This window comes from Bremerella sp. P1, from assembly GCF_028748185.1.
In the GTDB taxonomy this organism is placed as follows: Bacteria; Planctomycetota; Planctomycetia; order Pirellulales; family Pirellulaceae; genus Bremerella.
The window spans coordinates 3688994-3746664 of the sequence record NZ_CP118164.1 but is presented as its reverse complement, the minus strand read 5'-3'; the positions used below and the strand labels follow the sequence as shown (position 1 = coordinate 3746664).

Sequence of the window (57671 nt, the reverse complement as noted above, 5' to 3'; positions counted from 1 at the left end):
TCTTACTTTTTTAGGCCGTTTCTCGGCAATTTGAGACCATTTCGGTCGAAAGTCGAGATAGGTCAGATGATTCGATCGTTCGCGGCGCACCCTTTGCTAACCAGAAGGTTCATACCCATGAACGAATCGGGCACACGACCTTGCGACTGTCCCTTTTCACAACCCTTCATGCTTTTTTTTGGCCAAGTTGATATCAGCTGACATCATCGGCCAACTTTACCTGAAAGTCATCTCTCTTTCGTTCCTCATAAAGGTTACACAATGAATCGAAATCGTGGATTCACGCTGGTAGAGCTCCTTGTTGTTATCGCCATTATTGGTGTGTTGATTGCCTTGTTGTTGCCGGCGGTACAGCAAGCACGAGAGGCCGCTCGACGCATGCAATGTAGTAACAACTTGAAACAACTCGGCCTGGCATTTCACAACTACCACGATACCTACGGGCGGTTCATGACCGGCGGGGATACTTCGTGGCAGTTTTATGCCGTGGGCTGGGTTCCACGTATCTTTCCCTTCATTGAACAAAACACCCGCTATGAAGGAATGGAAGCACTCGCAGCGAACTACATGATGACGCGTAGCCCTTACCGGAGCCACAACCAAGATCATCCGATCTTTGGAGCCGTACCAGGCATTACCTGTCCGTCATCGCCACTGGGCGAGCTTTCTTCCGACCAGGCCGTTACCGCAAACTTCCCCTATCACAACGTCCAGGGTGGGCTGCATTACCGCGGCAATGGCGGTTCAGTAGATACCGACTTCGTCGCGGCAACAACCTCAGGTCGAGTCGGCTACTCTCGCTCCGGAATTATCTACCCCAACAGCCGCACCCGTTTTGCCGACATCGTGGACGGAACGACCAATACATTCCTCTTGGGCGAGACCTCGAAGATCAGCACGGCCTCGGGGTTTGCCGGTCTGAAGCCGTGGACCTGGGGTTCGACTTCCTACAATTCGACCGAATACCTGATGATCGATCACAAGATGATCCAGTATCCGATCAACTTCCCCGGATCGTACGGCAACAACTCGACGCCCTTCTCGAGCTACCATCCCGGTGGTGCGTTGTTTGTCATGTGCGATGGAAGCGTCAAATTCCTGACCGAAACGATGCCGCTGGATACCCTCAAGGCCGTCGCCACCCGAAGTAACGGCGAGGTCATCTCGGGACTGTAAAAACCGTGTCGGCACGATCGTCGCTCGAATTCGTTGGGGCGACGATCTCTTTTCACCGCTTCGTTCTCTCTATCGTTAAGTGATTACGTCATGAAAAGCTTTGTCTGGACAACGACAGGTTGTCTCTTTTTGCTCGCCCTGGTAGCCGGATGTGGTCCCAAGGGTCCTGAGATGGGGCAGGTTTCTGGCACGGTAACTTATAAGGGCAAAACCCTTCCGACCGGTACGATCGTGTTTGTCCCTGAGAAAGAAGGCTCATTGATGGCTATGGCTGAGATTCAAGAAGACGGCACATACGTTGCCGGCACCGAGCAGTTTGGCCTCGGGGTTCCCCTGGGCAAGCATCGTGTGATGATCTCAGCGTTCATCGATCATGGGCCTGAGAAGTCGGCCGAAGCGATCCTGCCGGAGAAGTATGGCAGCGATCGCAAGTCAGGACTGATCGCGGAAGTTGAGCCAGGGGAAAACGTCGTTGACTTTTCCCTTTGAAAACTTCGCCGTAGATCGGTGATAATAGCACCCCTCTCCCAACCCCATTGCGATCAGCGAAAGACGCAAGTCTTCGCGGATCGAATCGCATGAAAGCGAGTCAGTTATGTCGGATGCGACGGCCGAAAGCCCGAAGCAGCTTTCCTTCCTCAGAATCCTCAAAGCGATTGGTCCAGCGATTGTCGTCGCCTCCGTTGTTCTTGGGCCAGGCAGTATCTTGTCGAACTCGAAGGTCGGAGCCGCGTACGGCTACAGCATGATCTGGGTGCTCGGCCTGGCGTCGGTCTTTATGGCCCTAACGGTGTTCTTGGCCGCCATCATTGGAACAAGCTTCGATCGCACCCCGTTTTCTGAAATTGCCCATCGGTTAGGTCGACCCGTATCGATCGTGATTGGGATCGTATTCTTCCTGATCACCAGTTGCTTTCAATTCACGAATAACCTGGCCATCATCGATGTGATCAATATCGCGACCGATAGCACCGAGATGGGAGCCTCGGCCAAGTGGATGTCGCTGGTGGCCATCGTTTTGATCAATGCCGGGTTGGTGTGGGCGCTTTACGGCAGTAGCACGCCGTATCGCTTTATTGAGAAGATGATGATGGTGATGGTCGGCATCATGTTGATCGGCTTTGTCGTGAATCTGGCAGTCGTTCAGCCTTCGATTTCCAAGATCTTCACCGGGATGGTTCCTTCGTTTCCTGAAGGAGGTGGCTCTCCCGAAAACATCGTGATGCTGCTGGGTATGTTCGGCACCACGTTTTCCATTGCCGGCGCGTTCTATCAAATCTACGGCGTCCGTGAAAAGAACTGGTCGCGTGATGACATCGCCAACGGGATTGTCGACTCGATCGTGGGGATCGCAGTTCTCGGGGGCATCAGCTTCATCATCATGGTCACTTCGGCGGCGGTTCTGAAGGACGCGACGCTGACCAGCATTACGGATGTTGCCAAGCAACTTGAGCCGCTGATCGGACCGCAAGCCAAGTTCATGTTCTGCGTCGGTATCTCGGCAGGTGCTTTCAGTTCGCTTTTGGTTAATGCGTTGATCGGTGGAACGGCCCTGAGTGACAGCCTGGGGATGTCGGCCAGTGTGAAAGATCAGCCGGTCAAAGCCCTGACAGTCGCCGGCCTGGCCGTTGGCATGTTGGTCGCGATTGCCATCAATTGGTTGGGTATGTCCAGCGTGTCGCTGATTGTCTTCGCCCAGGCCCTGACCGTGATTGGCGTCCCGCTTCTTGCCTTTGCCATGCTCTTTCTGGCGATCAAGCTTCCGCCCACCAAATTGAAAGTGCCGGCATGCACCATCGCGACGTGCTCGCTGATTATCGCCGTCATCCTTTCCGGCCGCATGGTCTTGTCTTTGGTGGAGCGATTTAGCTGATCGCGTCCCATCGATCGAAGCTGCTTGAGCCGATTCCGCGTGGTGAACTGCGCGTTATAGGCAATTATGTAAGCTATTTCTCATTCGGCTCGATCAGCGCCGTCGTGTTAAGCCAAAACTCGGGGTAAATCGTTCTCTAGTCACTCAATACAAAGAGGTTGCAGCCACTGGCGGGGTAAAACATTGGCCTTCATCGCAAGTCCTTGGTGTGCTAAGTTGACGCTGGCCGTTTCTCGGATAGAAACTTGTGGCAAGAACGGATTGTATTTGACTGATGACCCCACCGATGCGTCGACTGTTGATCGACATCACGCACACCGCTTCTCAAGATTATCACACGGGAATTCAGCGTGTTGTTCGCAGCCTTGCGCGAGAGTCGCTGGTCTATTCCGCGAAACGCGAAACGCAAATCGAATGCTTTCCGGTCGTTAATCTCGACGGCCAGTTCGTCCACGTCGATCGATGGTGTGCGGCCCGCGGTTACCGCAAGTCCGAAAGGGACTGGTCGTCCTATTACCAAAACATGATTCCCAACATGATCAGTACGTCGACTCGACTGAAACTGAACAAGCTGGGCACGCGGATTCGTAAGCTTCTGTATCCGCGGACACTCGATCGGATCTGGCGAAAAACGCTTCGAAAGATACGTCCCGAAACCCCATCCGTGAATCCAGGGCCTGGCGACGTCATCTTGATGCCTGACTCTTGGTGGGACTTGCCAGAAATATTCGACACAATCCAGGATGCTCAAAACAGCGGAGCGATTGTCGGAGCGATGGTTCACGACCTCATTCCGATACGCTATCCCGAGTTCTTCGGCCAAGAACTCCGTACGAAGTTCACCGACTGGGCAGAACGCCTGGTGCATTCGGTCGACTTCTTTCTCGGAGATGCCCAGGCAGGCGAAGACGACTTGTGGCAATTCATCCAGGAACAGAACGCCCCGCTCGATCGATCGCATGTCGGTCATGTTCGCTTAGGCTGCGATATCAAACCAATAAGTCGTATTTCTTACTCGCGGGTTCCCACAAATATCAGCAACATTTTTGCCCAGCGAGACAAAGCTCCCTACCTGATGGTTTCGACGATCGAGATTCGCAAAAACCATCACTACCTTCTGGATGCCTTTGAACTGCTGTGGAAAGAAGGCAAAGATGTTTCGCTAGCACTCGTTGGGCGTGTCGGCTGGAAGTGCGACGACTTGATCGATCGAATCGCCAACCACCCGGAAATTGGCAAACGTCTCCATTTGCTGAACAACGTCAACGATAACGCCCTGAATTACATCTACGAACGCAGCAAAGCGTTTCTTTTCTCGTCCAAGGCGGAAGGTTTTGGCCTGCCGATTGTCGAAGCGCAACACCACGGTCTGCACGTGTTCGCCAGCGATATCCCCATCTTCCGCGAGGTCGCAGGCAGTGGTTCCCAGTTCTTCTCGCTGGAAGATCCATCGCAGCTCCAACGCCAGATCTCCGAATTCGAAGACAACCGCGGCTGGGAGACCGAGCCCAATATCACGGTTCAAAACGAGCCCTGGAAAGCCGTCTTCCCCAAACTCGTCGATCGAGTGGCTGTGTTAGCGCAAAATGTGCAGGACACACGTACCGAGAATTCTAGCCAAGCCGCCTGATTCTGAGCGGCCTCTCGTCTTCGATTGGCATTTTATCGGGCGGCAAATTCCGCTATCTTTCCTGTTCCACGGATGGTCTCCTGTCAAGCAAAGAAGGCGTAGAAGTTGTCATGTCGAATGTCGCGCTGATTACCGGAATCACGGGCCAGGATGGTTCGTATCTTGCCGAATTCCTTCTCGAAAAAGGTTACGAAGTTCACGGCTGTTTTCGCCGCACGAGCACCAATGCCTTCGAGCGTATCGCACACCTGCAAGATAAGATCGAACTCCACTGCACCGATCTGCTCGACCAAGCATCCCTGGAACGTCTGATTGCCAAAGTCAAGCCGACCGAGGTCTACAACCTTGCCGCCCAAAGCTTCGTAGGCAGTAGCTGGGACCAGCCGATCCTGACCGGCGAAGTCACCGGCCTGGGCGTGACCCGTCTGCTGGAAGCGATCCGCATGGTCGACACCTCGATTCGCTTCTACCAGGCAAGTAGCAGCGAAATGTTTGGCAAGGTCCACGAAACACCCCAACGAGAAACGACACCGTTTCACCCGCGCAGCCCCTATGGGGTCGCCAAGGCTTACGGTCACTGGATGACGGTGAACTACCGCGAGAGCTACGACATGTATGCCTGCGGTGGGATTCTCTTCAATCATGAATCACCACGACGCGGCCTTGAGTTCGTCACGCGTAAAATCAGCGATGCCGTCGCGCGCATTAAACTGGGCCTCGCGACCGAGGTTCGCCTGGGCAACCTGGATGCCCGTCGTGACTGGGGCTTCGCTGGCGACTACGTCGAAGCGATGTGGCTGATGCTGCAACAAGACAAGCCGGTCGACTACGTGATCGGCACCGGCGAAACCTATCGCGTGGGTGACTTCGTCCAAATCGCGTTCGATCGAGTTGGTCTGAATTGGGAAAACCATGTGGTCATCGATCCTAAGTTCTACCGTCCTGCGGAAGTCGATCTATTGCTGGCCGATCCCAAGAAGGCCCAGGAAGAGTTGAACTGGACGCCCAAGATGCCATTCCAGGAACTCGTCGAAACCATGGTCGACCACGACCTGCAACGGCTTTCTGCCGTGGCCGCTACCAGCCTCAAGGTTCTGCGTAAGTCTGCCTAAGCGAGACGACCAACCGCCAGGCATTCGATTCAATAAGCCGAGAGACGCAGCATCGCGTTTCCCGGCTTTTTTTGTGCGCCGGCAGGGCGAGTGGTTATACTACACGCTCTTCGAATTTTCCCGCCATTTCTCTCGTATCCTTCGTCACTGGCTACTTACGGTACCCGCCATGCTTACCCGCTGGAAACAAGTCTCTCTTCCCCTTCTTCTCGTGCTCTCCTTGCCGCTGGCGCCTACGCAGTTGCCAGGGGAAGAGCCGGATGAATTCTGCGGAGATCCCACGGTTACCGTCACCAAGCCTCTGCCGGCCGCGTTCGACGAAGGCTACTGTGACGAGCTCGTCCAACTGGCAACCACGCATGGCGATGCGATGCGCGGGATGAGCGTGTTTCGATCGGCGAAGTTTGCCTGCCTATCGTGTCACCAGGTCGGAGAAAAAGGAGGAAGCGTTGGCCCTTCGCTGAATGAAGTGACCAAACGTCTGAGGCCCAACCAAATCGTCGAGTCGGTTTTATGGCCAGGTCATACCGTCAAGCCAGAATACACAACCTGGCTTTTTCAACTGACCGACGGCCAGGTCGTCCAAGGTTACAAACGATCTGAAACCGACGAGACAATCGAAGTATTCGATCCCGCGACACAGAAGACGACCTCGCTAGCGAAAGACGACATCGATCAGTCCCGCCCGTCCGGCACGCTGATGCCCGCGGGAATGGCCAACGCAATGAGCCTCTCTCAGCGCCGCGATCTGGTTCGTTTTCTTCTGGATCTCGATCAAGACAAAGAACTTCAGGCGCTTGTCCATCAGGCCGATCACCCCGCTGCATTTGCCTTCGACCGAAACCCTCTGGTACCAGCTCTTTGGAACCTGTGGCAAGAGAACGTCAACCGCGATCGCGTCTATGATTTCTATCGCAAACAAGCCATGCACTTCGCTTCGGCCAGTCGGCATTGGCACCTGCTGCCTGCGTTCCCGGGGCTCGACGGTGGCAAGTTTGGCCACTGGGGCAATCAAAATGAAGCGGTCTGGAAAGACGGTCGCTGGAGCCAGCGCGACAAGGCCCCGGTCCTGGCTGGCGTCACGCATCTTCCCGGCAAAGCAATCACCAAAGGGATCTGCGTGCAACTGGGAGATGAAGGGGAGCTATCGACCTGCTTCGATCCGCAAACCCTGACCTATGCAGCGGTCTGGCGGGGTGGCTTCGTCAAGTTCTCGGAGGTACGACATGGCTTCATGGATGGCCTTCGCCCAGCCGGTCCCCTGGTCGATCATCCAAAAGAGAAGCGGCCCGACCAGCCGTTTCAGTACCACGGTTACTACCGCGTCGGCCCACGGGTTGTCTTTTCTTATCGAATTGGTGATACCGAAATGCTCGACGCTCCTTGGATCGAAGACGGCAAGTTCACGCGGACCGTCGCCCCTGCCAACGAGCATCCATTGGCCAAGTCGATCAAGACGCCTCCCACGCAGTGGCCGCAAGAACTCATCACTCACGCCCAGCTTGGCAATAACGACTTGCCGTATGCCATCGATACGATTGAGTTGCCTAATGACAATCCTTGGGGCACATTAATGTTCGTCGGCGACCACGACTTCCTGGAAGATGGCACCGCCGTTCTGGCCACCATGACCGGGGACGTTTGGCTTGCGACCGGCCTGGACGCGGACCTGGATGAGATTCGTTGGAAGCGTTTTGCGACGGGTCTTCATCAACCCCTGGGAGTCGCCGTACGGGACAATCAAATCTATGTCCTCGGGCGGGATCAAATCACGCGTCTGATCGACAACAACGATGATCGCGAAGCAGACTTCTACGAGTGTTTCTCGAACGTCTACGCCACCTCACCCGGCGGGCATGATTATACCTGCGGGCTGGAAATCGATTCTCAGGGCAACTTCTACACCGCCTCCGGCAAGGATGGCCTGCTTCGTATCTCAGCCGATGGTAAGCAGGTCGAAGTCCTCGCGACAGGCTTCCGCAACCCGGATGGCCTGGGGGTCACGGCCGATGGCAAAGTGACCGTTCCTTGCAGTGAAGGAGCCTGGACGCCGGCTTCGATGATCTGCCTGGTAGATCCCAGTTTGAAAGAGCCTCCTCATTTTGGATATCGTGGCCCCAAGCAGGGTCAGGCACCTTCGCTCCCACTGATTTACATGCCACGCGGTCTCGATAACAGCAGCGGCGGCCAAGCCATCAATCCCGACTCGCGATTTGGACCGCTGCAAGGTCAACTGATCCACACTTCGTTCGGCATGGGAACCCACTTCCTGGTGCTTCGCGATGAAGTCGACGGACAAGATCAAGGCGCCGTGATGCCGCTGCCTGGCGAATTTCGCTCGGGAGCTCATCGCGGGGCAACCAATCCGGCGGACGGTCAGCTGTACGTCAGCGGCATGGCGGGCTGGGGATCGTACACGCCGGATGATGGCTGTCTTCATCGGGTGCGATACACGGGCAAGGCGATGCAGATGCCGATCCGCTTCCATGTGCACGAGAATGGCGTTCTGATCGAGTACCAGGAACCGATCGACAGCGAAGTCATTCGCAGTGCCAAGACACATTTCGCCCAGGCCTGGAACTATCGTTACGGCCCCGGATACGGCTCGCCGGAAATGGCTCCCAGCCACCCGAATGTCGTTGGTCACGAAGCCGTCGAGATCGCGTGCGTTCACCCACTTGATGAGAAGACTATTTTTGTCGAGATGCCTGACCTGCAACCGGTCAACCAGTTGCATCTACTGCTGAAGGTCGATTCTGGCATCGAACAAGAACTTTTCGTCACCGTTCACAAGCTGGATCAGCCCTTCACTGGCATCCCCAACAATCAACCTCGCGAGAAAGTCATCGCTGCCCATCCCCTGTTGCGGGATCTGGCTTTGCTGGGAAATCGCAAACCGAACCCTTGGCAAAAGAAACCAGCGTCCGAGCCCGATCGTCAGCTGAAACTGGAAGCCGGAAAGAATCTGACCTACTCGACCGCTGAACTCCAAGCCAAAGCGGGCGAGATGGTCCAGCTGACGTTCGTCAATCCAGACGTGGTGCCGCACAACTGGGTTCTTATCAAACCCGGCACGCTGGCGACCGTTGGGGATCTTGCGAACAAGCTGGTAGCCGATCCTGAAGCTGCCCTGAATCAATATGTGCCGAAGTCGGACGACGTCTTGGCATATACCGACATCGTCGACCCGAAGAAGGAGTTCACGATCTACTTCCAAGCACCTGAGAAGCCCGGACGGTATCCGTACTTCTGCAGTTTCCCAGGTCACTGGATGGTCATGAACGGTATCTTGGTGGTGGAGTAACCTTACGCTCCCACACCACCGGCGGCTGCCGTACGGGCTTCTTCCAGCAAGTTCATGAACGCTCCGAAGTAGCGTCCGTTGTCATGGAACGTGCGGCCGCTGACGATGTTCCCGTCGACAACACACGCTTCGTCGACAAACGTCCCGCCGCACACTTCCAAGTCGAACTTACACTTGGGGACCGTCGCCATTTTGCGACCGCGGACACAATCGGCGTAGGCAAGCACCTCGACCCCGTGGCATACCGAAGCCACCGGCTTCCCTTGTTCAACAAACCAGCGGGTTGCCGCCACAAGGTGTTCGTCGTAGCGAATGTACTCAGGGGCACGGCCGCCGCTGAACATGATACCGGCGTACTGCTCGGGAATGATTTCGGAGAACGCAATCTGCGCTTCGATCGTGTAGCCTTCCCACTCTTTGGTGATGGTCCAGCCTGGCTTGATCTCGTGCATCACCATCTGAAACGATCCCCGGCGAGGTCCCGCCACCACCGGCTCGAAGCCACCTTCTTGCAGCCGGTAGTAGGGATACAGCGTGTCCAGTGTTTCCGATGCGTCGCCAATAATGATGAGTACTTTGTCCGACACGTTAGTTTCCTTTATTCAGTTTCGAAACACATTGGCTCAGGTAATCTCGCCCCCGCACGATCTCGGCCGTTGTTTCGGCCACGGTAGGCAAGATGGGAATCCCGCGAGGATACGGGTGCATGAACACCTCGGTCCACCCTTGGTACTTCACGTCTGCCAAGGCCTGAAGCAGCGGCTGGAAATCGAGCGGGCCGCGACCTGGCATCTGAAGCAACTGCTTCTCAACCGGCATTGGCTCATGCGAACCGGCCCCGTGCTGCCAGGCATAGAACATCTGCATCCCCTCACCCAGTTCACGAATGAGCCCGGCAAGCTGCTCTTCATCCTGCGGCAGATGATACGGGGCCAAGGCAATGGCCAGATGCTTCGAGGGACGAAGTTCTAGCAGCCACCGCAGCGAGTCAGGCGAATCGATCAGGTTGTTCGCGTGATTCTCGATCGCAATGGTGACGCCGTTTTCCTCGGCGACTTCGATATGCGGTTTCATCTTCTCAATGAATGCCGCGACGGCCTTCTTCAGTTCAGGCCCCTTGGCATCTTTGGGTCCGGCGCCGCCGGTAATCATCAGGGGGCAACCCAGTCGCTTGGCCAGCGGCATCTCGCTTTGCAAACCGAACGGTCCCAGTTTGTACTGCGTGATACAACCAAGCTTGACGTCATTGGCTTCCAGCAGTTCGGCAAAACGATCGACTCCCATCGCTTCGACTTGCTCGCGTTGATCGCCATGAACCTTGGGCCAAATGTCGATATGCGTCGCGCCGATCTTCTTGGCTTCCGGAAGAATTTCTTCCAGCTCGCTGTAGCCGTACATGCACGAAGGCAGCATGTATTTCAGTTGAAACTGGCTTTCCGATGCCAATATTGGCGTCGCCCAGGCGGCACCTAACAGCCCAGCAGAAAGCTTATGGAACGTACGACGGTCAATCGTAGGCTTGGGGTTCATAGTCATGTCTTTGTCGGCACATCAGGGGTGGGGTGTTAGACGATCTCGTAGCCGGCGCGTTGCGGGCGGCTGAGATGTTGATTGGCTTCGTCGTCTCCGTCGAACATCTCGGTCTTGGGGTTCCACGTCAGCTTTCGCCCAACTCGCATCGAGATATTCCCCAGGTGACACGTACTGACGCTGCGATGCTGGCCTTCGATATCGGAAACCGGCAACTTTCGTGAAGCAACACAATCGAAGAAATTACCCATGTGATTGATGATCGCATCGAGCTTGCCTGCCCGCTCGGGGCGCTCGAGATTATCGAAGTCGTACAGCACAAAGTCCTCGCGGGGGAGCTTACGTTCAGTCGGTGCGCCATCGAGCGTCCCGCGATTCACGAAGATGCGTCCCTTGTCGCCGGTAAACATGACCCCATTGCGACCCGTATCCGAGACCGTCATTTCGACGCCATTGTCGAGCTTGTACTTCACATGATAGTCGACCGCCACGTTGTAGCCGTTCTCGACCGACGGCATCTTGGCGGTTCCATCGATTTCCACCGGCAGACCTCCTGCTCCCCACTGACCGATGTCGATATGGTGAGCTCCCCAGTCAGTCATCTGACCACCGCTGTACTCGTACCACCAGCGGAAGGTGTAATGCGAACGCTCAGGGATATACGGCACGTCCGGAGTCTGTCCCTGCCACATGTCCCAGTTGAATGTCTTGGGAATCGGCTTCGTCTCGAAGGGACCACCGGTCTTGTTCTTACCCAAGACGATATCCACTTTTTCCAGGTTACCGACCCAGCCTTGCCGCACCATTTCGACGGCGGTGCGAAAGCGGATGTCACTTCGCTGCCACGAGCCTACCTGTACCACACGGCCGGTTTCCTTGACGACCTCGCGGAGCTTCTTGCCTTCATCAATGGTGAGCGTAAGTGGCTTTTCACAGTAGACGTCTTTGCCCGCTCGACAGGCATCGATCACCATCTTGGTGTGCCAATGATCAGGCGTGCCGATCATGACGACGTCGACATCCTCACGAGCGAGCAACTCGCGGTAGTCCTCCATCAGGGACGACTTGCCACCAAAATCGGAATTGGCCTTTTCTAGAATCTCGCGATCGACATCAGCCAAAGCGACGATATCGCCATGGGCCGCTGCTTTTTCGGTAATGACCGAACCTTGATAACGCAGGCCAATCGCACCAATTCCCAGCCGACTGTTCGCATCCCGCGGTTTCTCGGCGGCGCGTAGCGCCGGCAGCGAACCGAAAACCATGGAAGTAGAAGCGGCCGCCGATACTTGGGTAATCCATTGACGGCGATCAAGAGTCGAGCGGGACATAACGTAGCTCCGAGGCAGGCAAGGGCATGAGGAAGATAAGAGGGGCAAGGACTCGCGACCAGCCAGAACGGTTGGCCTGAGTGATGCTTCTATCGTGACGCATCCTGGCGGCAGATACAATCCGCAAATGCGTCTACCTACTCCGTTATTTTGCCATGCCCATACTTGAGTTAACGAGCCTTGCGACGGTCTTGGCGATATTGCCCTGGCGGCATGCCATACAGTTCCCGGAACGTTTCGGCCAGGTGTTGAGTCCGGCGAAAGCCGCAGCGCTGGGCAATGACCGCGAGCGTGAGATCCGTATGCGTAAGCATTTCCTCGGCGCGCAACAGCTTCAAACGGATGAGTTCCTGGTTGGGCGATCGTCCTAAGAGCTTCCGGAGCCCACGTTCCAGCGAGCTTCTTGAAATGGCGACCTCCTTCAGCACATCCGATACACCAATGCCTTCGCAGGCATGCTCGCGCATGAAGAGCAACGCATTGGCCAGATCACGGTCGTCCACCGCCACAACATCCGACGAGAGCCGGGTAACGATCCCCAGCGGTTCGACCAGGACCGGCTTCTTGGGCGGCTTACCGCCTTTCATCATGTGTTCGAGAAGCTCGGCGGCCCGGTAGCCAATGGCCGTGCCGTTCAGTTCGACACTTGATAGGGGAGTCGTGGCCATCGTGCAAAGCGAAGCATCGTTTTCGACCCCGACCACGGCGACCTCCTCCGGCACAATCGCTCCACATCGGCGGCAGGCATCCAAGAGCCAGAAGCCGAGTTGATCGGTACACGCCATCACACCTACCGGCTTGGGCAAACGATGGATCCAGTCGGCTAATTCCTTTTGGGCCTGCTCCCACTCGGTCGGTTGTTCACGGCGGTTGAGGGGATGGTAGCGCGAGGCTGCGTAGCCGTTCTCGGCGACGGTCTGCACGAAGTTCTCGCAGCGCTGCTGAAAGTATTCCTCGGCCCCCAACTGATACACAGCAAAGTTGCGAAAGCCACGATCCAGGAAGTGTTCGGCCACCAGCTTGCCCAACGAGTAGTTGTTCACGCCCACCAGCGGAAAGGAATGCTTCAGCCGCGTCGAACGCAATTCGACCGTCGGCACCCTGGCACGCTTTACGGCATCGACCATGGCCTGTGAGCCACTGCGGGTCATGATTCCGTTGCCACTCCAGGTCGGCAGCCAGGGCGGGGCAGGGGACTCGAGCGAACGCGACTCCACCAAAAGGGACCAGGGACCATGTTCGGCCACGTACTTGCGCACGCCGTGCAGCAGTTCTCGTCCATACGTCCGAGACGTTTCAATCAGCAAGGCAACATGCGGCGAAGCACTCTTGGTGGGCATTAGTTACGTCACGTTGAAATCAGAACATTGATCGCGGTATCTATCGTGCGTTCTCCGGAAAGGAAAGACAAGTTCCCCGCCGTGGCATGGGACGATACGGTCACGCAAAGTGGTCAGCTGGAAACAACTGAACTTGCCTTACAAGCATTCGAAGTACACAATACTAAAAGAAGGAACTTGATCCGTGCGAAGTATTTCACTGCTCACCATCCTGGCATTGCTTTACTGCCCGCTCGCTTGTGCGGTGGGTCAGGGGTATGGTGTAAGCTCGCAACTTGGCGACGGATCGGAAAGCGAATCGCCTGTTTGTTGCTGCTGTTCCAACACTTCCAAGAACTCCGGGCCTGCCGATTCGGATGATACCGAATCGAAGCACAAAGACTGCCAAGGCATCTGTAACGGTGCGGTGGTCGAGCGCCATGACATCAGTATCGATTTGCCCGAGATGGCTTTCGTAGCCATCTACCCTGCATTTCCGCACGTTGCTATCGATCCGTCGACCACGCTACGAAAACATGACTTTTCGCTCCCGGACGAGCATATTCTTTCAGGTCGCCAGCTGCGCACACGATTTCTAGCGCTGACCTGCTAAATCGCGATGCCCTCTCGCATCGTGAAGCCTTAACTTGTCGCCCAGCATATTGCTGCGCGGATGATCCGGTTAGGCCTCGTTCACTCGATTGATCCCTGAGATGGGTATCGCTATGTGGTTTCGCCCCCTTGCCTGGGACTACGCGATCCGAAACCTGTTCCGTCGACCGCTGCGTACCTTGTTAACGTTGGGTGCGTTGACGGTGGTGATTTTGCTGGTCTTTATCGTCGTCGGTTTCATCCGCGGGTTGGAGAGAAACCTGCAAGTCAGCGGAGATTCCGACACCGTATTGATTTTCTCACTCGGAATGGGAGAAAACCTCGAATACTCCTCGATTCCCATGCGATCGAGCGACTTGATCGCGGCTAGTATTCCCGGTATTCGCGAGCGACAAGGCAAGAAGTACGTTTCGCCTGAACTGTACCTAGGCACAGAAGTTGCCACCGATTCGATGGCTCAGCCTGCGATGGGTTTGGTGCGCGGTGTGACACCGGAAGTGCTCTTGGTTCGCAATCGTATTCAGCTGGAAAAGGGTCACTGGCCAGGCCCCGGCGAGGTCCTTGTCGGCCGGATGGCGGCGGTCAAACTCGGTCTTGAACAGGATGCGATTGTCCCCGGAGATGAAGTCCAGTTTGAAGGACGACCCTGGAAAGTCGCTGGTACCTTTTCCGCGACTGGGGGGGCCTTTGAATCGGAAGTGTGGTGTCGGCTGGACGAACTTCAGCAATCGATGAAGCGGCAAGACCTGAGCCTGGTGGCGCTGCGGCTTAGCTCTTCCGGCGACTTTAGCGACGTCGACTTATTCTGCAAAGAACGACTCGATCTCGAACTGCAAGCTGCGCGAGAAACCGAATACTACGCGGGCCTCCAGCGCGATTATGGCCCCATCCGCTGGCTTGCCTGGCTGGTAGTCTTGTTGATCTCCGGTGCCGGGATCCTGGCGGGGTTAAACACCATGTATGGCGCCGTCGTGGGTCGCATCTCGGAACTTGCCATGCTGCAAACCCTCGGGTTTGTACGGCGTGCCATCCTGCTCAGCTTGATCCAGGAAGGTCTCCTGTTAGCGGCCTCGGCCAGCTTATTGGCAACACTGATCGCACTGACCGTTTTCAACGGAGCATCGGTGCGATTCACCATGGGAGCGTTCGCTCTCAGGATTGATAACGTGTGCATTCTGGTCGGATGCGGCGTTGGTTTTTTACTCGGATTCTTAGGCTCGCTCCCGCCTGCTTACCGTGCCTTGCGGATGCCGGTGGTCGATGGTCTCAAATCTGTTTGATTTTGATTTTTCACCTTGGAAAGGAATAAACATGAAAACGACACTCTCCCTGGTTTTGTTCACTGCGTTGTCCCTCGTGGTAGTTGGCTGCACCCAATCAAGCGACACGACGAGGACGACTAATAGTGATGAAGTCCTTTCGCCGGAGATGAGAAAATATGTGCTCACGTCGGAACCGTCCGGAGCCCAGGAAGTAATCGCCGTTCGTGAGTCGGCAAAGGATGACGATGAAATCACCATCGTCGGCCGCATTGGTGGTTCGGCCAATCCCTGGGTCGAGGGCCTGGCTGCGTTCTCGATCGTCGACCCTTCCCTCAAAGCTTGCAGCGACATCCCCGGCGATGCGTGTGAGGTGCCGTGGGACTATTGCTGCGAAACCGACAAACTCCCCGGGGCAACCGCATTAGTCAAAGTCGTCGACCAAAACGGAGACGTTCTCAAAGCAGACGCGCGTCAGTCGCTGTTGCTGGACGAACTCCAGACGGTCGTTGTCCATGGAAAAGCGAAACGCGACGCCGAAGGCAATTTGACCGTTCTCGCCGATAGTCTCTACGTGAGGAAATAACCGATGGCAGAAGTCGATCTGAAACAACTCGCGATCGACCGAGGCGCCACCGCGGCAGATCGAAGTGGTAAAGATCTACCGATCCGGCATCACTTCATTTCACGTGTCTTAATACCAGGCATACTGGTCGCCGGATTCGTGGCCCTGGTGGTGTGGGCGTCGTGGGATCTGATTTTCCCTGCGATGCCGGTGAAAGTTGTCCCGGTGGTCGCCTCGAAAGCGAGAATCCAGTCGGCCGGAACGCCCTTGTTCCAGGCCGCTGGCTGGGTCGAACCGCGCCCGATACCGATTCGCGTTGCCGCGCTTTCGCCAGGTGTGATCGAAGAATTGCTCGTGGTGGAAGATCAAGCCGTCAGCAAAGGCGATCCGGTTGCAAACCTCGTGCGGGAAGACAACCAGCTTGCCTACGAACGCGCCATAGCCGATCGCGATTTGCGTCAGGCCGAAGTCGATCAGGCCCAAGCGGCACTCGATGCGGCCAACATTCGGGTCGAACAGCCTGTTCACCTGGAAGCCCAACTGGCCGAAGCCGAAGCCCAGGTTTCGCGAATCGACACGCAACTGCAAAACCTTCCGTTCGAGGTGCGCCGGGCCGAAGCGATGCGTGAATACGCCAAGCTCGAACACCAGCGAAAAGTCGATGCGGGTATCGCGGTCTCGAAGTTGACGGTTGAAGAAGCCGTTTCACGGCTGGCAACCGCCGAGGCAACGCTCGAGGAACTAATCCAGCGCAAAAGTACTCTTCAAGCTGAAAAGCTTGCCTGGAGCAAACGCCAAGAGGCGCTCAAGACCCAGCTCGATCTGTTAGTGGACGAGATGGAAGCGAAAGCGACCGCCCAGGCCGAACTCCAGGCCGCCAAGGCTCGCCTGCGACAAGCCGAAGTCGCGCTCGCCCAAGCCAAGCTGGCCCTCGACCGAATGGTTGTCCGTGCCCCGGTAGCTGGTCGAATCTACCAACTGCTCAGCCCGCCTGGTACGCACCTCGGCACGATGCCGTCGCAGCGCACCGAGTCGGACAGCAGTACGGTTGTCACCATGTATCGGCCCGATAGTCTTCAGGTACGCGTCGATGTTCGTTTCGAGAACATCCCGCAAGTGTCACTCGATCAGCAAGTGACGATCAACAACCCGGCACTCGACGAGCCGATCGTCGGCCGCGTGCTATTCATCAGTTCCGAGGCGGACATCCAGAAGAATACACTTCAAGTGAAAGTGGCCCTGCCGGATCCGCCCAATTATTTCAAGCCAGAAATGTTGGTCGACGTGACGTTTCTCGCTCCTGAAGTCGAGCAGAAAACCGACTCGATCCAGGAAGAGATGCGGATCTATATCCCTTCAGAATTGGTGCTCAGCGAAGATGGCCAGGCATTTGTCTGGCGAGCGGACCAAGCTGCCGGCAAGGCTCGAAAGACTTCGATCACCGTTGCGGCAACTCCCTCCGGCCCGATGACCGAGGTCCTGTCCGGCTTGAACCTGGGAGATCGACTGATCTTCAATCCATCGCCTGACCTGCAAGAGAACACCGCGATCCAAGTAATTGACGAAGTCGAAGAGTCGTCTGCCATGACTACGCAAAACCGCGTTGTTCGCTCCACGCTCCACCGACTTCCCCCGCAAGGAGAATAACCATGGCCTTGGTTGAAGTCAGCCACGTTACCAAGCAGTACCACAAAGGCGACGAGACGATCACGCCGCTGGATGACGTCTCACTGGAGATCGAGCGTGGTGAGTTCCTGTCCCTGATGGGAGCCAGCGGTACCGGCAAGAGCACCCTGTTAAACCTGATCGCCACGATCGACCGCCCCAACTCCGGCAGCATTGTGGTCAATGGAACGGACCTTACCAGGCTCTCCCGTACTAAGTTGGCCAAGTGGCGTGCCGCGCACCTTGGCTACGTGTTTCAAACCCATAACCTCGTACCGGTACTGACGGCCTACGAGAACATCGAACTTCCCTTGCTGCTGCTGCCCATGTCGCGGGCCGAACGTCGGCAACGTGTGAAGATTGCCCTGGAAGCGGTCGACCTGATCGACAGGGCAGGGCACTACCCACGGCAACTCTCAGGCGGTCAGGAACAACGCGTCGGCATTGCCCGGGCGATCGTGAATCACCCACTGGTGGTCGTGGCCGACGAACCGACTGGTGACCTCGACCCGGAAACATCGGAGCAGATCCTGCACCTGCTCGGTCGGTTGAACCGCGAACTGGGTGTCACGCTGCTGATGGTGACCCACGACCGGGAAGCTGCCTTGGTCGCCCACCGGCAGTTCCAACTCGACCGAGGCAAACTGGTCGAAACGACCAACCGCGAGGTGGAACATGCTTAAGTTCTTTCCATTGATCCTCAAGACACTGTGGAGACATCGCGCCCGAACGGCATTGACCTGCCTGGGTGCCGCGATCGCGCTCTTCGTCTTCTGCTTTGTGGGTGCCGTCCAGGAAGGCATGGACGACCTTCAAACAAGACAGGCAGCCAAGGGTTCGTTGATTGTCTTCCAGGCCAACAAGTTTTGTCCGGCCACGAGTCACTTGCCGCAAGACTATCAGCAGCAAATCCAAAAGATGCCTGGCGTCGACGACGTGATCCCGATTCAAGTGTTCACCAACAATTGTCGAGCCAGCCTGGACGTGATCGTCTTTTATGGCCTTCCGCCTGAAAAGATTCGCAAGGCGCGCGACTTTCAGTTGAAAGCGGGAAGCTGGAGCGAGTTTGAAGAACACCAGGACGCGGCCGTCGTAGGCAGTGCCGTGGCATCACGCCGAGGAATCGGCGTGGGCGATAAGTTTTCAATCGGCGATCTGACTGTGCAGGTAGCTGGGGTCTTTACCTCGTCGGACCCAGCCGAGGAAAACTACATCTATTCCCACCTCGAGTTTCTGCAGCGTAGCAAAGGGATGAACCTGGTTGGTACCGTTACCCAGCACGAAGTGCTGCTGAAACCAGGCACCGATCAACTGGCCGTCTGCGAGATGATTGACGACAAGTTCCGTGGAGGCTCGGTGGAAACCGACACGCGGCCCAAAGGGGTTTTCCAAGCCAAGAGCCTGGGAGATCTGACGCAATTGGTCGCCATGTCGAAGTACCTCGGTTATGCGTGCGTCATCATCGTGCTCTCGCTGGTCTCGACCACGACGGTGATGTCGGTTCAGGACCGCATCAAGGAACACGCTGTCTTGCAGACACTCGGTTTCACCGGGCGGACCGTCTTCACCCTGGTTCTTTCCGAGAGCATCATCCTGAGCGTGATCGGTGGCGTGCTGGGTATTGTCCTTGCCGTTGTCACACTCGAATTCAGCAGCCTGTCCGTATCCGCCGAGGCAGTCAGCGTTGCCTTCCTGCCTTCGCTTCGACTGATTCTCGTTTCGCTGGTCGTCGCACTCGTGACAGGGCTTGCCGCAGGAATCTGGCCCGCATGGCAAGCCGCACGTGTCGATATCCTCGGAGCCCTGCGTGCTTCTTAGTTTTCATCGACCGGCACAAACACGACCGCGTCGATGATCACAAACCCGTTGGTCCCTTCGTTGCTGACAACGACTTGGCCTTGCTCGTCGAAGTGAAACTTACCTAGCGAAACGAACAGGTCGTCGATGCTCGGTTTCTCGCGCTGGTTGACGGTAACCTTTTGCTCGCCGCCCGCATGCTGAATCGTCACCGGCAAGTTGCGGGCGCGGTTGCCGTTGGCCGAATACGCCAGGCGGACTTCGTACTCCCCTGGCTTCAGCTTCGTGGCAAAGGTTGCGGTCGTTTTGCCTTTGGCTTGATCTTGATCGTGACGATATCCGCGACCGACAAACGGGCGAATGTGATTGGATTCTTCCCACTCGCCAGAAAGCTTGGCGTCTCGATCGTCGACCACGACCCCCTTCAAGGTCTTCGGGCTGATCGGTCCCTTGGAAGCCCCTTCGTACTGGATGATCTGGCCATCGGCTAACAATCGCTTGGCCAGTGGTTCGTACTTCACGTTCTGCACGGTGACCTGGTCGTCGATGGCCTGTGCGGCGGCCGTCGCGGCGCTTTGACCGAGAATCATGAACACCGGCTCCATACGAATCGAACCAAACGAAATGTGGCTCGACGAAAGAGCCACCGGTACCAACAGGTTCGTGCATTCGGACGCCTTAGGCGTGATGGCTCGGTAAGCGACTGGGTAAGGCGAAACGCCGATCTCGACATTCCCTTCGTTGCGAATTGCCCCATCAACCGCCACCATCTGGCAGTGATGCGAATCCATGTTGTACGACGCCAGCCCGATCGAATCCTCGGGGATCTTGTAGCCTTGGCAGTTGTCCTGGGTCATCACGTAGTCGCTGACCATGCGGCGACCTTCGCGGATGTAGAGTTCGTGCGTCCAGCCGCTGGTGTCTTGGTACTCGTCGCTGGGCAAACCAAACGACGCGAACTTCTCCCGCCACTCGTCCGGGATGCGTGGCGAGTGGGTCAGGAAGTACATGACACCGATCTGGTAGTTCGCGTGGTCCTGATAGATTTTCTCACGCGTTACCCAGTCTCCTTCCGGCCAATCGGTATTTCCGCCGACGAAGTCAATGAAGTAGGCACCGTTGAACAGATGGTGATTGTTCGTATCGATCGACCAACCCATGCGTGGATCGGCTCCTGATTCGAACAAGCGAGCCAGCACTTCGTACTGCTGTGTGTCGTAGATGTTCGGCTTAGGAAACGGTATGCGATCCTTTCCTTTGACCAATCGCATGCGAAAGCAATAGGCCTGGATCGCCTTGTCCCCTTCGCCAGGCACACCGCCATCGGCAACAATCCGCGGCAGCAATCCGCTCGATGGATCACCTGGCTTCACGTACGGGTCGACTGCCGTTGGGAAGTTGTGCCCGCCGGTGCCTGGCTGACGGATACCATCGTACGTTTCGTCGTAGACACTGTTGGCTTCACGGCCCACGGCGTACGACACGCCAGCTCGGGCAAAGAGGTCCCCTTCATACGTCGCATCGATAAACTGCTTGGCCTTGACGACCAGGCCATCTTCCATCGAGATCGATGTGATCTGCGTACCGTCCTTGGTCACTTTATCGAGGTGCGCCAAGTAATGCACATCCACGCCTGCGTCGGCCAGCATCTTTTTGTAAACGTCTTCAGCGTCCGACGGCTTGAAGTTTCGTTGTCCGATCTGATTGTAGAACTCGCGTGCGATCCCACCGCACACGTCCGCGCCGCCCCCGTCGGTATGGCTCAGGCCGCCGGTCGTTAAACCACCGACATGCTTGCCGAACGAAAGGAGCACGGCCGACTTGCCCATGCGACGTGCCTGGATCGCCGCGACGACACCACCGCTGGTTCCGCCATAGACGCAAATGTCCGTTTCGATTTCACGCGGCTCCACCTTCTCTGGCGGATAGTAATAACGCAGACCGGCAACCGCAGGTTCCGGCAACGTTTGAGCCAGGCCGTGACCGGCCATTGCAAGAATCAAAAGGACGACAGCAGGCAGAAGAGTCTTTTGCATGATGGGATGCCATGAGGGGGGAACAAGTCAGACGAAGTCTTTCTATTACACTCTGTGGGCCGCCAACATTCAAACCCTGGCAAACACTCGATCGCCGCGGATCACAGCCTCGGCAACTCCTTTCGATATATAAACTTACGCAGCAATCGATAATCAAATGGATCCTCGTGCTATCAATCGCGTGTGCTATCGCGCAGCGTGCCTGAAATCCGCGAGCACTGATACGTCTCTCGCTCCCTTTTTTGCCGTCGTTTAAGTATTGATCTCGATAGTGCTTGCTGCGATTATCTCCGCGTCAAATTCGGTTCAACTGGCGCAATCCGAAAAGTCGATACCTTTGCTGGGGCGATACGTTTAGACCAGAGTGTTCCCCAACAACCGGCGGAATGCCTTTGGCCAAGGAATGAAAGAATGCAGCGGCGACAATTTCTGAAAACTCTCACGAAACCTGTGGTTTTGGCACCGGTAGCGTTAACACCCGTGGCGTTGTTTTCGACCGGATGCGGATCGCTGATGCATTCCAACCGCGTTGGCCAACCGCATACCAATCAAATCGACTGGAAGATCGCTGCGCTCAATGGGCTGGGGATGCTGTTCTTCTTCGTCCCGGGCGTGGTCGCATTTGCCGTCGACTTCTACACCGGTGCGATCTACCTTCCTTACGAAGAAACCTACCCGACGTACCAAGTGCCGACTCCTGCTGCCAACCAATCACCCACGTGGAGCCCCAGCGACGCCCCTGGCATTGCCCCCGCTGACTTGCCAGCGCCTCCACCAACCGTGCCGGTCATGCAGCAAACGTCGACCGCCGTTCCTGGTGCCCAATTGCGTCAGGTCCAGATTCCAAAAAATCACATCAATTCCCAAACGCTCGAGCACGTCGTCTCGACCCACACCGGTCACCAGATCTCGCTGGATGATCAGTACATGCGACTGAGTGTCCTAGACAAGCTCGACGGCTTTCAAGATCAGCATAAGCGTCACGAAGAAGACCACAGCTTCGGCTCAACCGTGCATAACTTCTTTGCCCGCCTGCGAAATGCTTAGTGGGATGGTTGCGATCGGCAGCCACCAAGTGTTCGCTATTTCACTCGGTACCTGCCTGCGGTTCGAGTAGACTTGAGGGCTGACCCTTCGATCGAACTTTCCCCTGCGTATCGACACTTCCCGAAGGTGTTCGCCGATGCGCTGAGTCTCACGAGTGAATGAACGCGCATCTCGGCTCAGATTCCGAAGCTTCCACCGACGCGATCGCTACATGGCTGTTGCGTGTCCGCTGGATGGCCGTTCTGATCGGGGTGATCTGCCTGGTGGTGCTGGTCCGCAGTTTACCGACGCAGGACCTATTGGCATCCATCGAGTCGTGGATTTCATCACTCGGGGTATGGGGACCGGTCGTCCTGACGCTGGCCTATATTGTGGCCACGGTGCTGTTTGTGCCAGGCACCATTCTTACGCTCGTCGCCGGGGCCATTTATGGTCTGGGCGTTGGCATGGTGATTGTCTCGATTGGTTCGACAATCGGGGCGGCGCTGTGCTTTCTGATCGCTCGTTACGCGGCCCGCGAGCGTGTTGCCCATTGGGCGGAGCGTTATCCACTGTTCGCGGCAATCGATAGTGCCATGGGGGAAGGTGGCTGGAAGATTGTGGCCTTGCTGCGTTTATCGCCAGCGATTCCCTTCAACGTGCAGAACTATCTGTACGGACTGACTCCCATTCGATTCTGGCCGTATGTCCTTGCAAGTTGGCTGGCCATGTTGCCGGGCACGTTTCTTTACGTTTACTTAGGACATATCACCGGTGCGGCGTTAGGCCAAGATCGCGATCGCACGCCAGCGGAGTGGGTCTTCCTGGCCATCGGCCTGGCAGCCACCGTAATTGTCAGTGTCTACATCGCCCGACTGGCGCGCCGTAAAATTCGCAGTCAGGTTGTGGATGAGATCGACTCCCCGGCAACCCGCCAGCCAGAAGTCAGCGAAACCAAAGAGCCGCTTCCCAGGTATGTAGGTCGTACGATCCTGCTGGTCGCTTTCGCATTGGTTTTAGTGCTGCTGGCAGCGAACTCACACTTGATCGAGGCCTGGCTCAACACGCATCCTCGCGAAGCATTGTAAAGCAGGAAACCCGCATGGCTCCCCAGGACAGGCCGCAACCACTTCCCGACGCCATCATCCCCAGGCTGCCGCAGACAAGTCCTGACGATGAAGCGAATCGCCGCCTTGTCGACAACGTCCATCCGCCCGGCTGGAAGCCACCCAAGCCTGCGGGTCGATACAACCTGGTTGTCATCGGTGCCGGTACGGCTGGCCTGGTCGCGGCGGCCGGTGCCGCAGGCCTCGGCGCGAAAGTCGCGCTGATCGAACGCGACCTGATGGGAGGCGATTGTCTGAACGTGGGGTGCGTTCCCTCGAAAGGAATCATCAGCGCTGCCCGGATGGTTTTGCATCAGCGGCGCAGCCGCGAGTTCGGTGTGAACACGTCCCAAAATGGACCCACTGATTTCGCCGAGGTCATGCAGCGTATGCGTTCGCTACGAGCCGACATCAGCCCCAACGATTCGGCCGAGCGGTTCCAGAAGTTGGGCGTCGATGTCTATTTCGGCCAGGCCCAGTTTGTTGACGCGCAGACGATTGAAGTCGATGGGACGCGTCTCAACTTCAAGAAAGCCGTCATCGCGACCGGTGCTCGGGCCGCCGTCCCGGACATCCCTGGCCTCGACCAGGTAAACTACCTGACCAACGAAAGTGTCTTCTCACTGACCCAGCTACCACCACGACTGGGCGTGGTGGGCTCAGGGCCGATCGGCTGTGAACTGGCCCAAGCGTTTTCGCTACTCGGCTCTCAGGTCACTTTGCTCGGGCGTGCACCCCACGTCCTACACAAGGAAGACGCAGACGCCAGCGCGATCGTTGCCCGGGCCATGCAGCGCGATGGGGTTACTGTGCAAAACGGAATCTCCGATCTCCGGCTCGCGTCCGGCGACGGCATTCAATTGAATTGGAACGGCAGCAGCCAACACGCGGTCGTCGATCAACTTCTGATTGCGACCGGACGTCAACCGAACGTCGAGCACTTGAACCTGGAAGCCGTCGGGGTCGACTACGACGCCAAGGGAGTCAAGGTGAACGACCGTCTGCAAACGACCAACAAGAACATCTTCGCCGCTGGCGACATTTGCTCACCTTACCAATTCACCCACGCGGCCGATTTCATGGCCCGAGCCGTCATTCAAAATGCCCTCTTCTTCGGACGCAAGCGCTGGACCGACCTGGTGATTCCGTGGTGTACCTATACCTCACCCGAAATCGCCCACGTCGGTTTGAGCGAGCACCGAGCAAAAGAAGCAGGGCGGCCTATCGACACGTACATTCAGCATTTCTCCGAGAACGATCGAGCCCTGCTCGTGGGCGAGACCGAAGGCTTTGTCAAAGTCCATGTTAAACAGGGGACCGACAAGATCGTGGTGGCGACGATCGTCGCTCCCAGCGCCGGGGAAATGATTTCCGAGATCACCCTCGCCATGACCCACGGCCTGGGGCTTAGCAAAATCGGCAGCACGATTCACCCGTATCCCACCCAGGCCGAGGCGATCCGCAAGCTGGGAGATCAATACAATCGCACGCGATTAACTCCTTTTGTGAAGGCCCTTTTTCAGCGTTGGTTAAACTGGTCACGGTAATCGCGGTCGAACTTGCGTAGAAATTAAGATTCGGTCCAACGTCACTCACTAGCTGCAAACGTGAAACCCACTATGTCTACAACTCCAAATATCGACAGCGATCAGGCCGTGGCCCAGCGGTATGCGGGCGCCGCGCAAGAGCGTGAGGCGGCGCTCTGCTGTCCCGTACAGTACGATACCCGGCTATTGGAAGTGATCCCCGACGAAGTCATCGAGCGCGACTACGGCTGTGGCGACCCCACCCCGTTTGTGCGGCCAGGGGATACGGTGCTCGACCTGGGTAGCGGCGGAGGAAAACTCTGCTTCATCGCGGCCCAGATGGTTGGCCCCGAGGGACGCGTGATCGGTGTCGACTGCAATCCCGAGATGCTCGGTCTGGCCCGCAGACACGCCCCGACGGTGGCCGAGCGTATCGGCTATGCAAACGTCGAGTTTCGCAATGGAATGATCCAAGACTTGCAACTGGACCTCGACCAACTCGCTACCGTACTGGCCGACCAACCCGCCAGCGATCTTTCCAGCTACCATGCCCTGCGGCATGCAACGCAGCGGATTCGCAGCGAGCGGCCTTTGGTCGAAAACGACTCGGTCGACTGCATTTTATCCAACTGTGTTCTGAATCTTGTGAAGCTGACCAACCGGCGTCAGCTGTTCGCTGAAATGTTCCGCGTTTTGCGTATCGGTGGCCGTGTGGCGATCAGTGATATCGTGAGTGATGAAACCGTTCCCGAGTCGCTCAAGAACGATCCGACGCTCTGGTCAGGATGCATCAGTGGTGCGTTTCGCGAAGACGAATTCCTCGCGGCGTTTATCGACGCAGGCTTCCACGGCATCGAAATCGTCAAACGCCAGGCCGAGCCTTGGCAGACCGTCGAAGGCATCGAGTTTCGCTCGGTGACCATCATGGCCTATAAAGGCAAGCAAGGTCCTTGCCTGGAACGCAATCAAGCGGTCATCTATCGCGGCCCGTTCTCGACCGTTAAAGATGACGATGGCCACCTCTACCATCGCGGCGAGCGGATGGCCGTTTGCGACAAGACCTTTCGTCTGCTGCAGCGTGAGCCCTACGCCGCGATGTTTGACTTCGTCGAGCCTCGAGAACCGATCCCCCTGGACGATGCCGAGCCGTTTGCCTGTCACCGCAGTGCCCGGCGTCATCCGCGGCAGACGAAAGGCCTGGACTACGACGCCACCACCGAGGCGCCCGGAGATTGCGGCGAGGACTGCTGTTAGGCGCCAGATCGCTTAAGACTTCAAAACACACCGACCGCCCTGAAAGCGACTCATCGATGCAACTGTCACTTGTCAGACGTCAAAGCACATTGGCCAAAGCTCAGGCCCAGCGCGAAATCCTGCAAGGCAATCAGGTCGCCCAGCTTCCTCAATTCGAGGACTTGCTGCGTCAGCACGCCTTGCCGGTGCTTGAGGCCGCAGGCATTGAAGTCTTGCAGATCAATGTCGGCAAGCTCTGCAATCAAACGTGCACGCACTGCCATGTCGATGCCGGGCCGGATCGCCGCGAGAGCATGTCACGCGAGACGGCCGAGGCGATCATCTCGGCGCTTCAGAAGTTCGAGATCCCCACGCTCGACATCACCGGCGGCGCTCCCGAGATGAACCCCAACTTCCGCTGGCTTGTGGAGCAAGCCTATGCCCTCGATCGACGCGTCATCGATCGCTGCAATTTGACGATCCTGGTTGCCAACGGCTATCGCGACCTGCCCCAGTTTTTGGCGGATCATGGCGTCGAGGTCGTCGCGTCCTTGCCCTGTTACCTGGAAGACAACTGCGACCGTCAACGAGGCGATGGCGTCTTCCAGCGTTCGATCGAAGCGCTGCGCATCCTCAACCAACTCGGCTATGGCCGGGCTGATAGTGGCCTGCGGCTCACCTTGGTTTACAACCCGGTCGGCCCATCCTTGCCACCCAATCAAGCGGAACTCGAAGAGGCCTATCGCCGCGAACTGAAGGCCCGCTACGACATCGTTTTCAATCAACTCCACACGATCACCAACCTGCCGATCAGTCGTTTTCTGGACGACCTGCTGCAAGCCGACAAGTACGAAGCCTACATGCGGAAACTGGTCGACAGCTTCAATCCGCAAACGGTGCCGCATGTCATGTGCCGGACGACCCTCTCGGTCGACTGGCTCGGCAATCTCTACGATTGCGACTTCAACCAGATGCTCGAACTGCCAGTGACCACCCAGCACCGCCGGATTGAAGATTTGGATTGGGACACGATCGCCCGGCGGACCATCGCCACCGGCAGGCACTGCTATGGGTGCACGGCCGGAAACGGCTCGAGCTGCCAAGGTGCGGTTCTGTCATGACAACGCAGCTGATCGTCTTTACCCGCTACCCAGAACCAGGCAGCACGAAGACCCGGCTCATTCCTGCCCTGGGCGCGGAGGGGGCTGCGCTGCTCCAGCGGCGACTCACGTCGCATACCCTCGACACCGTGCGTGCCTTTCAAGAGCAGGCTCCCTGCGCGGCCGAGGTGCAGTTCGCCGGTCGCGATGCGTCCGCGATGCAGGACCTGTTCGGCGACGACATCACCTACGTACCTCAACAAGGAAACGACCTGGGAGAACGTCTGCATCATGCGATTCAAACGGCACTGCATAGCGATGCGGATCGTGTGATCGTGATCGGTGCCGATTGCCTGGATCTCGATGCGAAGACCTTGGCCCAGGCCCATCAACAGCTGGAACGCCACGACGTGGTGTTGGGTCCGGCCGAGGATGGGGGCTATTACTTGATCGGCCTAAAGTCTCCCCGAGAGGCTCTCTTTCAAGACATTCCTTGGGGAACCGATGCTGTCCTTGCCAAGACACTTCAGAAGGTGGACGCGGCGGGGCTGAAACGAAAGCTGCTGCCCACGCTTTCCGATATCGACTATCCGGAAGATCTCGTCCTCTGTCGCCAATGGCCGCAACTGGTCGACGGCATTTTACCGACGCCGGTAGCTGGTCGACTTTCAATCGTGATCCCCACGCTCAACGAGGCAGCGCGTCTGGCCGATACCTTGCAAGCAGTACGAAGCCGCTGTAGCAAGCAGTGCGACCTGGAGATCATCGTGGCCGATGGTGGCAGCCAGGATGACACCGCGAAAATCGCCCGGCAGCACCGAGCCAAGGTGGTCGCCTGCAACCCAGGCCGCGGAATCCAGATGAATGCCGGTGCGGCACTGGCCAGCGGCGAGACGCTTCTCTTCCTGCACGCCGACGCGCAGCTACCAGACCGTTACGACGAGACGATCCGCAGCACGCTGGTTGGCGAGTCGATCGCCGGGGCGTTTCGTTTGCAGATCGATCACGACACGCCTGGGCTACGAATGGTAGCCCACCTGGCTAACCTGCGTTCGCGCGTCTTGCAGCGCCCGTACGGAGATCAAGGCTTGTTTCTGCGCCTGCAGACGTTCTGCGAGCTAGGCGGCTTTCGCAACTGGCCCTTGATGGAAGACTTTGAACTGGTGCAGCGACTTCGCAAACGTGGCCGCATTCAACTGGCCGATGCCTCGATGACGGTCTCGGCCCGTCGCTGGCAGAAGCGGGGGATCATGCGCACGACCTGTTTGAATCAGGCCATCGTGCTGGCTTGGCGCATGGGCGTTTCGCCGCAGCGGTTAGCGATGTGGTATCGTGGAAAGCCTGCGTCTTCCTCCTAAGGTAATTCCAACGAGCATGCCCCCCAACGTCGAGATGATCGTCCGGCTTTCCTGCTTCCTTGGCGTCCTGACCGCCATGGCACTGTGGGAACTCTTCGCGCCGCGGCGGGTGCTGAAGGTCGCCAAAACATCGCGTTGGCTGAGCAACCTGGCCTTGGTGGTTATCAACACGATCACCGCGCGGATCGTGTTGCCAATTACGGCCGTGGCCGCGGCCCTGTTTGCCGAGTCACGCGAATGGGGCCTGTTGTATCTGGTCGACTGGCCGATCTGGGTGGAAGTGATCGTGGCCGTGCTGGTGTTCGACCTGGTCATTTACCTGCAACATGTCATATTTCATGCGGTGCCGCTACTGTGGCGAATTCACATGGTGCACCATGCCGACCTCGACTTTGACGTCACCACGGGGCTTCGGTTTCATACGCTGGAAATCTTACTGTCGGCGCTGATCAAGTTAGCGGTCGTCGTGGTGCTGGGACCGCCGGCGATCGCCGTAGTGCTGTTTGAAGTGCTGTTGAATGCCACGTCGATGTTCAACCACAGCAACATCTCGCTCCCTGCGTGGCTCGATGCGATCGCACGCTGCTTGCTGGTGACGCCGGACATGCATCGCGTGCATCATTCGGTCATTCGTCGCGAGACCAACAGCAACTTCGGCTTCAACCTGCCGTGGTGGGACTTTCTGCTGGGGACTTACCGCGACCAACCGGAAAAAGGACACGACCAGATGGACATCGGGCTCAACGAGTACCGCGACCAATCCCAGGTCGAACGCTTGCCAGGCATGCTGCTACTGCCGTTCACTCGAGCATCCGATGCGTACTCGATTGGTAGCGAGGAAGAACACGATTCCGAGGAAAGCGTCTAGCCTTCGACCGGTTCTGGGTCTTGCGCCGGTGGGCGATTCCTCAGCATCTCGTAACAGACTTCGTCGAACACAATGTGGTAGTAGAGATACTGGCTGGGGTTCGAGAAGAATGCACTGCTGTTGTAGTGACCCCGGTTACTCACTTCCTGCATGAAGAAATCGAGATCGATCTGAGCCTGGCGGTCGTTGGCGTACAGCTGCTTCATGCACCACAACAAAAGCGAGTCCGACCCGAACGAATTGAGCGCCGTGATCGTCGTCCGCAGGTCACCAAACAGGGTGATCGTCGTCACAATCAACAGCACGATGTTCGTCGGCCCGAGCAATTGAAACGAATGCTTCTTGTTCTCTTCCAGCACCTTCTTGCTCAGCAGTTCATGGTCGCTGGGCCGCGCGGCGCGGATCTTCGGCAGGTTGGCCAGGAACTGGTCGCGATCAAAACGGTCGACCACTTCGTACGAGAGCAGGTCGTGCCCGACCGTCAGCTGATTGCGCAGGGCGATATCGATACTTTCCAGGTTAAAGTCGCCATCAATCCCGTTGAGCCGCTTGTCATTCGGTTCGTAGTTTTCGTCATGAGGCCCCAGAATGTGCCGATAGAGCAGGGGCTCGATCTGGACGTGCCGCATCAACAGTTCGGCCGCGTCCTGCGTGGCAACATACTTCAGCCCGAAGGTCATCCACCAGTCGATCAGGTAGGCCTCGCAGCCAAACGGAAAGCGATGAAAAATGAACTTCAGCGGGAAGCTGATCGTCCGCTGAAAGAAGTAGCTGAAGACGATGATCGGGCGCAGGTAATTGAAGTCCCAGCGGTTTCGTTCGCGAGCAAAGATCTCGTTGATGTAGTCGGTGATGTAGGGAAACTGATTCATGATCGCCTTTCCAAGCGGGCCCGTACGCCGTACTTCGGAGTCATCGTCAGATTGGCCGCCATCTCGTGGCGATGGGACTTATCTAGCATAACCTTGTACCGCCGGGCAAGCACGGCCAGCACCACGACCAGTTCCATGATGGCAAAGTGAATCCCGATACAAATCCGCGGCCCGCCACCAAAAGGGACATAGGCATAGACCGAACGTTTGTTCTCTTCCGCCCCTGGCCGGAACCGCTCGGGGTTGAACCGCTCGGGATCTTTCCAGAAGCCAGGATGCCGATGAAGGGAGTAGCGACTGAAGACGACCACCGAGTCCTTCTTAATTGGCACTCCGCCCAGCTCGGCATCGGCGGCCACGTTGCGGTTCTCGAACCAGAACGGCGGATGCAAACGAATGGCTTCCTCGATCACCATGCGCGTGTATACCAGCTGCTCAACGTGTTCCAGCTGAAGCGGTCCGTCGCCGATCACCTCGGCCAGCTCTTGATGCAACTTGTCGCGAACATCCGGATGCTGGTCCAGCTCGCACCACACCCAGGCCAAAGCACTGGACGAGGTCTCGTGTCCGCCGATGATCATCCCCAGCGCCTCTTCGGCGATCTCCGAGTCGGACAGCGGTTGGCCGGTCTCTTCGTCGCGCGCCGCCAACAACCGACTGATCAGGTCGGTCGACTGCTGACTTTCACGACGCCGCTGGATCATCTCTTGCAGAAACTCGTTGAACTCGGCCAGCGCCTGCTTCAGCTTCCGGTTGATGCGCGAGGGAAACCAAAAGCTGCGAATAATCGGCAACGGAGGTTTCGCACTGTACAGATTGATGATGTGCGTCCAGTGACTGATTTGCGGGGCGATCTCGTCGAAGGAGTCATGAAACAGCGCCCGCCCAGCGATTTGCAGGGTTACGTGATTCATCTCGCTGGCGACATCCAGCACCTGACCTGCCTGGCACGTCGGCTCCCAGCGGGCAGCCATCTGATCGGCCGAGTCCCGCATCAGCTCGAAGTACTGCTCCACCGCACGCGGACCAAACAGCGGCTGCATCAACCGTCGAGCCCGTCGCCAGCGATCCCCTTCGGCCACAACCAGCCCGTTACCAAACGCGTTGCGAAACCGGTCGTAGATGACGCTGTTCTTATCGAACGACTTATGCGTCTCCATCAGCACTTGCTTGACCAGCGACGGATGATTCACCAGGTAGAAGCTGAATAGGCCGCGATAATGAACGAAGTCTCCCAGGTCATTGGCCAGCGTGTCGAAGAACTTCGCGCGGTTTCCGGCCAGCAGCCACTGCCGGTACATCAACGGCGGGCGAGCCAAAGTGCCGGTAAAGGTCGTCGACTGCGAATCGGATTGCTGCGAGTCCATAAACGGTGACGCCTAAGAAGGAAGATGAGCAGCCTGACGACGGAACATTCGCCGTACGATTCGAAATCCCCAGTCCAACGGCTTGAGCATCAGCAGCAACAGCACAAACACCGACGGCATGTAGACCGGGGCACCGCCGAAGAAGCGATGCGTCGGCTGATCTTGATAGTAGTAGTGCGCCGTCGTCGCCGGTTGCAACTGGATCCGCCACCACTCACGCAGCGAGCCAGCAGTTTTCACCGTCGGGTAGATCTTCATTTGCCGAGCCAGATAATCGCAATACGGGAACATCTCGACCGGGTAGATGATCTCGAGATCGAGCCGCGGGTAGCGCGCGTAGTTGGCCTCTTGTGCCAGCTTGTGCTGCTGGGCGATATCCGGCGGCCGGGCAGCCGCACCACTGATCAGCGCGGCGATGTAGTTGGCCTGCATTTCACTGATCGAAGGAATATTGCCGATCACCGGTCGGGCAAAACCAACCAGAAAAATGTCCGGGTAGGCCGCATGAACGCATCCCAGGTAAAAGTCGGCCAGGCTCATCGTGCCGCCAGAGATCGCGGCCAGGGTCGACTTATATCCCACCGCAGGCAGGATCTTATTGGGAGCAACATCGACCGTATCGTCGGACTGGAACTGATAAAAGCAGTGCATCGAATCGTCGACCGGCTCGCCCACAATCTTGATGCGCCCATCGGCGACCCCATCCAGGAAGTCGTCGCTCTTGTTGTGGAACATATTGAACAGTTCGTCCTTGGCCCCCTTGGTCAGCCGATAGGCCCACTCCTTTTTCAGTTCCTGGTGGCTCGACTCTGTCGTTTCTCCCCCATGGTTACTTTTCGAGGGAAACCACTTTTCGAAGCGTTCCTGATGCAGCATCCGCGCTTCCACGAAACGTTGCCCAATCCAGTTCCGCAGCACCGGATGGATAGACAGCATCAAGCGATTCCGCAGAAAGTCAGACGGCACACCGCGGATCGGATGATAACGCGGACTTACCCGCACGCCGGTCCGCAGCGAAAGATAGACCTCGTTGCCCAGTTCTGGCCGCGATAACCTCGTCGCATAGTCGACCGCCGATTCACCGCCCCCAAACACAACGATCCGCTCGCCGCGAACTTCCGTCAGCCCATCAGGTGCGTTCAGCTCACGTGGCGAAAGCTTCGGCAACTTCGTTTCGATCTCCTTGCACTCCGCCGTCAGTCCCGTGCAAATGACGACCGCGTCAAACTGCTCGGTCACCGCTTCTTTCTGGTTTTCGTCGCGGGTGATCTGATAGGTGACCAACCAGCCCGAGTCGTTGGCCGCTCGCTGCAGCCGCCCAACCGAATGCCCCAGCTTGATGTGGGGGCGCAATTGGAACGCATCGGCAAACTGGTTGAGGTATTCGCCGTATTCTCCATCGCGAAAGAACTCGGCTCGGCTCTTCCCTCCGTCACTTTCCACGGCCGCATCGCGCACCGGAAAGCAAGTGAACTGGGTCGTGTACTTGGTCGAGGTCGACACGAAGCCGGGATAGGGATTGCCCCACACGCCGGTGATTCGCTCTCCCTTTTCAAAGCAGACAATCTGCCAATCAGGCAGCGCATCGATCGCCGATTTGAGCGTGATGAGTCCGCTGCTGCCGCAGCCGATGATAGCCAGCTTCTTGCCGCCGCTTTGCATGTTCGCGTCACTCACCGTCATACCGCCGTCAAGCTCACGAGAACGAAATTGAACTGGCCCGACTCGGGGATGAACAGCAACAGGCGATCTCCCGGAGCAATCTCGTGCGTGCGGACGAACTCATCGAGCATGACATAGATACTCGCCGCCCCTGTGTTGCCGGCCGTTGCCAGGTTCGTCCAATAGGGAGGCATTTTCTCGGGATCGGACGAGAACTTCTGCATCGTCTTTTCCATCTTCCGGCGGAAGAAGTACGACGACATGTGCGGCAGGATCATTCGGTAAGCGCCCAACTGCTCGTCGTTCTTCTCGAGCGCCGCCGCGACGAACTCTCCGGCGAACTGATACAAGTGGCGCGTGAGGATGCCGACGTCCTGGCTCAGCAGCCGATTCGAGTTATCGAGCTTCATACACAGGGGAGCCCGATGCGCAAACGACATCGAGTGGGTCCAGTCGACGCGAAACGATAACCCCTCGGCAAGCGGCTGACTTTCCAGCAAACACGCGCCACCACCATCGGAAAGCATGAACCGCAAAAAGACCGACATGAACCATTGGCTTTTGCGGAGGTCAGCATGTTCGGCCCGATCGTCGATCGGACGAATCGAGGAGGACTTCAAAATCTCGGAGGCATGCTCGGTGCCGATGCTCAGGGCCGCTTGGTGTTCGCCCAGCTTCACGCTTCGTACGGCCGCTACCAAAGCCGCCGATGCGGACGTACAGATCCCCCCATGCGAACTCAGTTCCAAGGATCGATCGACGACGCCAGCTTCGCCCAGGCGGCTATGAATGATCGAAGCGATCCCCGGTCCGGAATATGGGGCGTAGGTCGAGCCTGCCGAAAGGAAGGTCACCGGCGATCGCGGGGTGGCTTCGCTCAGACAGGCCTGCGTGGCCCGCGTGGCCAGGTCGTAGACATCGTGCGTGGCCTGTTGTTGTCGATCCGTCGCGTAATGGCGGGAAACGATGCCGTTCATCTTGAGCACGCTCTGAGCAACCTGCGACTCGCCATCAAGCGAGCCCAGGTACTCGTGGATTTCCTCATTGGAAATCGCCGGCCCAGGCAAATAAGAGCCTGTCGCCGTAATGAAACATTCCATCGTCTTCGACTTTCAGACACGAAACCCCGGAGCGACTTCGTTGCCGACTGGCGGAGCCTGGGAGATAAGAGAACATTGCTGTCACTCTAGCCCCCTGGGCCTCATCCGTCCAGACAACATGAGGGACGGAAACACCCCCTTGTCACTTCCGCCTTCTGACTAACATCGTGGAAAACGGCCTTACCCAGTCAGGGCACGTTGGCCTTGTCCCTACTACGCGTGGAAGAAGTCCTTTTCGGTCAACGCGCAAGGTCCCAAATCCGGCAATTGTCCCTCGGCAGAACAAATTTTTCGCGCGCACTATCTTACGGCAGCGCTCGTCCTGTAAATTACATGTACATCCATCGAAGCACTCTCGCTTCCAGGTGCACGCCCAAGTCTTCTTGGACGTGGCAGTCCCAACCGCGGTGTGCCACTGGCCTCTGGCCAATGCTCTGGCACCCAATTGGGATGGCTCACCATTTTCTCACTTCGCACTGCCGAGGGCGGCAGTGTCACACGATTCATCAACACTACTTCACCACGCAAGCGAACGTCATGTCCCATCACCACGCGTCACAACCTGAAACACACGGAGCCGGCTCAAAAGCCCATGCTCCGCAGGTTGCCGTGCGCGATGGGAACCGGCTGCTGTGTCCCTGTTGTGGGGAAGTGTTGATGGTGCTGCCGGAGAAGCCGCCTTCCTACGGAGCCAACTGCCAGGCAGTCGCCATCGATCCGGAGATCGCGGCGCACGAGTTCCCTGCAGATCCGCCTCCGCCGATTCCTACCCGGCGATCAACCACGCTTCGGCCTGCGTCACTAGACCAGCGTGAACCGCGCGAGCGCGACGAAGCCACGCGGGCTCGCGAACGCGAACTCTATCGTCTCAAGCGACCCCTGCGAGAACCGCTCACTTATGAAGCGGCCCGACTGTTCGCGTACACCTACTACCGCCTGCAGGCCCTCGACCGGCAACTGCATCGAGAGATTTGCAAGAAGCAGGAAGAGATCGACGCGTTGCAGCGGGAGTTGGATAGCCTGAAGGAAACGTCTTCACGCGAACAACGCGAGACACGGGTGAAGATTCGTCTTCATCACGAGCCCAAGAAGTTAATCACGCCCACGCGACGTCAACGTGTTCGCGGCGCCATTCAAAGACACGCCCAAGCGGACTTGGGCGTGGCACCCGGACGAGTTGGCGATGCGAAGGTCTTCGAAACGGAAACGCAGGAAACGAATGAAGCCCATGAACGCGGACCGCCGTAAAACATCCTGTCCCCTCTCCCTCGCAGGAAGAGGCCTAGGGTGAGGGTTTATTGCGCGACCTTTCCCCTCACATCGCCAGACCGAAGTTCCGATCTAACTTGGAACACCACTTGCGCACGCGCTGCCAACAAGCGAACCGCCCCCTCACCCTAACCCTCTCCCCATAGGGGCGAGGGGACAGGATCGCGGGTGCGCGGTTATGCGCTGGCGACGTCCCCTATTCCTTTTTCGTCAGAACCCATTCGCCCGCGAAGACTGCTTTGCCATCGATGAAGCAGTGGAATTTTCCCTGCGCCTGCTCGGGCGTTTGTACCTTGCCGATGTAGTGAAAGGACAAGATCGAAGACTTCTCGACCTCGGTGACGCCCACCTTGATGGAGCCTGCGTTCATCATGCCCCGTAGCGTTATCTTGTTGCCGGTCATTCCTTGTGTCTTGATCACGACCTCTTGCTTCGTCACTTCCACCTCGGCAGGCAGGGCGATGTCTTGCTTTCCCTTGGCCATCTGGGGTGTGACCAATCGAAGTTCATAACTGCCGCTGGCCAGCTCGGCCGCTTCGATAGCTGCGTCTTGGGCGACGATCGACAACCCAATCGCCAGGCTGCACGCGACAGCCCATTTCAACCGTTGAAACATTTGATGAGGTCCTATCAGAAGAATCAGAAAAAGGACGGAGACCGCCTGAGTTGGAAAACTGCCCTTACTTATCCATTGAGTACACGCGCGAGATAAACATCAAGACCATCCACGCTTCGGCTGCGGTAGGCGATGTAGCCGTCGGGCCGGATCAAATAGAGCCGTGCGTCGTTGCCACCGTAACTTTGCCGCAGCTTGCCTTCCGGATCGGTGATGAGCGTCGCCCCGTCCGGCAGTTCGCCGCCACCTTCCGGACCAACGATCAGTACTTTGAGCCACTTGCCATGGGCCTCCAGTTCCTTCGTGGCGGCTGCCAGCAAGTCGGCATCGATCGTCTCCGCTTCAGGTGGATTGAAGAGCAACAGATGATGATACGGAGCACGCAGCGTGAGAAATAAGCTAGTCACGACCCCGGAAGCCGTGACCGGCACGACGTCGGGAGCCCTGGCCCCAGGCGTCGGTCCAACTTCCAGCGGCTCGAGTTCCAGGCTCAACCGACTCGACCGGTAGTCGAGATCGAGCTCTTCCTGATGATTGCGGAGCGGAAGCCGATCACTCTCCGGCACCACCATGTGATCGCACAGACGTTGTTGCTCGGCGGGGCTCAACTCGGCAAAGTGAGTGAGCTCGTCGGTTGCCTTCTTCGTCCAATGGATGACGTCGGCCGCGACCCGCCGACGCTCGCTTTCGTACGTATCCATCCACCACTCAGGCACCACGCCCCGCAGCACCAGGGCCAGCTTCCAGGCCAGGTTGAACGCATCCTGAATCCCCGTATTCATGCCTTGGCCGCCGATCACACTATGGATGTGAGCCGAATCGCCTGCGAGAAATACGCGGCCAACCCGATACTTCGGGGCGAGACGATAGTGCGTCCGATAGGTCGTCAGCCAACGCGGATCCGAGATCCGAAGCTTGGTGAAGCCACGCTCGTCGACCAACTGCTGAACCTCTTCGAGCGTCGGCGGATGGGTTCGCTCGCTGTTCTTGGGCAGCGTGCTGATGATCTGCCGCCGGCCTTCGTCGAGCAGAAAGATGAACAGGTCGCCTTGGTCATGCAGGCAAAGATAGGCGATCTCCGGCTTGATCGGTCCGTCGATCATCACGTCGGCCGCGAGATAAGGAAAGGGATCGATTTCGCCGGGAAACTCCTCGTCGATATGCCGCCGCGTCGTGCTATGAGCTCCGTCACAACCGATCAGCCAAGGAGCCGTGACCACTTCCTCCGTGCCGTCCGCTTTTCGAATGGTAGCTTGTACGTGGCCATCGTGCTGCTGAAGATCGAGCAGTTCGGTACTCCGCTCGACTTCGATACCCAGGCCATTCAGATGACGCTGCAAAATCGTTTCGGTCTTGCTCTGGGCGAACGCGGCCCCCCAAGGAAACGGCGAGTCGACCGGCAAGTCAGGCGTCGTCGTCACGTGGCGACCGTTGGCATACATACTGATCGCCTTCATGGGTTGCCCCTTGGCAACGATCTCGTCCGCGACACCCAGCATCTGAAACACCTCCAGCGTGCGGGCATGCAGATAGGTCGCACGCGAATGAGGATCGATCCCCGGCGACTTGTCGATGATCCGAACCGGCACCCCATGCCGCGCCAGCTCGGCAGCCATCATCAAGCCAGTGGTACGTCCTCCGACGACCAAAACAGGATCGCTACTGGTGGTCATACGCTCGCGTCCTAATGGGTTACCTTCGATGAGTTAGTCCAGAATCGCTGGCCGCCTGCCAACATCCGAACCTGAAGAATACCACAAAGCGGCATCGGTCGCGCATGCTCTTTTTGATGAAGACCTGGGTGAAACCTCAAAGAAAAACGCACCCTGCCAAAGACTAACAAGGTGCGCTAACGCGAAGGAGGCAACGGTTTGATTTCGATGGGCTAAGGCAGCTTATGCCTATTGCTTGCTGGGGGACGCGACAACGTCGTGGCGAATGCGGAGGTAGTGTTTGACGAACACATCGCGCGGCATCGGCTTGTTAATGTCGACGCCGTCCTTGGTGAAATCAGCTCGAATGTTCTGACTGCGTTGCCACTCGTCGGAGTCGAGGTTGCCGTCTCGATTCGCATCGAAGTTATTAAACCAATAGATGGCCGTTTCCTCAGGCGTCTTGCCTGGTAGCGGCGAGCGTGGGTGTGATTTGGGCCCCAGCAGCCGTTTCCATTCCGCTTGCTGTTCCGGCGTCAAAAGGGCCAGGACCTTCGCTTCGACTTCGGCGGTTGCCACGGCCGTGGCACCAAAGCCGGAACGAAATGAGCGTTGCCGCGGGCTGCTCAACAAGACGGCAATTTGGCGAACCTGGTCCGTCGAGAGTTTCAGTTTCTCAACAATCGATGCATCGAGGATGGCGTCAATTCCGCGGGTTTGAAGGATGAGCTGCTGCACGCGGGCAAGCTGCTGGGGCGTAAGTATCTTGCGGAGCGAAGCATCGGCCGCTTTGCCAACCTCAGGCTGAGCTTTCACGAGCTTCTCCCATTCTTCTCGAATGGCGGTACGTTCGTCTTCGGTCTTGGCATCGCGATGCTTGATCATGTACTCGCGAAGATTAAGTCGCAGTCCCGGTTGGCTCAGCACGGCTTCGATCTTCTCCTTTTGCTCGTCGGTCAGCTGCAGATCGCGTTGCCCGATTGATCGCTGCAGTTGCCCATAAATCGTTCCCTCACCATTGGAAACGCCTGCGAGTGAGAGAGGCGTACTGCCCCTGGTCCCACCGCTGCGAAAATCTGCGTAGTCTCTAACGTTGCATTCGGGGAGGATCTTTCGCAGCAATTCGACTCCTTCCGCCGTAGCCGATGTGTCATAAAGGGACAACGAAGTCAGGGTCTTCACTTTTTCCAAGTGCTTGAGCCCGGCGTTGGTAACGCCCGACCCTCGGACCAACACCGACTTGAGCCGGGGAAATGCCGTGAGCAATTCCAGGTCGGCATCGGATGTCCGTTGGACTCGGCTGAAGCTGATCGAACTGACGGCGTAGTCTTCGTCGATCTGAATGGAGGCTCCCCTCTTGATGAGTTTCGCAACTGCCTGACGTTCCTCGGCAGATGGAGTCGCCGCATCTTGTGCCAGTAGATTGGGACTAGCGTAAAGTAGTCCGAGCAACGTAACCGCTAAAGCCAACGCGTGATTTTGCATTACTCCATCTCCTCGAACAGCGATCAATGACAGGGTGTTAGAACTCTAGTGGGTGTCGATTTCACTCAACCCAGCAATGAGTTGAATGTTCTTACGCTATTGCGCGTCTTCGCTGGTGAATGTATCCACTTCCGGTAGCCGAGAAACCTCATCGACGCCGGGGAGGCCGAAGCTGTAGACAGTACCATGGTCGGTCAGTGGAAAAGCGAATCCGCCCAGCGACCGCTTTGCTTTCTCCGCGTTCCAGGGGCGGAACAGATTATTCCCACTACCCACGTAAACGCGACCGCGTGAAATAGCGGGGCCGCACCAAACTGGCCCCAAGCGAAACTCCTTCAAGAGCTTTCCATTCGCGGTATTCAGTGCGGAAAGCTTGCCGCTTACATTGGTGGTGAAGAACATCACGTCATTGGCAACGGCGATTCCGGACGGGACCGGGTCGCCAGATAAATAGTGTTTGCCGTCGTGATTCTCGAAGTCAACCTTTTTACGCTCGTGTCGCCAGTTTTCGACCAACGATGTCGGAGATATCGCCGTTACGCGGCCGCCAGAAGGAGCGAAGGTTGATTCCTGACGAGAGAGAGAGACGCCCAGCCCTGGCCAGTCGATGCCGTTGACGTACACACGTTTGCCGTCATAAGCACATCCCGTTTGCAGTCCACCAATCGCGCTGGGCAATGCCAGAATACGCTCTTCCTTCGAAGCGGTGAGTTCTGGTTTCGGTGGCCCTTGGTAGGTTGGCGTCTTATGAATGATTTCGCCCGAGTCTCGATCGATAACGTAGAAGCTCCCATTTTTGCAGCCAACGCCTAGGACCTCCTTGCGTTTCCCCTGGTCCTGAATCGTATAGATCTTGGGAGTATCGCCGATCGAGAGATCTTTGTATTCGCCGGTCTTCTCGTTGTAAGCGGCGAGCGCATTGTTCCAAACATCGTTGGCGACGAGCTGACGTACCCACTTCTCTTTTCCATCATCGCAGTTGATCGCAATGATGGCGGACGAGTACTTGTTGTAAGGTCGCGAATCATCCGGCGTCGCACGCCGCGGAGCGTTGTGGGTGTCGGTGCCGAAGAAGAGTGTCTTCGATGCAGGATCATAACTGGGGGTACACCACACGGAACTCGTCGAAGGCCCCGCCACGAAGTAACGCTCCTTGCCGTCGCGCGACTCCATGGCAATCGGTATCGGAAAGTCCTCTGGCTGGGGACCGACATTGTAAACCCACAGCGAGTCGCCGGTGTCTGGATCGAACGCCGCGACAAACCCTCGCCCGCTACAACACTTGTACTCGGGAATCGCGCCCAGAGAGTGCTCGAAACCGCCGCCGGCCACGATCAGTTTGCCGTCGGCCATGATGGGGGATGACATTACCGTGTTGGCTTGGTGTGCACTGGGGAAGGGGGGCTTCTTCGTTTTCACACGCCACAGCTCTTCTCCCGTGTAGCGGTCCAGGCAGATGACCTGCCCGCCGAAGGTTCCAAAGAAGACTTTACCGTCTTGAACAAGTGCCGAATTCATCACTCCGTCGGTGACGTTCTCGGCATTGTGTTTGATGTAGGGGTCGCCTTCCTCGGCCGTTATCACCGATTTGATCTGATACTTCCAGGCCAGCTTCCCGCTGGGTGTCAGCTTATAGAACGCCGGATTGGTACGTGTTGTGCCGAAGTAGACAAAGCCGTTCACGATCACCGGCATGGCATGCACGATGCCAATTCGCTCCGAAGAACCTTTGCCTGGAAATCGCCACTTCTCGACGAGTTCTCCCGCGTTTGAGGAGTTCAACGTCTGCTCGCCGTGATTAAACCGCCAACCAGCGTTGTCGTAGTTATATTGCTTCCAGTCCTGGGAATCCCCGGCAAAAAGAAGTGATCCCCAAGTGAGCACAAGCAGCAAGCAGAGAAGTCGAATCATGAGAGGTCTCCAGACGCAATGACAAGGTTCTACCCTTATCAATGCGATATTTCAGCCTGGAACCCGCAATAAATCCTGAGATTTTTTTGTCTGGCAACAACAGCCTTTTTAAGAAGTTGCTGCCAAGACCGCGTCGATATCCTGGCGCGGAGGTGCCCCGAACATGCGACGGTACTCTCGGCTGAACTGGGAAGGGCTTTCATACCCGACGCGGAAGGCTGCTTGGGCGGCGTCGATTTTCTCGCCGAGCATCAGGTTACGAGCTTCCTGGAGTCGCATCCGTTTTTGATACTGCAGTGGCGTCATCGCTGTTACATTTTTGAAGTGCAAGTGAAACGAGGAAGTGCTCAGCCCGACTTGCTCGGCCAGCGATTCGATTTTCAACGGGTCCGCAAAGTGGGCCTTGAGCCATCGGATCGCCTGAGCGATCCGATACGCAGGGGCACCGGCCAATGCCATTTGGCGAAGCCTTAGTCCCTGCGAACTGGTCAGGACGCGATGCGTGATCTCGCGTAAGACGTACGGGGCCAACGGCCCAATGTCCTGAGGTTCATCCAAAAGGTGGACCAGTCGCGTCACGGCATCCAAGAGCTTCGGCTCGACGTTGGATACGGCGAGTCCTCGCTCTGGCGGGCCGGTCGATGAAACGGCCGTGCCATCGGCCAGCAGTTCACCAACGACCTTGGGATCGAACGAGATCTGCAAACCGACATAGGGATTGTTCGCGGTCGCCTCCAAGACGCGGGCATCCACCGGCAAGTCGACCGATACCAACAAGAACTGGCCAGGATCCATGCGATACGAATCGCCAGCCAATACGACTTCTTTGGCCCCTTGAGCCACGATGCACAAGCAAGGTTCGTAAACGAGAGACGTGTTCTGGGTGGGACTCGCGAAACTCGAAAGCTTCAGTTCAGGAATCTCCGTCGGAATCAACGCGTCGGCCTTGGCATGGCGTGCGATGGCGGAAACGAGCGTTTTCATTTCAGGGCTATTCATATCACCTTCTCCGGTAAGGGTCATTGACTCACTATACCGCCAACGCATGCCGATGGCCACGAAAACGCCCAACACCAAGGAGAATCAGGCAATCGACCTACAGGATTGTGTTATCCGATCGCTATGCCATGCCCATAACATGAACCTGGTAATACCAAGGAAGACATCAGCACCTAGACAATGAATCCTAGCGAGTTTTTACCTAAAAGCCTATTTCAGGCGACTTTCAGTCACCCGGCAGCCCAATCGAGGCCTGACCAGCAAGCCAAAGAGAATTAGGCAATAACCCTGGAGAATCGGCTTATCGGTCATTCCCGCGAATTGCCTACGATGGAAGTACTGAAAGCAACACGCCCCATCGCACAGGACAAATACAAATGGTAACGCACCACGAGAGCAACACGGAAACGCCCTTGCCGTTCTCCCAGGCGTATCTCGGTCGCCGAAAGTTTGTCCTCGTGGCCGGGGCGACCGCGCTCGCATTCTCGACGATCGGTCGAACCTGGGCAGAAGATCAACCTAAAACGATGAAGGAGCAAGCCGTGGAAATCAAACGAAACGGATCGCAACCATCCCAACCAGGCCCTTCGGATTGGTTCACCGGTCAGACCCGCATCGATCCCTTGTTCGGATCGCCTGAGCCTGCACGTGCCGGTGGCGCCAACGTGACCTTCGAGCCGGGTGCTCGGACGGCATGGCATACCCACCCACTCGGCCAGACACTGATCGTGACTTCGGGAGTCGGCCGCGTCCAAGTCTGGGGCGAGCCAATGCAAGAGATCCGCCCAGGCGACGTCGTCTGGTTCCCACCAGGCGAGAAGCACTGGCACGGGGCTGCACCGAATAAGGCCATGACGCACATCGCGATCCAAGAAGGTCTCGACGGCAAGTTCGTCGAATGGATGGAACACGTCACCGACGAGCAATACGGCAAGTAGTACTCGAACAGATACGCGGTGAACTCAACACCCAAATCATCAACAAGGAAACGAGTCATGTTAAGTCAAAACATTCAAGACAAAGTTGTCGTCATCACCGGGGCCAGCAGTGGCCTGGGCGAAGCAACCGCTCGACTGCTTGCCTCGGAAGGAGCCAAAGTCGTCCTGGCTGCCCGTCGCTCCGATCGCATTCAAGCGTTGGCCGAAGAGCTTGGTGAAAATGCCCTGGCGGTCCCCACCGACGTTACCGACCTCAAGCAGGTCCAGCAGCTCGTCGACAAGGCAGTGGAAGCGTTCGGTCGAATTGATGTCATGCTGAACAACGCAGGCCTCATGCCCCTGGCCCCGCTGGAAGAGCTCAAGACAGACGAGTGGAACCAGATGATTGATGTGAACCTGAAGGGAGTTCTTAACGGAATTGCCGCGGCACTTCATCAACGTTTCGTCCGTCTATGGTCACAAACTGGGTCCGGCCGCGACGGTCTACTGTGCCACCAAGTTTGCTGTCAGAGCTCTATCCGAAGGCCTACGCCAAGAGGTCAAGCCGTACAACATTCGCACGACGGTCATCTCCCCTGGGGCCGTTGCCACAGAACTGTTGGAGCACATCAGTGACGAAAAGATCCAGGCCGAAACCAAGGACTTCGTCAGCCAGATTGCTGTGCCTGCGGCCACCTTTGCCCGCATGGTCGCATTTGCAATCAATGAGCCTGAAGATGTCGACGTGAACGAGATCCTGTTCCGGCCGACCGCACAGCCTATTTAAGACCTGTGCATGTTGTTACCACTAGTCACTCCTTCACCAGCAATAACGAGGTAACCGGAGAACGAACCATGCCCCATATCATCGTCAAACTCTGGCCAGGCAAAAGCGACGAGCAGAAGCAGCAACTCGCCGAGCGTATTACGAAAGATGTGATCGACGTGCTACACAACAGCGAAGCGTCGATCTCCGTCGCGTTTGAAGAAGTAGAAGCCAGCCAGTGGGGCGACAAGGTCTATAAGCCAGACATTCTCGCCAAGCCAGAGCAGCTCTACAAAAAGCCCGGCTACGACATGGGTGATCTGTAAGCATCCCACATCCATTGCAGCACGACGGTCACATCAAGTGATAGGAAAATTCATGAACATATCTTTCGAGAACCAAGTCGCCCTGGTAACCGGTGCCGCATCGGGTATGGGACTGGCAACCGCTCGAGCCTTTGCCGAAGCGGGAGCAAAAGTTGTCTTAGCCGACTACCGCGAGGATGTCGTCCAGGCGGAAGCAGAGAAACTGCTCCGCGAAGGCAGACAAGCCATGGCCGTTGGCTGTGACGTGAGCGACGAAAGCCAGATCGAAGCGATGGTCGATCGCGTCGTCGCCCAGTTTGGCCGATTAGACGTTGCGTTCAACAACGCAGGTGTCATGGCAAAGATTGCTCCTATTGCAGAAAGCCAAACCGACGAATGGGAACGCGTCATCGGGATCAACCTGCGAGGCGTCTGGAGCGGCATGAAGTACGAGCTGCGACAGATGGAGAAGCAAGGCAGCGGGGCCATCGTCAACAATGCTTCGGTCGGGGCCATCACCGGCAACCCGGGCATCGCTTCCTACATTGCATCCAAGCATGGCGTTGTCGGACTGACGAGAACAGCCGCTCTGGAATACATCAGCAAGGGGATTCGCGTGAATGCGGTCAATCCAGGTTTGATCGATACACAAATCGCTCGAGACGTGGTGAGCGGAGACGAGAAAGCTTACGACGACTTTGCCAAGCGTGTTCCGATCGGTCGGGCAGGAACTCCAGAAGAAATTGCTTCGGCCGTGTTATGGCTCAGCAGTTCGGCAGCCAGCTATGTTGTCGGCCAGGCAATCACCGTCGATGGCGGAATGACCGTAGGGTAGTGATCGATCTGATCACTACCCTTTCGATCGTGTCGGCTTAGCTGCTGGCCACTACTATTCGGTCGACTTCGCGTCTTCAGCAGCAGGCTCAGCGGCTGGCTCAGCGGCTGGTTCAGCGGCTGGTTCAGCGGCTGGTTCCTCTTGAGCTACTTCGGCCGGGGCCGGCTCGGCTGGTGGCTCTGGCTTCTTTTCGAGCTTGATGGCGATGTCGTTCTTGCCGCCGGTGACGACTACCACCTTGTCTTCGGCCTGCCATTGGTTCCACTGGCTAACCACGACCGGTTGACCACTTTCATCCTCCAGAGTTTCTGGGGGAGTGAATAGCACGGTGTAATTTCCTGCCGAAAGGAGATCATTTCCGGCGGTGCGTACTTCGTACGTCCCATCCGGGTGGATCTCGCCCGAGGCCGGCTTGGTGCCGCTACCGGATTCCGGTTGGAACACGAGCGAGCCTTCGGTCACCTTCTCTCCTTCGGCCGTAACCGTTCCGGTAACCGCAGCGGGTTCCGTGCAACCACTTGCCAAAAAGAGAATCGTAGCAGCAGCCATTCCGAGAAGATTCGTACGCATGGGAGGTTCCAATTTTGTGAGATGAGTGTGACGGGCTGGCATTCGGAAAGGAATCGCAGCCGCTTCGTTCCGCTGCCGGGAGACAGCCCGGCTGGATGCGGAAAGCAAAGTCTGGGACGTACCTGGCGTACTTGTTACCAGGGTTCCTCGATTTCTACTTCGTCAGCTCGATCGTGATGACGTTTTCGCCCGCTTCGACGTTGATGGGCTCGGAGGGAGCTTTGAAGCCTTTCCATGGGCTAACCTTAACGGCTCGGCCACGTTCATCTTCAAGCGTATCCGGAGCGGTGTATAAAACCTGGTAGGTTCCCGGCGAAAGAGGTTCGTCGCCTGCGGTTCGCATCCGGAACGTGCCGTCTTCCTGGATCGTGCCTGCGGCAGGCTTTACCTTGCCGGCACCATCGATGGGACGAAACACCAGCTGGCCGTTGTCAACGTTCTTGCCATTGCTAGTGACCACGCCCGTGACGGTTGACTGTGCAGAACAGCCGACGGCACTCAACAGGATCGCAACAGCCAACAGTCCCAAAACTTTCGTGTGCATCGTTTTCCTCGCTGATAAGTATGGCGTTCTACGGCAGACACGCTGCCCGTGGCCTGCCGTAGAACAATCCACACCGTATAGGGGCTTGCTTGAATAAGGGGTTTAGAATCCAGGAACGACGTTGCCATCGTTACGCGTGCCCAGGTCGTCGTAGGCAGTCAGGTCGATCGTTTCTGCCAGGAAGTGAACCGAGGCATCCGCGAAGATGAACTGACATCCGCCTGGGTGCAGGCTACCGAAGCCGGAGTTCAGGCTCCACGAGGTCGCTCCACTGCCATCGACACCACCACCATTGTTGAGATTGATCGGAGCACTGGCATTGGCCTGACGCTTGTTCGACCACTGGGTGTAGTACGAGGTACCACCGCGTCGAGCGTAACCGGCCCAGATCGGATAGGCTTCGTTGTCGCCGTTGGGTGCAGCACCGGCCTTGCTACCGCCACACTCGCCAAGGGCGATCGTGTTGGAGGTACCGTCGGTGATCGAAGCCATGTCGACGAGTTGTCCGGTGCGGAAACGATCGGTGAAACCGTCGCCGTTGGTACCGTAGTTGGCGGCGTAGTTGCTGGTACCACACTTCACTTGCTCGTCCGAGTGAGGACGCTGACCAGGCAGCACATCGGAAGGGCAGCGGTAAGCATCAATCACGGTCTGCTCATACCCTGGGTCGCCCCAGTTGCCGTTACCACCGTCCGAGCAGTTGCAGTGCTCTAATCAGGCAGCGGAAAAAACCGGGAAAATCAATTATTTGTCCGAAATCACCGCCCAATTTTTCTTTCCGGTGGGGATACCCCTATAGAGATAGAATCGCGAGAGGTGGATTTGCCAGCCTCTTCGCAGCACTCGAAAGCCGTAGCCAAATGGACAGTCCAGACGTGGACATTGCCCGAAATGACTTCGTCGAAAAGTTCGCTACCAATCAGCAGCGGATCTTTGCGTTCGTGGTGTCCCTCGCCCCTGGGTGGACCGAGGCCGAGGAATTTTTTAGCGCGTGAGCGTCGTGCTTTGGCGGAAGTGGGACGAGTACGATCCTGAAAAGGAATTCCTCGGCTGGGCATTGGGTGTGGCCCGGCTCGAAGTACTCAAGCACATGTCCGACATCAAACGCCGACGCGAGATCATCGATGCCGATGCGATCAAGGCCGTGGAAGCCAGGACACTGGAAGTCGCCGAAGACGTCGGCGATCGGATGGTGGCCCTGCGGGACTGTCTGATGAAGCTACCGCAACATCAGCGTTCGCTCGTCGAGCGGTGCTATGCCGGAGTCGAACGAATTAAAGACATTGCCGATGCCCTCGAACTAACTTCAAACTCGCTCTATTCGCGGCTGAAACGCATTCGTGAAGTATTGCACGAATGTATTGACCGCAAGATGGCAGCGGAGGAGTCACAGATACCGTGAACAAGAACAAACCACCAGAATTATTCGGCGACATGATTGCCGACAAACAGGCTCGCGACCTGGTCGACGCTTGTGTCAGTGGTGTTGCCACGGAAGAACAACGTGACCAACTGAGCAGGCTCATCGTCGAATCGCCTGAGGTGTGCGACTATTACATTGCCCAGTGCACGATGGTCAGCCAGTTGCTGACGTACTCGAAAGACGTTCCGGAAGTTAAACCTGAACCTCCCACGATCGAGCGGCCGCAAACCCGTGGGCACATGATCGCCGGATGGTTCGTCGCGATCGCCGCGTCCGTTCTGATTGCCGTCATCGTGAACTACTCGCAATGGGATACGCCGAAAAACGTCGTCAATGTCGCCCAGTCGGAAGTCGTGGGCGAAATGCTCAGCGAGATCGGCATCAAGGAGTCGAAACCTGTCGCTTTGATGATGGGGCAACCCATTTCAGTGGAAAAGGGTTCCCGAGAAGTGCGACTGCTGAATAACGTCAGCTTCTCCGTAGCTGCTCCGGCATCCTTTGTCATCGAGAGCGCTAACCAATGCCGCGTATGGCAAGGGCGAATGACGGTCAGCGTGCCGGAAGATGCCAAGGGCTTCCGCGTCGTCACCGATCATGCCGATATCGTCGACACGGGAACGCGTTTCGGATTGGCCGTGAATCCGGAAACAGGGACCGACGTGGCCGTCTTCGAGGGACGCGTCGACCTCGCTTCGCAGCGTCAGGAGAAACGCCTGGAGGTCGGCCGGGCTGCCAACATCGCGACCGACGGAACCATGTCGCGGATGCAGCTGGTCAAAATCGATACCTTCGAAGCGTCGAACCGATCCGCGGATTCCCAGGAATCGACCTTATCGTCGGTTCACGACAATATCCATTCCAGCGATGAGTTCGGCTATTACCGAATCGTGCCCAACGGCTTTGGCGAAGAGCAACCAGCCTATGTCGATCGCGACCACCAGTGGAACGGTGTCACCGCCGATGGCTTGCCGCGGGAACTGCTGGGCGGCGATTACATCATGCCGTTCAACAACGACAAAGTGGAACAAGACATCGAAGTCACGATCACGCTTTCTCGGGAAGCAGACCTCTACGTTTTGTTTGACAAACGAGGTGAAGCTCCGAAATGGCTAACCGATGGCTTCGTCGATACCGACGAAGAAGCGGGACAGGACGAAGGCGGCGAAGTACCTGGCTTTAATACCCACAAGCGGACAACGATCGGCAGTGGTGTCTCGATCGATGCGGTCTTTTCCGTCTGGAAGAGTCGCAAACCGCTCAAGGGAGATGTCACACTCGGCGGTCTCTGGAATGAAAAGCCTGATTCGGCCATTACCACCGGGGCAGAGATTTCGATGTATGGGGTTGTTGCCGTACCCGTTTCCGCGTCGGACGCCAACTAACTTCATTCAAGCGATCGCGATCACCTTCTTTGATTCGCTGCGGAGTTCTCCTCATGTTGTTGCCTAAGCTTGCCCATGCCTTGCCGCGAGTTCAGCCCATTCGTATCGCCTTGGTTGCGTTCGCGATGGTGGGTTGCTCTTTCATGGCCCTACGTGAGGTCAGCGCACAGCTTGCCAAGATCGAACATCAGCTCGGCCGGTCGACGACTTCTACATCGCCGGAAGCGATGCGATTTGATTTCGGCTCAGGCCCGGTCAAACCAGGCTGGATCCAGGTTCAACCCGATCTCATATACGATGCCGAAATCGGTTACGGAATCGACTTAGGCACCAAGCCTACGGCGGAAACTCGCGAGGGCAAGGATGCGGTCCAGCGAGATCGGCTGACCAGCAAAACGCCGTTCTACTTCTCGGTGCGGCTGCCTGAGGGCAACTATCGGGTGCGGGTGATCTTCGGCGACTCGCAGTCCGCTTCCTCCAATACGGTTAAGGTCGAAGCGCGGCGGCTCATGCTGGAGCATGTGGCAACAAGTCCCGGCGAATTTGCGGTCCATGAATTCACCGTCAACCTGCGATCCGCCCAACTCCCCAATGGAGACTGGGTGCGTCTGAAGCGAGGCGAAGCCGACAAGTTTCATTGGGACGACAAGCTGACCATCGAGTTCAACCGTTCGCGACCTTCGGTATGCGGACTGGAGATTCTTCCCACCAGCAAAGCGACGACCTTATTCCTATTGGGTGACTCTACCGTGACCGACCAGGCCAACGAACCCTGGAATAGCTGGGGGCAAATGGTCACGCGGTTCTTCGATGCGGATGTCGCCGTTGCAAACTATGCCGAGTCGGGCGAATCGCTACGGAGCTCGCTCGGTGAACTTCGCGTCGAGAAAGTGTTGTCCTCGCTGCGGCCCAACGACTACGTGTTCGTGCAGTTTGGACACAACGACCAAAAGATCCAAGGGGACGACGCACTCCCCAAGTATAAGACCAACCTGGCAAAGCTTGTCGACAAGGTTCGCGAGCGGGGAGCGACGCCGGTGCTGGTGACGTCCATGGAACGCAAGGGCGGGCAAAAGAAGGCGACCTTGGGCTTGTACCCGCAAACCGTTCGCGAGGTGGCCGCGGAAAAGAAGGTCGCGCTGATTGATCTCAATCAGATGAGCGTGCAGCTATACAAGGGCCTGGGAGGAGACCTCAACAAAGCATTTCAAGACGGAACGCACCACAACGCGTACGGCAGCTACCAGTTGGCCCAGTGCGTCGTGCATGGCATTCAGCAAAGCGTACCGGAACTGGCCAGTCATCTAAGATCGGACTTTCCGTCATTCGACCCAGGCGAGCCAGACCCGGTCGACTCGTGGAATCTGCCGCCCAGTCCCCACGTCGATCTAACGCCCCCGGAAGGTAGCTAGTTTCGACGCTTCTACCAGAAACGAGTTCTTACTTGCGGGTTTCACTTTGAAAAGTACCGCACCAGCCACAAGATTCCGGTCAGCAGCAAGCTCAGCACGATGCAGGTCGTGATGGGGATATAGATTCGGGTGTGCTCCCCTTCGATGCGGATATCTCCCGGCAGCTTGCCGAGCCAGGGGATCGAGGGAAAGAGGAGCCAGACCAAGCCGACTCCTGCAATCGCGACGCCGATGATGATTAACGTCCAGGCAGGATGCAGCATAGCCCGTTACCGCTTCACGGCCTCGATGATGCTGACCTCACTTGTGGTCGGAATCACCTGTGTCAACTCAAAGCCCGCCTGATCGAGTAGTGCCCGATATTCTTCTGCGGTCCGTTCCTTGCCACCGGGAATCAGCAGCATGACCAAATCGAGGAACTTGCCGCCGAACGGGTCGTTGCCCGGCGGAATCACACTTTCCACGATCAACAGCTTCGTATTGGCCGACATGGCCTGACGACAATTCCGCAGTATGGTGAGCGACTTTTCGTCATCCCAGTCGTGGATGATGTGCCGCATCAGGTAGATGTCGGCCCCTTCAGGAACGGACTCAAAGAAGCTTCCGCCGACCAACTCGCAGCGATCCAACAACCCGGCCGATTCAATCGAGTTCTTCGCGCGCTCGATCACGTGCGGCAAGTCGAACAGGATGCCTTTCAGATCGCTGTTCCGGTTAAGAACCTGGCTGATCTGCGATCCGTTGCCACCCCCGATGTCGGCCAGGACACCGACCCCTGAGAAATCGTAGGCACTGAGAACGATATCCGATTCCCGGCCGTGGATACCAACCATCGCGGCATCGAAGATACGGGCCTTGTCGGGGTTCTCGCTCAGGTACTCGAAGATCGGTTTACCAAAAGCTTTGTCGAAGGCCGTCTTGCCGGTTTGAATGCTGTACTCGATCTCGGCCCATGTGCGGAACTGTTCATCCCCGGCCATCAACGCCAGCGCCCGCTTCGACCCAGGCACATCACTTTGCAGCGGCTCGGCCAGTGGTGTCAACGCGAAGTGACGTGGCTCACCTTCCGCAAAGATCCCTACGCTTGCCAGTGCCCGTAGCAGTCGGTACAGGGCATCCGCATTGGTCGAAGTGGCTTCGGCCAACTGCCCGATCGACTTCGGGCCATCGATGAGATGGTCGGCAATATTGAACTTGGCCGCAGCGTAAATCGCTTGCGAAATCCAATAGCCGGAAATCATCTGATCGAGTTGCTGCGGTGGTGATGCTTTGGTCATAGCTTTCCTCTTTGTCCCCAGGCGTCTACTTCGACCATTCCATTTGAAGGTTGGTTTCATGGTGAAGCGGTCATCTCGATCTTCACCAATCGTGATTCTACCGGGCAAGAAGACGGCGTGGTAGATTTGCTCGACCATCCAGTGCAATCAAGCTGGAAAGTCGCCCTGATCTGGCAGGGGCATTGCCAGCAGGTTTCTATTTTTCGCTATCAAATGTTGGCCTTACGATGCGAGAATACGCTTTCAACTCGACAACCAGGAGTACCCAATGGCAATCCGCTTGTACTGCCCGGCGAAGTCGTTGATGTCGTAGCGATGGATTGAAATGGACAACGAAGAACTCCCGACTTCACCGAACCATCCACGCCTGCCCCGGAACGTCAAGTTGCTGGGCTGGGCAAGCTGTTTGAACGACATCGCCAGCGAGATGATCTTCCCACTCTTGCCGCAGTTTCTCATCACGGTCTTGGGTGGAAACCGGCTTCACCTGGGGATCATCGAAGGCGTGGCCGACTCCGTCGCGAGCTTGCTCAAGCTATGGTCAGGTGCCTGGTCCGATCGAGTTTCCAAGCGCAAAGGCTTTGTGATCTTTGGCTACGCGCTGGCCGCCATTTCACGTCCCCTGATTGGTGTCATCACCGTTCCGTGGCAGTTGTTCTTTGCTCGTACGGCCGACCGCATCGGCAAAGGCATCCGCACGTCGCCACGAGACGCTTTGATTGCGGACTCGACGTCCGCCCATTATCGCGGCCGTGCGTTCGGCTTCCATCGTGCTATGGATCATCTGGGCGCCGCCATTGGTCCAGTGATCGCTACCGCCTTTCTTTGGTTCTGTCCTGGCCAGTTGAGGCTGCTCTTTCTACTGACGGTCGTGCCGGGGTTGGTCGTGGTGGGCCTGCTGATCTTTGGTTTACGAGAAGTCGTTCGAACCGAGCCGACCAAAGAGCCGTTTCAGTGGACGCTCAAGCCGTTCGACAACAACTTTCGGTTGTACCTGCTCGCCTTGGTCGTCTTCACGCTGGGCAATTCCAGCGATGCATTCCTGCTTGTGCGGGCAAGCGAGCTAGGCGTGCCGATGTTCCTGTTGCCGTTGCTCTGGTTCACTTTTCATATCGCCAAGAGCATTGGTAATCTGCTGGTGGGTGGACTTGTCGATCGCGTGGGTCCTCGCTTGCCTTTGTTTCTCGGTTGGTTCATCTATTCTGGTGTCTACCTGGCCTTTGCTCTGGCGACGACTGCCTGGCACGCCTGGGCGTTCTTCCTGTTGTACGCCGTCTTCTATTCGTTAACCGAGCCTGCCGAGAAGACGCTGGTCGCCAACCTGGTCGGCACCGAGCGGAAGGGCCTGGCGTTCGGTTGGTACAACTTCGCGATCGGCATCTCCGCTTTGCCATCGAGCCTGATCTTCGGTGTTCTGTACGAAGAGTTCGGGCCGTTGCCCGCGTTTGGCTGGGGAGCCGCATTAGCGCTGGTAGCCGTGATTTTACTGATCGGCGTTAAGCAACCAGATGCGATGACCGCCGATTAGCGTGCTCACGATTTTCGCAAGCAACCAATCCAAGGAAACTTACAGCGACGCCTGCGGACGGTGCCCGTTCGCTGGACAAAAAGTGCAGAAAACCGGTACTCTTCCCAATAGTGTGGCCCCACTGGCCGAGATGCTGCGACTCAACGGGTACAGCACAGGTGCGTTCGGCAAGTGGCATGAGACCGCGGCGTGGGAAACCAGTTTGTCCGGCCCATTCGACCGTTGGCCCACCCATCAGGGCTTCGACAAGTTCTACGGCTTTATCGGCGGCGAAACGGATCAGTGGTATCCACTTGTCTACGACGGCGTAACGCGGGTGACACCACCCAAGACAAAGGACTACCACTTCACGACCGACATGACCGAACAGGCAGTGAATTGGATAAGAGCCCAGCAGTCTTTGACGCATGGATGTACCTTGCACGACTTCCGCAAACGCTTCAAATTCAGCAAACTCAAAACGCGCCATGTTTCAAAACGACCTTTGTCAAACGAGATACGACATTTGTCTTGCTGACCAGAAGGTTGGCCGAAATTTTGTAGACATTTGGTTCTGGCCACTGGTAAAAATAGGGCGAGAGTGCCTGTGCTGCGGCAAATCGCGACCGACGGGTAGTCGACCTCGCTAAAGGGTTTGGCGAACGCTCCTTGGCAGCGATCGGGGGACATTTCTAAAGGGGCCGTCGATTCTGACTGGAAGTCTATTAATGTGAAACAACTGCGGAGAAGAAGAAATGGTTAGTCGAACCGCGCTAGTCTTCATCCTTTTAGCAATGTGCGATGCCATATGCACGGCACAAGACGTTACGCCCGAGAACTACATCCGATCCGAGGTCGATTTTGCCTTCGCGGATTTTCAGAAGAACGCAGGTGGCAAGATCAACGAGTTCTTCTACATCACTAAACCCACGCCACTCAACGAGCAAACCGTGGTGCGGATGAACCGGGATACCTTGTATGCGGGAGCGGTCGTCGATACCGAGGGTGGCGCTACCGTCACAATTCCGGAGTTCCCCGATGACCGCTACTTTTCCGTACTCATCGTCGACAACGACCATTATGCGCCGGCCGTTTTCTATGAACCAGGCACGCACAAGATTCCTGGCGATACCAAGTACGTCGCGGTGATCCAACGCATTCAGTTGATGGACCCCTCGGACCCCGAAGACGTGGCGCTTGTTAACAAGTTGCAAAAAAGCATCAAGATCGAGACGTCCAGTGCGGACCCATTTCCAGAACCTAAATGGGACAAAGATTCGATGCTTCGTTTGCGTTCGGAGTACGAGAAGGAGTTTCAGAAGTTCGATCAGTACGAGCCAGACTGGATGGGACCGCGTGGCAAAGTCAATGAAGCGACGCGACACCTCGCCGTCGCCGGTGCGCTCTTTTTGTTCCCGGAAAGAGACGCAGTCTACATCAATTACACCGGGCCGGCCGATCCGTCGAAATGCTACCAAGCGACTTACAAGGTCCCTGATAACGATGCCTTTTGGTCGATCACCGTCTATGGAGATGACGGCTTCATGAAGAGCGACAAAAACATCGTGAATGACCGCAATGTCAAGCTGAACGACGACGGTACATTTACCGTTCACTATGGCTCGCCCGAAACGTGTGGCGACAAGCCGAATCGTGTGGACATCACGGAGGGATGGAATTTTCTGATGCGGGTCTATCGACCGGGTTCATCTATCTTGAGGCGTGAGTACCAGTTGCCCGCAGTGGAAGTGGTGATGGATACTGAGTAGGCGATTTCTTAAGCCAAGCAGCAAAGCACCGCTGGCCTGATCGGCTAGTCCCATTCCGGTCGATAGCATTCTTGGGACAATTCCTCGAAGCGTGTTTCTAGCGTCGCGATGAATTCGTCTCGGTTGCCGGTCCATTCGACCTTCTCGCCGACAAAGATGTCGACAAAGAACGGTACGAGAATTCCTTCGCCACGCGGCAGGGCTTTTCCCAAGCCATGCAAAAACACCGGTACGACCGGGACGTCAGGTCTTCGCTTGGCGACATGGGCGATTCCATTTTGGAGCTTCGCCATCTGCTCAGGCTCGCCGCGTGAGCCTTCGGGAAACAGGATCAGAATCTCGTTTCTTTCCAATCCTTCGCAGATGCCGGCCAATGGGTCGGTACGCATGCCGGCGACCTTCCGTTCCAGCGGCAAGATGCCGATGATTTTCGTCGAAAACCAGGCCCGGCGGGGGTTCTTCAGAAAGTAGTCCGCAGCGGCGACCGGGTGCACGTCATGCAGACGGCTCATGCCGAACAAGGTCATCAACACGATCGCGTCGAGGTGGCTATTGTGATTGGCAACGACAATCGCCGGTCCTTTTTTGGGAAGCAGTTCGCCGCGACGAATGTTCAGTCCAAGCACGATCAGAACAATCGGTCGCACGACCAGCAGGAAGAACAGATATCGCAATACGTTGTTCAAAACCGAAGCTCTCCGAGGGTGACCCTGTTTCCCGTGGTGGGATCAAGCGGGACGCAATCTAGCCGTAGCAGTAGTACACAAAGTGAAAGAAGATGGGGGTCGTGTAGGTAAGGCTATCGACTCGATCAAGGATACCACCATGGCCTGGTAGCATCGAGCCAGAATCTTTGACGCCCAAGTCTCGCTTTAGCGCCGAAATGGAAAGATCTCCCGCAAAGCCGCTCACCGCAATCAAGACGCCACCCAGCGCGGCCGTCTTCCAGTCCAGGATCGTCAGCCAAGGCCCCAGCAGCATGGCCAGCACGACCGTCGAGCCGATACCTCCCAGCAGTCCCGCGACCGTCTTCCCGGGGCTGACCGTCGGGGCCGCCCGCATTTTGCCGAACGATTTGCCCCAGATATATTGCGCGACGTCATTGAACTGCGTGAGCAGCACCAACAAGACCAACAGGCCAACGCCAGGGGCAAACTGATTGTCGACGTCAGGCCACTCGGGAGCCACCAAGGCGGTCTCGGGGATCTTCAGCGACATCAGGGCCACCATATGCGAAAGACTGAAGACCATGGTCATCAGTCCCCAGTTCAACGTGGAAATGGCCCGCAAGAAGCCTTTAGTTTCACCGATAGAAACGACGCGAGCCGGCAGGAACAGGAACATATAGACCGGGATGAAAACGAGAAACATTCCATACCAGCCAATGTAGGCCAGGTAGTACTGAATCGGAATCGCGAGATAAGCCCAGAAGAGAACCCGCCGATCTGCCCGGCGTGTCGGAATCAACGAGAGATATTCCTTGAGCGCCAAAAAGCTCACGAAGGCCAGGAAGATGGCCGACAACATTGGCGACAACACCACGGCAAGCCCGAACATCCAGGCGATCACCCACCACGTGCGGACGCGTAGCCGCAATTCGGTATGGTCGCGCTCGGGCTGCAGTCGTTGCTTGACTCTTACCAGTACGCTGGCAATCACCAACGCCAGGGCAATACTACTCAGCGTGATGATCACTTCGGTCGTCAGATGATCGAACTGCGTCCAGCCGCGAAACCATTCCATCAGTGACTCGATCATTGGGCCGAATCCCCTTGCGCAGCACGCTCGCGCATCTTATTTGCAATGACGATCAGGCGTCGTACGGCGGTGACCAAGCCACCGACGCACAGAAGGATGAGGGCTGCTGCCATGATCCCCATTTGTGTCTCGGTATGGATGGGTTGCCACGAAGTGGGAAGCAACGCACACGCGACACATGTCAGTGTCATCAATGCCATTCGCTGCTGCTTGGCAAACGGACCGAGAAAGACCTGTCCGACACCCACACTTGCGCCAATGGCTCGCACATAAGCCACAAACACGGCAATCAGCGCCGCTGCCATCCCAGCGATTGGGTTTCCGCCAAAGGCCAGGCCGGCGCCGATTAAGATGGCCGGGTCGGAAAGGCGGTCCGGAACTTCGTTGTAAAGTTCGCCGACTGCCGAGGCCTTGCCCCCTTCGACCGCTACCATGCCATCAAGCAGGTTGGCAATCAGCCGCAGTTGGATGAAGACCGCGCCAGCAAACCATAAGCTGCGTCTTAGCAGTTCGGTTTCCACATGCGAGGTCGCCGCCAGGCAGATCCCCGCGAGTACGGCTGCGACAACACTGCTGACAGAAATGGCATTCGGGGTAACGCCTGAATTTGCGAGCTTCGCCGCCAGCCATTGAAAGAAGGGCCACTGTCGACTTTTCAGCGGGCGTCGGCCGGCAGGTTCTTGCGGCGAGTTCGGTGATGTGGATGCGGTATCGGTCACACTTAGCGTCCCATAAGATACATTCCACCAATCAATAGCAGCATGCCAGCCACGTTGATCGGTCGAATCGGAGTTTCGTAAGCCATGAGCCCGATCAAAGCGGCCCATATGAACGTAGTCGCGTAAAC

General features: G+C 57.1%; 52 protein-coding genes and 1 pseudogene (1 of these 53 cut by a window edge). 30 read left to right on the top strand and 23 right to left on the bottom strand.

Features of this window, described 5'->3' with window-relative positions; all coding sequences use genetic code 11:
• Positions 1–261: 261 nt before the first annotated feature.
• The 6 genes from PSR63_RS15745 to PSR63_RS15720 all read left to right on the top strand — a co-directional run bounded on the left by PSR63_RS15745 (position 262) and on the right by PSR63_RS15720 (position 9095).
• A complete protein-coding gene (locus PSR63_RS15745; protein WP_274326632.1) occupies positions 262–1176 on the top strand; it encodes a DUF1559 domain-containing protein in 915 nt (304 codons plus the stop codon).
• A 90-nt stretch (positions 1177–1266) separates the two neighbouring features.
• Positions 1267–1665, top strand: coding sequence for a hypothetical protein (locus PSR63_RS15740; protein WP_274326631.1), 399 nt, complete (start codon positions 1267–1269; stop codon positions 1663–1665).
• A gap of 106 nt (positions 1666–1771) precedes the next feature.
• Positions 1772–3049 carry an NRAMP family divalent metal transporter gene (locus PSR63_RS15735; protein WP_274326630.1) on the top strand — a complete coding sequence of 426 codons (1278 nt, stop codon included), beginning with the start codon at positions 1772–1774 and terminating at the stop codon, positions 3047–3049.
• A 274-nt stretch (positions 3050–3323) separates the two neighbouring features.
• A complete protein-coding gene (locus tag PSR63_RS15730; protein WP_274326629.1) occupies positions 3324–4679 on the top strand; it encodes a glycosyltransferase family 4 protein in 1356 nt (451 codons plus the stop codon).
• 110 nt (positions 4680–4789) lie between these two features.
• Positions 4790–5791 (top strand): GDP-mannose 4,6-dehydratase, encoded by a 1002-nt coding sequence (gmd, locus tag PSR63_RS15725; RefSeq protein ID WP_274326628.1) that lies wholly within the window; start codon positions 4790–4792, stop codon positions 5789–5791.
• A 169-nt stretch (positions 5792–5960) separates the two neighbouring features.
• On the top strand, positions 5961–9095 hold the full coding sequence (locus tag PSR63_RS15720) for a DUF6797 domain-containing protein (protein WP_274326627.1): 3135 nt from the start codon (positions 5961–5963) through the stop codon (positions 9093–9095).
• 2 nt (positions 9096–9097) lie between these two features.
• On the opposite strand, the gene PSR63_RS15715 is transcribed toward PSR63_RS15720, so the two are convergent.
• The 4 genes from PSR63_RS15715 to PSR63_RS15700 form a co-directional block, all read right to left on the bottom strand.
• Positions 9098–9682 carry a DJ-1/PfpI family protein gene (locus tag PSR63_RS15715; RefSeq protein WP_274326626.1) on the bottom strand — a complete coding sequence of 195 codons (585 nt, stop codon included), beginning with the start codon at positions 9680–9682 and terminating at the stop codon, positions 9098–9100.
• A gap of 1 nt (position 9683) precedes the next feature.
• A complete protein-coding gene (locus PSR63_RS15710) occupies positions 9684–10625 on the bottom strand; it encodes a sugar phosphate isomerase/epimerase family protein (protein WP_274326625.1) in 942 nt (313 codons plus the stop codon).
• A gap of 35 nt (positions 10626–10660) precedes the next feature.
• The gene (locus PSR63_RS15705; RefSeq protein WP_274326624.1) at positions 10661–11956 is read right to left on the bottom strand and encodes a Gfo/Idh/MocA family protein; all 1296 of its coding nucleotides are present in this window, start codon (positions 11954–11956) and stop codon (positions 10661–10663) included.
• Positions 11957–12126: 170 nt separating this feature from the next.
• Positions 12127–13296: a XylR family transcriptional regulator gene (locus PSR63_RS15700; RefSeq protein WP_274326623.1), complete on the bottom strand. Its 1170-nt coding sequence runs from the start codon at positions 13294–13296 to the stop codon at positions 12127–12129.
• A gap of 184 nt (positions 13297–13480) precedes the next feature.
• Between PSR63_RS15700 and PSR63_RS15695 the strand changes: the two genes are divergently transcribed.
• The 6 genes from PSR63_RS15695 (at position 13481) to PSR63_RS15670 (ending at position 19194) form a co-directional block, all read left to right on the top strand.
• Positions 13481–13888, top strand: coding sequence for a hypothetical protein (locus PSR63_RS15695; RefSeq protein ID WP_274326622.1), 408 nt, complete (start codon positions 13481–13483; stop codon positions 13886–13888).
• Positions 13889–14000: 112 nt separating this feature from the next.
• Positions 14001–15167: an ABC transporter permease gene (locus PSR63_RS15690; protein WP_274326621.1), complete on the top strand. Its 1167-nt coding sequence runs from the start codon at positions 14001–14003 to the stop codon at positions 15165–15167.
• A 31-nt stretch (positions 15168–15198) separates the two neighbouring features.
• Entirely contained in the window at positions 15199–15732 is a 534-nt protein-coding gene (locus tag PSR63_RS15685; protein ID WP_274326620.1) for a hypothetical protein, read from the top strand.
• A 3-nt stretch (positions 15733–15735) separates the two neighbouring features.
• Positions 15736–17358, top strand: a complete 1623-nt coding sequence (locus PSR63_RS15680) for an efflux RND transporter periplasmic adaptor subunit (RefSeq protein WP_274326619.1) — start codon at positions 15736–15738, stop codon at positions 17356–17358.
• Positions 17359–17360: 2 nt separating this feature from the next.
• The gene (locus tag PSR63_RS15675; RefSeq protein WP_274326618.1) at positions 17361–18059 is read left to right on the top strand and encodes an ABC transporter ATP-binding protein; all 699 of its coding nucleotides are present in this window, start codon (positions 17361–17363) and stop codon (positions 18057–18059) included.
• A complete protein-coding gene (locus PSR63_RS15670) occupies positions 18052–19194 on the top strand; it encodes an ABC transporter permease (protein WP_274326617.1) in 1143 nt (380 codons plus the stop codon). The genes PSR63_RS15675 and PSR63_RS15670 overlap by 8 nt, the downstream gene beginning before the upstream one ends.
• Here the strand turns inward: PSR63_RS15670 and PSR63_RS15665 are convergent.
• Positions 19191–21209 (bottom strand): FAD-dependent oxidoreductase, encoded by a 2019-nt coding sequence (locus PSR63_RS15665; RefSeq protein ID WP_274326616.1) that lies wholly within the window; start codon positions 21207–21209, stop codon positions 19191–19193. The two genes, PSR63_RS15670 and PSR63_RS15665, sit on opposite strands and share 4 nt — an antisense overlap.
• 411 nt (positions 21210–21620) lie before the next feature.
• On the opposite strand from PSR63_RS15665, the gene PSR63_RS15660 reads away from it, so the two are divergent.
• The 7 genes from PSR63_RS15660 (at position 21621) to PSR63_RS15630 (ending at position 29426) form a co-directional block, all read left to right on the top strand.
• Positions 21621–22256 (top strand): hypothetical protein, encoded by a 636-nt coding sequence (locus PSR63_RS15660; RefSeq protein WP_274326615.1) that lies wholly within the window; start codon positions 21621–21623, stop codon positions 22254–22256.
• A gap of 158 nt (positions 22257–22414) precedes the next feature.
• Positions 22415–23323, top strand: coding sequence for a TVP38/TMEM64 family protein (locus tag PSR63_RS15655; protein ID WP_274326614.1), 909 nt, complete (start codon positions 22415–22417; stop codon positions 23321–23323).
• 14 nt (positions 23324–23337) lie between these two features.
• The gene (locus PSR63_RS15650; protein WP_274326613.1) at positions 23338–24888 is read left to right on the top strand and encodes a mercuric reductase; all 1551 of its coding nucleotides are present in this window, start codon (positions 23338–23340) and stop codon (positions 24886–24888) included.
• A 72-nt stretch (positions 24889–24960) separates the two neighbouring features.
• Positions 24961–26121, top strand: a complete 1161-nt coding sequence (locus PSR63_RS15645) for a methyltransferase domain-containing protein (RefSeq protein WP_274326612.1) — start codon at positions 24961–24963, stop codon at positions 26119–26121.
• Between the two features lie 56 nt (positions 26122–26177).
• The gene (arsS, locus tag PSR63_RS15640) at positions 26178–27221 is read left to right on the top strand and encodes an arsenosugar biosynthesis radical SAM (seleno)protein ArsS (RefSeq protein WP_274326611.1); all 1044 of its coding nucleotides are present in this window, start codon (positions 26178–26180) and stop codon (positions 27219–27221) included.
• Positions 27218–28558 (top strand): TIGR04283 family arsenosugar biosynthesis glycosyltransferase, encoded by a 1341-nt coding sequence (locus PSR63_RS15635; protein WP_274326610.1) that lies wholly within the window; start codon positions 27218–27220, stop codon positions 28556–28558. Before arsS ends, PSR63_RS15635 begins: the two co-directional genes overlap by 4 nt.
• Positions 28559–28574: 16 nt before the next feature.
• Positions 28575–29426: a sterol desaturase family protein gene (locus PSR63_RS15630; protein ID WP_274326609.1), complete on the top strand. Its 852-nt coding sequence runs from the start codon at positions 28575–28577 to the stop codon at positions 29424–29426.
• Here PSR63_RS15630 and PSR63_RS15625 read toward each other — a convergent pair.
• From PSR63_RS15625 to PSR63_RS15610, 4 genes are read right to left on the bottom strand one after another with little or no spacing between them, the layout of a single operon-like run.
• Positions 29423–30298, bottom strand: a complete 876-nt coding sequence (locus PSR63_RS15625; protein WP_274326608.1) for a hypothetical protein — start codon at positions 30296–30298, stop codon at positions 29423–29425. The genes PSR63_RS15630 and PSR63_RS15625 overlap by 4 nt on opposite strands.
• Positions 30295–31665: a cytochrome P450 gene (locus PSR63_RS15620; RefSeq protein WP_274326607.1), complete on the bottom strand. Its 1371-nt coding sequence runs from the start codon at positions 31663–31665 to the stop codon at positions 30295–30297. The genes PSR63_RS15625 and PSR63_RS15620 overlap by 4 nt, the downstream gene beginning before the upstream one ends.
• 12 nt (positions 31666–31677) lie before the next feature.
• The gene (locus PSR63_RS15615; RefSeq protein WP_274326606.1) at positions 31678–33342 is read right to left on the bottom strand and encodes an NAD(P)-binding domain-containing protein; all 1665 of its coding nucleotides are present in this window, start codon (positions 33340–33342) and stop codon (positions 31678–31680) included.
• A gap of 2 nt (positions 33343–33344) precedes the next feature.
• A complete protein-coding gene (locus PSR63_RS15610; protein WP_274326605.1) occupies positions 33345–34427 on the bottom strand; it encodes a 3-oxoacyl-[acyl-carrier-protein] synthase III C-terminal domain-containing protein in 1083 nt (360 codons plus the stop codon).
• A gap of 537 nt (positions 34428–34964) precedes the next feature.
• Between PSR63_RS15610 and PSR63_RS15605 the strand changes: the two genes are divergently transcribed.
• A complete protein-coding gene (locus tag PSR63_RS15605) occupies positions 34965–35675 on the top strand; it encodes a hypothetical protein (RefSeq protein WP_274326604.1) in 711 nt (236 codons plus the stop codon).
• A 217-nt stretch (positions 35676–35892) separates the two neighbouring features.
• Here the strand turns inward: PSR63_RS15605 and PSR63_RS15600 are convergent, their stop codons facing one another.
• The 5 genes from PSR63_RS15600 to PSR63_RS15580 form a co-directional block, all read right to left on the bottom strand.
• Positions 35893–36312 (bottom strand): hypothetical protein, encoded by a 420-nt coding sequence (locus PSR63_RS15600; protein ID WP_274326603.1) that lies wholly within the window; start codon positions 36310–36312, stop codon positions 35893–35895.
• A 68-nt stretch (positions 36313–36380) separates the two neighbouring features.
• Positions 36381–37985 carry an FAD-dependent monooxygenase gene (locus PSR63_RS15595; protein WP_274326602.1) on the bottom strand — a complete coding sequence of 535 codons (1605 nt, stop codon included), beginning with the start codon at positions 37983–37985 and terminating at the stop codon, positions 36381–36383.
• 228 nt (positions 37986–38213) lie between these two features.
• The gene (locus tag PSR63_RS15590; protein ID WP_274326601.1) at positions 38214–39449 is read right to left on the bottom strand and encodes an EF-hand domain-containing protein; all 1236 of its coding nucleotides are present in this window, start codon (positions 39447–39449) and stop codon (positions 38214–38216) included.
• Positions 39450–39545: 96 nt separating this feature from the next.
• Positions 39546–41360: an outer membrane protein assembly factor BamB family protein gene (locus PSR63_RS15585; protein WP_274326600.1), complete on the bottom strand. Its 1815-nt coding sequence runs from the start codon at positions 41358–41360 to the stop codon at positions 39546–39548.
• Between the two features lie 108 nt (positions 41361–41468).
• The gene (locus tag PSR63_RS15580) at positions 41469–42359 is read right to left on the bottom strand and encodes an AraC family transcriptional regulator (RefSeq protein WP_274326599.1); all 891 of its coding nucleotides are present in this window, start codon (positions 42357–42359) and stop codon (positions 41469–41471) included.
• Positions 42360–42736: 377 nt separating this feature from the next.
• On the opposite strand from PSR63_RS15580, the gene PSR63_RS15575 reads away from it, so the two are divergent.
• The 4 genes and pseudogenes from PSR63_RS15575 (at position 42737) to PSR63_RS15555 (ending at position 45182) form a co-directional block, all read left to right on the top strand.
• Positions 42737–43297: a (R)-mandelonitrile lyase gene (locus PSR63_RS15575; RefSeq protein ID WP_274326598.1), complete on the top strand. Its 561-nt coding sequence runs from the start codon at positions 42737–42739 to the stop codon at positions 43295–43297.
• Between the two features lie 57 nt (positions 43298–43354).
• Positions 43355–44063, top strand: a pseudogene (locus tag PSR63_RS28160) (SDR family oxidoreductase).
• A gap of 68 nt (positions 44064–44131) precedes the next feature.
• Positions 44132–44368 carry a tautomerase family protein gene (locus PSR63_RS15560; RefSeq protein WP_274326595.1) on the top strand — a complete coding sequence of 79 codons (237 nt, stop codon included), beginning with the start codon at positions 44132–44134 and terminating at the stop codon, positions 44366–44368.
• A 52-nt stretch (positions 44369–44420) separates the two neighbouring features.
• A complete protein-coding gene (locus tag PSR63_RS15555) occupies positions 44421–45182 on the top strand; it encodes an SDR family NAD(P)-dependent oxidoreductase (RefSeq protein ID WP_274326594.1) in 762 nt (253 codons plus the stop codon).
• A gap of 54 nt (positions 45183–45236) precedes the next feature.
• On the opposite strand, the gene PSR63_RS15550 is transcribed toward PSR63_RS15555, so the two are convergent.
• The 3 genes from PSR63_RS15550 to PSR63_RS15540 form a co-directional block, all read right to left on the bottom strand.
• Positions 45237–45752, bottom strand: coding sequence for a hypothetical protein (locus PSR63_RS15550; RefSeq protein WP_274326593.1), 516 nt, complete (start codon positions 45750–45752; stop codon positions 45237–45239).
• A gap of 154 nt (positions 45753–45906) precedes the next feature.
• Positions 45907–46296 (bottom strand): hypothetical protein, encoded by a 390-nt coding sequence (locus PSR63_RS15545; protein WP_274326592.1) that lies wholly within the window; start codon positions 46294–46296, stop codon positions 45907–45909.
• A 102-nt stretch (positions 46297–46398) separates the two neighbouring features.
• Positions 46399–46944 carry a DUF1559 family PulG-like putative transporter gene (locus tag PSR63_RS15540; protein ID WP_274326591.1) on the bottom strand — a complete coding sequence of 182 codons (546 nt, stop codon included), beginning with the start codon at positions 46942–46944 and terminating at the stop codon, positions 46399–46401.
• Between the two features lie 343 nt (positions 46945–47287).
• Between PSR63_RS15540 and PSR63_RS15535 the strand changes: the two genes are divergently transcribed.
• Genes PSR63_RS15535 through PSR63_RS15525 form a run of 3 tightly spaced genes read left to right on the top strand, consistent with a single transcriptional unit; the run spans position 47288 to position 50513 of the window.
• Positions 47288–47698 carry a sigma factor-like helix-turn-helix DNA-binding protein gene (locus tag PSR63_RS15535; protein ID WP_274326590.1) on the top strand — a complete coding sequence of 137 codons (411 nt, stop codon included), beginning with the start codon at positions 47288–47290 and terminating at the stop codon, positions 47696–47698.
• Complete coding sequence (locus tag PSR63_RS15530) at positions 47695–49101, top strand: FecR domain-containing protein (protein WP_274326589.1); 1407 nt, start codon at positions 47695–47697, stop codon at positions 49099–49101. Before PSR63_RS15535 ends, PSR63_RS15530 begins: the two co-directional genes overlap by 4 nt.
• Before the next feature lie 53 nt (positions 49102–49154).
• On the top strand, positions 49155–50513 hold the full coding sequence (locus PSR63_RS15525) for a rhamnogalacturonan acetylesterase (RefSeq protein ID WP_274326588.1): 1359 nt from the start codon (positions 49155–49157) through the stop codon (positions 50511–50513).
• 41 nt (positions 50514–50554) lie between these two features.
• Here the strand turns inward: PSR63_RS15525 and PSR63_RS15520 are convergent, their stop codons facing one another.
• Positions 50555–50776, bottom strand: coding sequence for a DUF2905 domain-containing protein (locus tag PSR63_RS15520; protein WP_274326587.1), 222 nt, complete (start codon positions 50774–50776; stop codon positions 50555–50557).
• Between the two features lie 6 nt (positions 50777–50782).
• Positions 50783–51790 carry a methyltransferase gene (locus PSR63_RS15515; protein WP_274326586.1) on the bottom strand — a complete coding sequence of 336 codons (1008 nt, stop codon included), beginning with the start codon at positions 51788–51790 and terminating at the stop codon, positions 50783–50785.
• 325 nt (positions 51791–52115) lie between these two features.
• On the opposite strand from PSR63_RS15515, the gene PSR63_RS15510 reads away from it, so the two are divergent.
• From PSR63_RS15510 to PSR63_RS15500, 3 genes are all read left to right on the top strand, one after another.
• A complete protein-coding gene (locus PSR63_RS15510; RefSeq protein ID WP_274326585.1) occupies positions 52116–53318 on the top strand; it encodes an MFS transporter in 1203 nt (400 codons plus the stop codon).
• Between the two features lie 82 nt (positions 53319–53400).
• Entirely contained in the window at positions 53401–53835 is a 435-nt protein-coding gene (locus PSR63_RS15505) for a sulfatase-like hydrolase/transferase (RefSeq protein ID WP_274326584.1), read from the top strand.
• A gap of 217 nt (positions 53836–54052) precedes the next feature.
• Positions 54053–55066, top strand: coding sequence for a DUF1254 domain-containing protein (locus tag PSR63_RS15500; protein ID WP_274326583.1), 1014 nt, complete (start codon positions 54053–54055; stop codon positions 55064–55066).
• Positions 55067–55110: 44 nt separating this feature from the next.
• Here PSR63_RS15500 and PSR63_RS15495 read toward each other — a convergent pair whose 3' ends face one another.
• The 4 genes in view from PSR63_RS15495 to PSR63_RS15480 are tightly spaced (at most 58 nt apart) and all read right to left on the bottom strand, a layout consistent with a single transcriptional unit that may run on beyond the window.
• Positions 55111–55752 carry a lysophospholipid acyltransferase family protein gene (locus PSR63_RS15495; RefSeq protein WP_274326582.1) on the bottom strand — a complete coding sequence of 214 codons (642 nt, stop codon included), beginning with the start codon at positions 55750–55752 and terminating at the stop codon, positions 55111–55113.
• A 58-nt stretch (positions 55753–55810) separates the two neighbouring features.
• On the bottom strand, positions 55811–56824 hold the full coding sequence (locus PSR63_RS15490) for a phosphatidate cytidylyltransferase (RefSeq protein WP_274326581.1): 1014 nt from the start codon (positions 56822–56824) through the stop codon (positions 55811–55813).
• Positions 56821–57543, bottom strand: coding sequence for a CDP-alcohol phosphatidyltransferase family protein (locus PSR63_RS15485; RefSeq protein ID WP_274326580.1), 723 nt, complete (start codon positions 57541–57543; stop codon positions 56821–56823). Before PSR63_RS15485 ends, PSR63_RS15490 begins: the two co-directional genes overlap by 4 nt.
• A 2-nt stretch (positions 57544–57545) precedes the next feature.
• Positions 57546–57671 carry the 3' portion of a hypothetical protein gene (locus PSR63_RS15480; RefSeq protein ID WP_274326579.1) on the bottom strand. 222 nt of this gene lie beyond the right edge of the window, so only the last 126 of its 348 coding nucleotides appear in the window; the start codon falls outside the window, past its right edge; its stop codon occupies positions 57546–57548.

Excerpts from the sequence above, each read along its gene's own strand:
- PSR63_RS15600 (WP_274326603.1), bottom strand. The coding sequence starts at position 36,312 with ATGTTTCAACGGTTGAAATGGGCTGTCGCGTGCAGCCTGGCGATTGGG.
- PSR63_RS15650 (WP_274326613.1), top strand. The coding sequence starts at position 23,338 with ATGGCTCCCCAGGACAGGCCGCAACCACTTCCCGACGCCATCATCCCC.
- PSR63_RS15630 (WP_274326609.1), top strand. The coding sequence starts at position 28,575 with ATGCCCCCCAACGTCGAGATGATCGTCCGGCTTTCCTGCTTCCTTGGC.
- PSR63_RS15605 (WP_274326604.1), top strand. The coding sequence starts at position 34,965 with ATGTCCCATCACCACGCGTCACAACCTGAAACACACGGAGCCGGCTCA.
- PSR63_RS15700 (WP_274326623.1), bottom strand. The coding sequence starts at position 13,296 with ATGCCCACCAAGAGTGCTTCGCCGCATGTTGCCTTGCTGATTGAAACG.
- PSR63_RS15660 (WP_274326615.1), top strand. The coding sequence starts at position 21,621 with ATGCAGCGGCGACAATTTCTGAAAACTCTCACGAAACCTGTGGTTTTG.
- PSR63_RS15585 (WP_274326600.1), bottom strand. The coding sequence starts at position 41,360 with ATGATTCGACTTCTCTGCTTGCTGCTTGTGCTCACTTGGGGATCACTT.
- PSR63_RS15490 (WP_274326581.1), bottom strand. The coding sequence starts at position 56,824 with ATGATCGAGTCACTGATGGAATGGTTTCGCGGCTGGACGCAGTTCGAT.
- PSR63_RS15685 (WP_274326620.1), top strand. The coding sequence starts at position 15,199 with ATGAAAACGACACTCTCCCTGGTTTTGTTCACTGCGTTGTCCCTCGTG.
- PSR63_RS15635 (WP_274326610.1), top strand. The coding sequence starts at position 27,218 with ATGACAACGCAGCTGATCGTCTTTACCCGCTACCCAGAACCAGGCAGC.
- PSR63_RS15550 (WP_274326593.1), bottom strand. The coding sequence starts at position 45,752 with ATGCGTACGAATCTTCTCGGAATGGCTGCTGCTACGATTCTCTTTTTG.
- PSR63_RS15500 (WP_274326583.1), top strand. The coding sequence starts at position 54,053 with ATGGTTAGTCGAACCGCGCTAGTCTTCATCCTTTTAGCAATGTGCGAT.
- PSR63_RS15590 (WP_274326601.1), bottom strand. The coding sequence starts at position 39,449 with ATGCAAAATCACGCGTTGGCTTTAGCGGTTACGTTGCTCGGACTACTT.
- PSR63_RS15575 (WP_274326598.1), top strand. The coding sequence starts at position 42,737 with ATGGTAACGCACCACGAGAGCAACACGGAAACGCCCTTGCCGTTCTCC.
- PSR63_RS15520 (WP_274326587.1), bottom strand. The coding sequence starts at position 50,776 with ATGCTGCATCCTGCCTGGACGTTAATCATCATCGGCGTCGCGATTGCA.
- PSR63_RS15580 (WP_274326599.1), bottom strand. The coding sequence starts at position 42,359 with ATGAATAGCCCTGAAATGAAAACGCTCGTTTCCGCCATCGCACGCCAT.
- PSR63_RS15745 (WP_274326632.1), top strand. The coding sequence starts at position 262 with ATGAATCGAAATCGTGGATTCACGCTGGTAGAGCTCCTTGTTGTTATC.
- PSR63_RS15655 (WP_274326614.1), top strand. The coding sequence starts at position 22,415 with ATGAACGCGCATCTCGGCTCAGATTCCGAAGCTTCCACCGACGCGATC.
- PSR63_RS15740 (WP_274326631.1), top strand. The coding sequence starts at position 1,267 with ATGAAAAGCTTTGTCTGGACAACGACAGGTTGTCTCTTTTTGCTCGCC.
- PSR63_RS15735 (WP_274326630.1), top strand. The coding sequence starts at position 1,772 with ATGTCGGATGCGACGGCCGAAAGCCCGAAGCAGCTTTCCTTCCTCAGA.
- PSR63_RS15705 (WP_274326624.1), bottom strand. The coding sequence starts at position 11,956 with ATGTCCCGCTCGACTCTTGATCGCCGTCAATGGATTACCCAAGTATCG.
- PSR63_RS15620 (WP_274326607.1), bottom strand. The coding sequence starts at position 31,665 with ATGGACTCGCAGCAATCCGATTCGCAGTCGACGACCTTTACCGGCACT.
- PSR63_RS15670 (WP_274326617.1), top strand. The coding sequence starts at position 18,052 with ATGCTTAAGTTCTTTCCATTGATCCTCAAGACACTGTGGAGACATCGC.
- PSR63_RS15680 (WP_274326619.1), top strand. The coding sequence starts at position 15,736 with ATGGCAGAAGTCGATCTGAAACAACTCGCGATCGACCGAGGCGCCACC.
- PSR63_RS15645 (WP_274326612.1), top strand. The coding sequence starts at position 24,961 with ATGTCTACAACTCCAAATATCGACAGCGATCAGGCCGTGGCCCAGCGG.
- PSR63_RS15545 (WP_274326592.1), bottom strand. The coding sequence starts at position 46,296 with ATGCACACGAAAGTTTTGGGACTGTTGGCTGTTGCGATCCTGTTGAGT.
- PSR63_RS15515 (WP_274326586.1), bottom strand. The coding sequence starts at position 51,790 with ATGACCAAAGCATCACCACCGCAGCAACTCGATCAGATGATTTCCGGC.
- PSR63_RS15710 (WP_274326625.1), bottom strand. The coding sequence starts at position 10,625 with ATGAACCCCAAGCCTACGATTGACCGTCGTACGTTCCATAAGCTTTCT.
- PSR63_RS15560 (WP_274326595.1), top strand. The coding sequence starts at position 44,132 with ATGCCCCATATCATCGTCAAACTCTGGCCAGGCAAAAGCGACGAGCAG.
- PSR63_RS15610 (WP_274326605.1), bottom strand. The coding sequence starts at position 34,427 with ATGGAATGTTTCATTACGGCGACAGGCTCTTATTTGCCTGGGCCGGCG.
- PSR63_RS15720 (WP_274326627.1), top strand. The coding sequence starts at position 5,961 with ATGCTTACCCGCTGGAAACAAGTCTCTCTTCCCCTTCTTCTCGTGCTC.
- PSR63_RS15555 (WP_274326594.1), top strand. The coding sequence starts at position 44,421 with ATGAACATATCTTTCGAGAACCAAGTCGCCCTGGTAACCGGTGCCGCA.
- PSR63_RS15665 (WP_274326616.1), bottom strand. The coding sequence starts at position 21,209 with ATGCAAAAGACTCTTCTGCCTGCTGTCGTCCTTTTGATTCTTGCAATG.
- PSR63_RS15510 (WP_274326585.1), top strand. The coding sequence starts at position 52,116 with ATGGACAACGAAGAACTCCCGACTTCACCGAACCATCCACGCCTGCCC.
- PSR63_RS15675 (WP_274326618.1), top strand. The coding sequence starts at position 17,361 with ATGGCCTTGGTTGAAGTCAGCCACGTTACCAAGCAGTACCACAAAGGC.
- PSR63_RS15690 (WP_274326621.1), top strand. The coding sequence starts at position 14,001 with ATGTGGTTTCGCCCCCTTGCCTGGGACTACGCGATCCGAAACCTGTTC.
- gmd (WP_274326628.1), top strand. The coding sequence starts at position 4,790 with ATGTCGAATGTCGCGCTGATTACCGGAATCACGGGCCAGGATGGTTCG.
- PSR63_RS15625 (WP_274326608.1), bottom strand. The coding sequence starts at position 30,298 with ATGAATCAGTTTCCCTACATCACCGACTACATCAACGAGATCTTTGCT.
- PSR63_RS15730 (WP_274326629.1), top strand. The coding sequence starts at position 3,324 with ATGACCCCACCGATGCGTCGACTGTTGATCGACATCACGCACACCGCT.
- PSR63_RS15525 (WP_274326588.1), top strand. The coding sequence starts at position 49,155 with ATGTTGTTGCCTAAGCTTGCCCATGCCTTGCCGCGAGTTCAGCCCATT.
- PSR63_RS15595 (WP_274326602.1), bottom strand. The coding sequence starts at position 37,985 with ATGACCACCAGTAGCGATCCTGTTTTGGTCGTCGGAGGACGTACCACT.
- arsS (WP_274326611.1), top strand. The coding sequence starts at position 26,178 with ATGCAACTGTCACTTGTCAGACGTCAAAGCACATTGGCCAAAGCTCAG.